The sequence below is a fragment of the Rhizobium sp. RSm-3 genome (genome assembly GCF_001854685.1).
Classification (GTDB): Bacteria; Pseudomonadota; Alphaproteobacteria; order Rhizobiales; family Rhizobiaceae; genus Rhizobium; species Rhizobium ecuadorense.
In genome coordinates this window covers 57,672-112,840 of sequence record NZ_MAWZ01000046.1, presented here as the reverse complement: position 1 = coordinate 112,840, position 55,169 = coordinate 57,672, and the positions used below count along the sequence as shown (strand labels likewise).

General features: G+C 62.1%; 58 protein-coding genes and 1 other RNA gene (2 of these 59 cut by a window edge). 24 read left to right on the top strand and 35 right to left on the bottom strand.

Annotated elements, in window-relative coordinates; translation table 11 throughout:
- Positions 1-163, top strand: the end of a protein-coding gene (locus tag BBJ66_RS25875) for a MotA/TolQ/ExbB proton channel family protein (protein WP_049734644.1). Its footprint begins 941 nt before the window's first position; only the last 163 of its 1,104 coding nucleotides appear in the window; its start codon lies off the left edge, out of view; the stop codon is at positions 161-163.
- Between the two features lie 3 nt (positions 164-166).
- Entirely contained in the window at positions 167-1,198 is a 1,032-nt protein-coding gene (locus BBJ66_RS25870) for a peptidoglycan -binding protein (protein ID WP_049734643.1), read from the top strand.
- Here BBJ66_RS25870 and BBJ66_RS25865 read toward each other — a convergent pair whose 3' ends face one another.
- The 5 genes from BBJ66_RS25865 to BBJ66_RS25845 all read right to left on the bottom strand — a co-directional run bounded on the left by BBJ66_RS25865 (position 1,199) and on the right by BBJ66_RS25845 (position 6,352).
- On the bottom strand, positions 1,199-2,449 hold the full coding sequence (locus tag BBJ66_RS25865; protein ID WP_071090821.1) for an RNA polymerase sigma factor: 1,251 nt from the start codon (positions 2,447-2,449) through the stop codon (positions 1,199-1,201).
- A gap of 7 nt (positions 2,450-2,456) precedes the next feature.
- Positions 2,457-2,795, bottom strand: coding sequence for a YciI family protein (locus BBJ66_RS25860; RefSeq protein ID WP_071090818.1), 339 nt, complete (start codon positions 2,793-2,795; stop codon positions 2,457-2,459).
- A 274-nt stretch (positions 2,796-3,069) separates the two neighbouring features.
- Complete coding sequence (locus BBJ66_RS25855) at positions 3,070-3,258, bottom strand: YegP family protein (RefSeq protein WP_012558873.1); 189 nt, start codon at positions 3,256-3,258, stop codon at positions 3,070-3,072.
- Positions 3,259-3,414: 156 nt separating this feature from the next.
- Positions 3,415-4,407: a Bug family tripartite tricarboxylate transporter substrate binding protein gene (locus tag BBJ66_RS25850; RefSeq protein WP_071090815.1), complete on the bottom strand. Its 993-nt coding sequence runs from the start codon at positions 4,405-4,407 to the stop codon at positions 3,415-3,417.
- Between the two features lie 142 nt (positions 4,408-4,549).
- Positions 4,550-6,352: an ABC transporter transmembrane domain-containing protein gene (locus tag BBJ66_RS25845; RefSeq protein ID WP_049734639.1), complete on the bottom strand. Its 1,803-nt coding sequence runs from the start codon at positions 6,350-6,352 to the stop codon at positions 4,550-4,552.
- Between the two features lie 193 nt (positions 6,353-6,545).
- On the opposite strand from BBJ66_RS25845, the gene rpmE reads away from it, so the two are divergent.
- A complete protein-coding gene (gene rpmE / locus BBJ66_RS25840) occupies positions 6,546-6,767 on the top strand; it encodes a 50S ribosomal protein L31 (protein ID WP_008533100.1) in 222 nt (73 codons plus the stop codon).
- Between the two features lie 138 nt (positions 6,768-6,905).
- On the opposite strand, the gene rcdA is transcribed toward rpmE, so the two are convergent.
- The 3 genes from rcdA to BBJ66_RS25825 all read right to left on the bottom strand — a co-directional run bounded on the left by rcdA (position 6,906) and on the right by BBJ66_RS25825 (position 9,497).
- Positions 6,906-7,421: a protease adaptor protein RcdA gene (gene rcdA / locus BBJ66_RS25835; protein WP_003542804.1), complete on the bottom strand. Its 516-nt coding sequence runs from the start codon at positions 7,419-7,421 to the stop codon at positions 6,906-6,908.
- 390 nt (positions 7,422-7,811) lie between these two features.
- Complete coding sequence (locus tag BBJ66_RS25830; protein ID WP_049734638.1) at positions 7,812-8,003, bottom strand: DUF1192 domain-containing protein; 192 nt, start codon at positions 8,001-8,003, stop codon at positions 7,812-7,814.
- A gap of 177 nt (positions 8,004-8,180) precedes the next feature.
- Positions 8,181-9,497 (bottom strand): MFS transporter, encoded by a 1,317-nt coding sequence (locus tag BBJ66_RS25825; protein ID WP_049734637.1) that lies wholly within the window; start codon positions 9,495-9,497, stop codon positions 8,181-8,183.
- A gap of 172 nt (positions 9,498-9,669) precedes the next feature.
- Between BBJ66_RS25825 and BBJ66_RS35085 the strand changes: the two genes are divergently transcribed.
- The gene (locus BBJ66_RS35085; RefSeq protein WP_190238034.1) at positions 9,670-9,834 is read left to right on the top strand and encodes a hypothetical protein; all 165 of its coding nucleotides are present in this window, start codon (positions 9,670-9,672) and stop codon (positions 9,832-9,834) included.
- Between the two features lie 22 nt (positions 9,835-9,856).
- Here the strand turns inward: BBJ66_RS35085 and BBJ66_RS25820 are convergent, their stop codons facing one another.
- The 8 genes from BBJ66_RS25820 to tkt all read right to left on the bottom strand — a co-directional run bounded on the left by BBJ66_RS25820 (position 9,857) and on the right by tkt (position 19,570).
- A complete protein-coding gene (locus tag BBJ66_RS25820) occupies positions 9,857-10,780 on the bottom strand; it encodes a PhzF family phenazine biosynthesis protein (protein ID WP_071090813.1) in 924 nt (307 codons plus the stop codon).
- 144 nt (positions 10,781-10,924) lie between these two features.
- Positions 10,925-11,950, bottom strand: a complete 1,026-nt coding sequence (locus BBJ66_RS25815; protein ID WP_071090810.1) for a class I fructose-bisphosphate aldolase — start codon at positions 11,948-11,950, stop codon at positions 10,925-10,927.
- A gap of 310 nt (positions 11,951-12,260) precedes the next feature.
- Positions 12,261-13,463, bottom strand: coding sequence for a phosphoglycerate kinase (locus tag BBJ66_RS25810; RefSeq protein WP_049734634.1), 1,203 nt, complete (start codon positions 13,461-13,463; stop codon positions 12,261-12,263).
- Positions 13,464-13,532: 69 nt separating this feature from the next.
- A complete protein-coding gene (locus BBJ66_RS25805) occupies positions 13,533-15,407 on the bottom strand; it encodes a potassium/proton antiporter (protein WP_071090808.1) in 1,875 nt (624 codons plus the stop codon).
- A gap of 299 nt (positions 15,408-15,706) precedes the next feature.
- Positions 15,707-15,886, bottom strand: a complete 180-nt coding sequence (locus BBJ66_RS25800; protein ID WP_049734632.1) for a hypothetical protein — start codon at positions 15,884-15,886, stop codon at positions 15,707-15,709.
- 163 nt (positions 15,887-16,049) lie between these two features.
- Entirely contained in the window at positions 16,050-16,364 is a 315-nt protein-coding gene (locus BBJ66_RS25795) for a hypothetical protein (protein ID WP_049734631.1), read from the bottom strand.
- Positions 16,365-16,504: 140 nt separating this feature from the next.
- Positions 16,505-17,515 carry a type I glyceraldehyde-3-phosphate dehydrogenase gene (gene gap / locus BBJ66_RS25790; RefSeq protein ID WP_071091205.1) on the bottom strand — a complete coding sequence of 337 codons (1,011 nt, stop codon included), beginning with the start codon at positions 17,513-17,515 and terminating at the stop codon, positions 16,505-16,507.
- Positions 17,516-17,596: 81 nt separating this feature from the next.
- Complete coding sequence (tkt, locus tag BBJ66_RS25785) at positions 17,597-19,570, bottom strand: transketolase (RefSeq protein ID WP_071090805.1); 1,974 nt, start codon at positions 19,568-19,570, stop codon at positions 17,597-17,599.
- 334 nt (positions 19,571-19,904) lie between these two features.
- On the opposite strand from tkt, the gene BBJ66_RS25780 reads away from it, so the two are divergent.
- The 3 genes from BBJ66_RS25780 to ssrS all read left to right on the top strand — a co-directional run bounded on the left by BBJ66_RS25780 (position 19,905) and on the right by ssrS (position 20,913).
- A complete protein-coding gene (locus BBJ66_RS25780; RefSeq protein ID WP_049734629.1) occupies positions 19,905-20,180 on the top strand; it encodes a DUF4164 domain-containing protein in 276 nt (91 codons plus the stop codon).
- A 126-nt stretch (positions 20,181-20,306) separates the two neighbouring features.
- A complete protein-coding gene (locus BBJ66_RS25775; RefSeq protein WP_049734628.1) occupies positions 20,307-20,684 on the top strand; it encodes a cell division protein ZapA in 378 nt (125 codons plus the stop codon).
- Positions 20,685-20,754: 70 nt separating this feature from the next.
- Positions 20,755-20,913: non-coding RNA, 6S RNA (gene ssrS, locus BBJ66_RS25770), on the top strand.
- A gap of 53 nt (positions 20,914-20,966) precedes the next feature.
- Here ssrS and BBJ66_RS25765 read toward each other — a convergent pair.
- Both BBJ66_RS25765 and BBJ66_RS25760 read right to left on the bottom strand, forming a co-directional pair.
- Positions 20,967-21,950, bottom strand: a complete 984-nt coding sequence (locus BBJ66_RS25765) for an NAD-dependent epimerase/dehydratase family protein (protein WP_071090803.1) — start codon at positions 21,948-21,950, stop codon at positions 20,967-20,969.
- Positions 21,951-22,051: 101 nt separating this feature from the next.
- Positions 22,052-22,384, bottom strand: coding sequence for an ArsR/SmtB family transcription factor (locus BBJ66_RS25760; RefSeq protein ID WP_071090801.1), 333 nt, complete (start codon positions 22,382-22,384; stop codon positions 22,052-22,054).
- Between the two features lie 70 nt (positions 22,385-22,454).
- On the opposite strand from BBJ66_RS25760, the gene BBJ66_RS25755 reads away from it, so the two are divergent.
- The 5 genes from BBJ66_RS25755 (at position 22,455) to BBJ66_RS25735 (ending at position 30,601) form a co-directional block, all read left to right on the top strand.
- Complete coding sequence (locus BBJ66_RS25755) at positions 22,455-22,937, top strand: SRPBCC domain-containing protein (RefSeq protein ID WP_049734625.1); 483 nt, start codon at positions 22,455-22,457, stop codon at positions 22,935-22,937.
- Between the two features lie 136 nt (positions 22,938-23,073).
- Positions 23,074-24,105 (top strand): phosphogluconate dehydrogenase (NAD(+)-dependent, decarboxylating), encoded by a 1,032-nt coding sequence (gene gnd, locus BBJ66_RS25750; protein WP_071090798.1) that lies wholly within the window; start codon positions 23,074-23,076, stop codon positions 24,103-24,105.
- 169 nt (positions 24,106-24,274) lie between these two features.
- The gene (locus BBJ66_RS25745) at positions 24,275-26,389 is read left to right on the top strand and encodes a mechanosensitive ion channel family protein (RefSeq protein WP_071090795.1); all 2,115 of its coding nucleotides are present in this window, start codon (positions 24,275-24,277) and stop codon (positions 26,387-26,389) included.
- A gap of 229 nt (positions 26,390-26,618) precedes the next feature.
- Complete coding sequence (mprF, locus tag BBJ66_RS25740) at positions 26,619-29,222, top strand: bifunctional lysylphosphatidylglycerol flippase/synthetase MprF (protein ID WP_049734622.1); 2,604 nt, start codon at positions 26,619-26,621, stop codon at positions 29,220-29,222.
- On the top strand, positions 29,219-30,601 hold the full coding sequence (locus tag BBJ66_RS25735) for a virulence factor family protein (protein ID WP_071090793.1): 1,383 nt from the start codon (positions 29,219-29,221) through the stop codon (positions 30,599-30,601). The genes mprF and BBJ66_RS25735 overlap by 4 nt, the downstream gene beginning before the upstream one ends.
- On the opposite strand, the gene BBJ66_RS25730 is transcribed toward BBJ66_RS25735, so the two are convergent.
- The 8 genes from BBJ66_RS25730 to ruvC all read right to left on the bottom strand — a co-directional run bounded on the left by BBJ66_RS25730 (position 30,598) and on the right by ruvC (position 35,605).
- The gene (locus BBJ66_RS25730; protein WP_071090790.1) at positions 30,598-31,161 is read right to left on the bottom strand and encodes a DinB family protein; all 564 of its coding nucleotides are present in this window, start codon (positions 31,159-31,161) and stop codon (positions 30,598-30,600) included. The genes BBJ66_RS25735 and BBJ66_RS25730 overlap by 4 nt on opposite strands.
- 39 nt (positions 31,162-31,200) lie before the next feature.
- Positions 31,201-31,713: an NUDIX hydrolase gene (locus tag BBJ66_RS25725; protein ID WP_071090787.1), complete on the bottom strand. Its 513-nt coding sequence runs from the start codon at positions 31,711-31,713 to the stop codon at positions 31,201-31,203.
- Between the two features lie 6 nt (positions 31,714-31,719).
- Entirely contained in the window at positions 31,720-32,622 is a 903-nt protein-coding gene (locus BBJ66_RS25720) for a metallophosphoesterase (protein WP_071090784.1), read from the bottom strand.
- Positions 32,623-33,663, bottom strand: coding sequence for a Holliday junction branch migration DNA helicase RuvB (gene ruvB, locus BBJ66_RS25715; protein ID WP_049734617.1), 1,041 nt, complete (start codon positions 33,661-33,663; stop codon positions 32,623-32,625).
- An 82-nt stretch (positions 33,664-33,745) separates the two neighbouring features.
- Entirely contained in the window at positions 33,746-34,360 is a 615-nt protein-coding gene (gene ruvA / locus BBJ66_RS25710) for a Holliday junction branch migration protein RuvA (protein ID WP_049734616.1), read from the bottom strand.
- A gap of 13 nt (positions 34,361-34,373) precedes the next feature.
- A complete protein-coding gene (locus BBJ66_RS25705) occupies positions 34,374-34,787 on the bottom strand; it encodes a type II toxin-antitoxin system VapC family toxin (RefSeq protein ID WP_049734615.1) in 414 nt (137 codons plus the stop codon).
- On the bottom strand, positions 34,787-35,038 hold the full coding sequence (locus BBJ66_RS25700) for an AbrB/MazE/SpoVT family DNA-binding domain-containing protein (protein WP_071090781.1): 252 nt from the start codon (positions 35,036-35,038) through the stop codon (positions 34,787-34,789). The genes BBJ66_RS25705 and BBJ66_RS25700 overlap by 1 nt, the downstream gene beginning before the upstream one ends.
- 57 nt (positions 35,039-35,095) lie before the next feature.
- A complete protein-coding gene (ruvC, locus tag BBJ66_RS25695; protein WP_071090779.1) occupies positions 35,096-35,605 on the bottom strand; it encodes a crossover junction endodeoxyribonuclease RuvC in 510 nt (169 codons plus the stop codon).
- A gap of 243 nt (positions 35,606-35,848) precedes the next feature.
- Here ruvC and BBJ66_RS25690 point away from each other — a divergent pair, with 243 nt between their 5' ends.
- Together BBJ66_RS25690 and BBJ66_RS25685 are read left to right on the top strand one after the other, a co-directional pair.
- A complete protein-coding gene (locus BBJ66_RS25690) occupies positions 35,849-38,164 on the top strand; it encodes a methyl-accepting chemotaxis protein (RefSeq protein ID WP_071090776.1) in 2,316 nt (771 codons plus the stop codon).
- Positions 38,165-38,292: 128 nt separating this feature from the next.
- Positions 38,293-39,294 (top strand): LLM class flavin-dependent oxidoreductase, encoded by a 1,002-nt coding sequence (locus BBJ66_RS25685; RefSeq protein ID WP_071090773.1) that lies wholly within the window; start codon positions 38,293-38,295, stop codon positions 39,292-39,294.
- A 76-nt stretch (positions 39,295-39,370) separates the two neighbouring features.
- Here BBJ66_RS25685 and BBJ66_RS25680 read toward each other — a convergent pair whose 3' ends face one another.
- Both BBJ66_RS25680 and BBJ66_RS25675 read right to left on the bottom strand, forming a co-directional pair.
- Positions 39,371-40,117 carry a YebC/PmpR family DNA-binding transcriptional regulator gene (locus BBJ66_RS25680; protein WP_049734610.1) on the bottom strand — a complete coding sequence of 249 codons (747 nt, stop codon included), beginning with the start codon at positions 40,115-40,117 and terminating at the stop codon, positions 39,371-39,373.
- A 116-nt stretch (positions 40,118-40,233) separates the two neighbouring features.
- Positions 40,234-40,668, bottom strand: a complete 435-nt coding sequence (locus BBJ66_RS25675; protein WP_049734609.1) for a DUF6636 domain-containing protein — start codon at positions 40,666-40,668, stop codon at positions 40,234-40,236.
- A 136-nt stretch (positions 40,669-40,804) separates the two neighbouring features.
- On the opposite strand from BBJ66_RS25675, the gene BBJ66_RS25670 reads away from it, so the two are divergent.
- A complete protein-coding gene (locus BBJ66_RS25670) occupies positions 40,805-41,308 on the top strand; it encodes a pyridoxamine 5'-phosphate oxidase family protein (RefSeq protein ID WP_071090770.1) in 504 nt (167 codons plus the stop codon).
- Between the two features lie 33 nt (positions 41,309-41,341).
- Here the strand turns inward: BBJ66_RS25670 and BBJ66_RS25665 are convergent, their stop codons facing one another.
- The 7 genes from BBJ66_RS25665 to BBJ66_RS25635 all read right to left on the bottom strand — a co-directional run bounded on the left by BBJ66_RS25665 (position 41,342) and on the right by BBJ66_RS25635 (position 47,709).
- Entirely contained in the window at positions 41,342-42,187 is an 846-nt protein-coding gene (locus BBJ66_RS25665) for an MBL fold metallo-hydrolase (RefSeq protein ID WP_071090767.1), read from the bottom strand.
- 120 nt (positions 42,188-42,307) lie between these two features.
- Positions 42,308-43,132: a TIGR00282 family metallophosphoesterase gene (locus tag BBJ66_RS25660; protein WP_049734606.1), complete on the bottom strand. Its 825-nt coding sequence runs from the start codon at positions 43,130-43,132 to the stop codon at positions 42,308-42,310.
- 3 nt (positions 43,133-43,135) lie between these two features.
- Positions 43,136-43,723 carry a 5-formyltetrahydrofolate cyclo-ligase gene (locus BBJ66_RS25655; protein ID WP_071090764.1) on the bottom strand — a complete coding sequence of 196 codons (588 nt, stop codon included), beginning with the start codon at positions 43,721-43,723 and terminating at the stop codon, positions 43,136-43,138.
- Between the two features lie 116 nt (positions 43,724-43,839).
- Positions 43,840-44,544, bottom strand: coding sequence for a hypothetical protein (locus BBJ66_RS25650; protein WP_049734604.1), 705 nt, complete (start codon positions 44,542-44,544; stop codon positions 43,840-43,842).
- A 55-nt stretch (positions 44,545-44,599) separates the two neighbouring features.
- Entirely contained in the window at positions 44,600-45,517 is a 918-nt protein-coding gene (locus tag BBJ66_RS25645; RefSeq protein WP_049734603.1) for an NAD-dependent epimerase/dehydratase family protein, read from the bottom strand.
- Positions 45,514-46,338 (bottom strand): glycosyltransferase, encoded by an 825-nt coding sequence (locus tag BBJ66_RS25640; RefSeq protein WP_071090761.1) that lies wholly within the window; start codon positions 46,336-46,338, stop codon positions 45,514-45,516. The genes BBJ66_RS25645 and BBJ66_RS25640 overlap by 4 nt, the downstream gene beginning before the upstream one ends.
- 150 nt (positions 46,339-46,488) lie before the next feature.
- Positions 46,489-47,709 carry an NAD-dependent epimerase/dehydratase family protein gene (locus tag BBJ66_RS25635; protein WP_071090759.1) on the bottom strand — a complete coding sequence of 407 codons (1,221 nt, stop codon included), beginning with the start codon at positions 47,707-47,709 and terminating at the stop codon, positions 46,489-46,491.
- Between the two features lie 163 nt (positions 47,710-47,872).
- Between BBJ66_RS25635 and ybgC the strand changes: the two genes are divergently transcribed.
- From ybgC to tilS, 9 genes are all read left to right on the top strand, one after another.
- On the top strand, positions 47,873-48,328 hold the full coding sequence (gene ybgC, locus BBJ66_RS25630) for a tol-pal system-associated acyl-CoA thioesterase (RefSeq protein WP_071090756.1): 456 nt from the start codon (positions 47,873-47,875) through the stop codon (positions 48,326-48,328).
- Positions 48,329-48,703: 375 nt separating this feature from the next.
- Positions 48,704-49,423, top strand: coding sequence for a protein TolQ (tolQ, locus tag BBJ66_RS25625; RefSeq protein WP_003582115.1), 720 nt, complete (start codon positions 48,704-48,706; stop codon positions 49,421-49,423).
- 18 nt (positions 49,424-49,441) lie between these two features.
- Positions 49,442-49,897 carry a protein TolR gene (gene tolR / locus BBJ66_RS25620; RefSeq protein ID WP_003566333.1) on the top strand — a complete coding sequence of 152 codons (456 nt, stop codon included), beginning with the start codon at positions 49,442-49,444 and terminating at the stop codon, positions 49,895-49,897.
- An 8-nt stretch (positions 49,898-49,905) separates the two neighbouring features.
- Positions 49,906-51,045, top strand: coding sequence for a hypothetical protein (locus BBJ66_RS25615; RefSeq protein WP_049734599.1), 1,140 nt, complete (start codon positions 49,906-49,908; stop codon positions 51,043-51,045).
- Complete coding sequence (locus tag BBJ66_RS25610) at positions 51,046-51,459, top strand: TonB C-terminal domain-containing protein (protein WP_071090753.1); 414 nt, start codon at positions 51,046-51,048, stop codon at positions 51,457-51,459.
- A 20-nt stretch (positions 51,460-51,479) separates the two neighbouring features.
- Complete coding sequence (gene tolB / locus BBJ66_RS25605; protein WP_071090750.1) at positions 51,480-52,787, top strand: Tol-Pal system beta propeller repeat protein TolB; 1,308 nt, start codon at positions 51,480-51,482, stop codon at positions 52,785-52,787.
- Between the two features lie 152 nt (positions 52,788-52,939).
- Positions 52,940-53,473 (top strand): peptidoglycan-associated lipoprotein Pal, encoded by a 534-nt coding sequence (pal, locus tag BBJ66_RS25600; protein WP_071090747.1) that lies wholly within the window; start codon positions 52,940-52,942, stop codon positions 53,471-53,473.
- 159 nt (positions 53,474-53,632) lie between these two features.
- Positions 53,633-54,622 carry a tol-pal system protein YbgF gene (ybgF, locus tag BBJ66_RS25595; protein ID WP_071090744.1) on the top strand — a complete coding sequence of 330 codons (990 nt, stop codon included), beginning with the start codon at positions 53,633-53,635 and terminating at the stop codon, positions 54,620-54,622.
- A gap of 11 nt (positions 54,623-54,633) precedes the next feature.
- Positions 54,634-55,169 carry the 5' portion of a tRNA lysidine(34) synthetase TilS gene (gene tilS / locus BBJ66_RS25590; protein WP_071090741.1) on the top strand. 922 nt of this gene lie beyond the right edge of the window, so only the first 536 of its 1,458 coding nucleotides appear in the window; its start codon is at positions 54,634-54,636; its stop codon lies beyond the right edge, outside the window.

Sequence of the window (55,169 nt, the reverse complement as noted above, 5' to 3'; positions counted from 1 at the left end):
GATGCTGCGCGACTGGATCGAGGCGCAGCAGGACGAGGCCAAGGCGATGCGCCGCACGCTCGACCGGCTGGCCGAACGCATCGGCTCACAGGAGCGTGGCAGCGACCGGAGCGAGCGCGTGCGCGACCGCGCCAGCCAGACCGAAAAGAGCGAGGGCAAGTAAGCCATGGCTCTTGCCCGCAACCGGCGCCGCGAACGCAGCGTGGATTATTGGCCGGGCTTCGTCGATGCGCTGTCGACGCTGCTCATCTCGATCATGTTCGTGCTGACGGTGTTCGTCGTCGGGCAATTCATCCTCAGCCGCGAGATCACCGGACGCGACGAGGTGCTCAGTCGCCTCAACAGCCAGATCAACGAGTTGACGCAGCTTCTTGCCCTCGAAAAGGGCAGCAATCAGGATCTCCAGGATTCGGTCGCCAATCTGCAGGCCTCGCTTGCCAGCGCCGAGGGCGATCGGTCGCGGCTGCAGGCGCTGCTGAATGCGGGATCGGGCGGCCAGGACGCGGCGCAGAAGCGGATCGGCGCGATGACGCAGGAGCTTGACGAGCAGAAACAGGTCAGCGAGCGGGCGCTGAGCCAGGTCGAGCTGCTGAACCAGCAGATCGCAGCGCTTCGCAGCCAGATCGCCGCCGTCGAAGCAGCTCTTCAGGCTTCGGAGGAGAAAGACCGGGTCTCGCAGACCAAGATCGCAGATCTCGGGAGCCGCCTCAACGTTGCGCTCGCCGCGCGCGTGCAGGAGCTGAACCGCTATCGTTCCGACTTCTTCGGCCGCCTGCGCGAAATCCTTTCCGACCGCGAGAATATCCGCATCGTCGGCGACCGGTTCGTCTTCCAATCGGAAGTGCTGTTTCCCTCGGGCGGCGCCGATCTCAACCCGGAGGGACAGACCGAGATGGGCAAACTCGCCACAGCCCTTCTCGATCTCGCCAAGGAAATTCCGCCGGAGATCAACTGGGTGCTGCGTGTCGACGGCCATACCGACAATGTGCCGCTTGCCGGGACCGGCCGCTATCGCGACAATTGGGAACTCTCCTCGGCGCGCGCGATTTCGGTCGTCAAGTTCCTGATCGCCCAGGGCGTGCCGGCCGACCGGCTGGTTGCCGCCGGCTTCGGCGAGTTCCAGCCGATCGCGCCCGGCGAAACGCCGGATGCGCGCGCCACCAACCGCCGCATCGAGCTGAAGCTGACCGAGAAATAATCAGCCTGGCGCGGGCTGTCGCGCCTCTTTCAGCCGGTCGGCGAGAAAATCGCGCACGGCAGGGCTGTCGCTGAGGCCGATCGCCGTGATGTAGGCGTCGACTGCGGCGGCATCGTCGCCGGCTCGTGCCAGAAGAAAGGCGCGCACGGCCCAATAGGGCTGATAGGCCGCAACCTCGCGCGGATCGAGCCTGTCGAGCCGCTCCAGGCCGGCGGCAGCGCTCAAGGCCCTGCCGATAACCGCAGCCTGGGCGACGTGTGCGCCGAGCGTGGGTTTCATCGTCACCAGCGCCGCGTAGAGTGTCGTCAGTGCCTGCCAGTCGGTGGCTCCAGACAGCCGGCGCGCCGCATGCACGGACTGGATCGCCGCCTGGCATTGAAAGGGGCCGAAGCGATCGAAGCCTCCGGCCTTGCGCAACAGCGCATCCGCCTCGGCGATCATCATCGCGTTCCAGGCCGCCATATCCTGTTCGTCCAGCGGCATATAGCGGCCATTGCGATCGCGCCGGGCGTTGCGGCGGGCCTCGCAGTGAAGCATCAGCGACAGCAGGCCGATCGCTTCCGGTTCGTCCGGCAGCACGGCCAGCAGCGCGCGGCCGAGCCAGATCGCTTCACCTGCAAGCGAATGGCGTTCTTCCTCGCCGTCGAGACCGTCCCATCCGAGGCCGTAGGCGGCGTAGATCGCCGAAAGCACGGCGGCGAGCCGCCCTGACAGAGCGGGGCGAGGCGGAACAGCGAAGGGAATGCCGGCATCGCGGATCTTCACCTTGGCCCGCACCAGCCGCTGGCTCATCGCTTCAGGCGAAACGACGAAGGCCCGTGCAATGGTTCTCGCCTCGATGCCGAGAACGGTCTGCAGCATCAGCGGCGTATGCACGGAGCTGTCGATGGCGGGATGGGTGCAGGCAAACAGCAGCTTCAGCCGCTCATCGGGAAAGACGGCGTTGCCGGCCGCGTTCATGCGTTCCTCCGCTTCCTCGAAGGCCACCGTTATCGTCGTCTGCGCATGGGTCTCGACGGTGCGGCGGCGGGCGGCCTGCATGAGGTTGCGGCGTGCGGCCACCAGCAGCCAGGCTTCCGGATTGCCGGGAAGGCCGCACTCCGGCCAGACGCGAAGGGCCGAAGCCAGCGCTTCCGACAATGCGTCTTCCGCCGCCGGCACGTCGCGCGAGCGGGCGGCGAGGAAGGCGATGAGCTTGCCGTAGGACTGACGCGCCACCTTCTCGGCGGCGCGTCCGGCGTCGGGCGGCATTGCCACCTCACATCTGCAGGCGCGGGCGCACCTCGACCGAGCCCCTGTCGGAGATCGGCACGCGGGTCGCCCATTCCAGCGCGGTGTCGATGTCGGGAACATCGATCAGATAGAAGCCGCCGAGCTGTTCCTTGCCTTCCGGATAGGGGCCGTCCTGAACGTCGTGCTCCTCGCCTCTGCGGCGTACGACCGTGCCGGTCTCGGGCGCCGTCAGCCCGGCGCCGCCGGTCATGATCCCCGCCTGGGCAAGTGCCTTGCTGTAGGCGACCCAGCCGTCGCGATAAGCGGGATCGCTGCGGTTGGCGAAATCCTCGGCGGCTTCACGAATGATAAGAGCATATTGCATGGAAAACTCCTGATCTCGTTGTGGCGTTTATCCGGGCATCCGATATCGGGGGCGGATATCCCGAAAGCTGTGAGGCCCGGCAGAACGGCTCCGCCGTTCCGATACAATGAGGCGCGGCAACGGGTCGTTTCGACATGGCTTTCAAAAAATATGCGAGAAAGAAAAATGTCACCGAAAATGACAAGCAACCAGGCCGGGTGGGCTCAAGGGTAGCGGCGCTGCCAGGGCGCACGGAAGGGCAGGGGCGGCATTCAAGCCGCCGCTGCCTATCTGATCAGGATTCGGCCTTCGTCTGATCGACGACGTCGGCACCGGGCGTGTTCTTCTTGATGGATTCGATGGCACTCATGGCGGACGCCTTCGCCTTGTAGCCCTCGGACGAGAACATGGCTTCCCCGTTCGATGCCTTGAAGCGGAAGCGGAACTCGCCTGATTTATCCTTATAAACTTCGAATTTATACATGGATGTCTCCCGAAACGCTGAATTGCAACCATCAGCATCAGGGAGGCTAGATCAAAATGGCGAGCTTTTCCACTACCTTAATTAGAATTGGCTGATCGGCGTCCAATTGTCACTGTTCCCATCGGAAGGCAAGCGAAGGCGCCTGCGCCGCCGGCATTACTCCATCTGGATGTTCGCGCCCTTGACCACCGGTCCCCATTTGGCGAGCTCGGCCTTCACATGGGCGGCCAGTTCATCCGGCGTCGAGCCGACAATGGTGGCGCTGAATTCCTTCATCCGTTCGGCAACTGCGGGGTCTTTAAGCGCCTTGTTGGCCGAGGCGTTGAGACGCATGACGACCTCGTTCGGCGTCTTGGCCGGGGCGAAAAGCGCATTCCAAGTATAGGTCTCGTAGCCCGGTATGCCTGACTCGGCAACCGTCGGCACGTCGGGGAAGGAGGGCGCGCGCGCGGCCGTGGTCACCGCCAACGCCCGCAAAGTGCCGGCCTTGATGTGGCTCGATGACGAGGGCAGGTTATCGAACATGATCGGCACCTGATTGCCGATGACGTCGTTCAAGGCCGGGCCGGCGCCCTTATAGGGAATATGCTGCATGCTGACACCGGCCATGGACTTGAACAGTTCGCCGGACAGGTGCAGCGGCGTGCCGTTGCCCGACGAGGCATAGCTGTATTTGTCGGGCTCGGCCTTCAGCAGCGCGATCAGCTCCTGCACGGTCTTTGCCGGCAATTCCGGATTGACGACCAGCACGTTCGGCACGACGACGAGCAGGGAGACCGGCGCGAAGTCCTTCTCGGGATCATAGGGGGTCGATTTGAGGATCAGCGGATTGAGCGCATGGGTCGCGACGGTGCCCATCAGAATGGTGTAGCCGTCAGGTTCGGCGCGGGCGACGTTACCGGCGCCAAGATTGCCGCCGGCGCCGGCGACGTTCTGGACGATCACCTGCTGGCCGAGATCCTCCGACATTTTCTGGGCGACGATGCGGGCGACGACATCGGTCGAGCCGCCGGCCGCGAAGGGCACGACCATGGTGATTGCATGATCGGGAAAATCCGCAGCAGCGGCAGACGCGCCTGTTGCAAAGGCCGCAAGCACACCGAAACCGAGCGCAAGGCCCGCACGTCGCGTCATATCGAAAGGCGCCATTCCTATCTCCTCCAAGAATCTCAACTGTAATTTCCCCACCCCGGGGCAGGAAGAGGGTAGGGCAGGAGACGCGAATGACAACCGCGGGGAGGCGCGTGACGGGTGAGACTTTAGTCGCTATCGGCGCAGTAGCGACAACCGCTTATTTCGCGCCAGCGAGCACATCTTCGTTGGCGGCGTCGAATTGCAGCCGCGCCAGCCGCGCATAGATGCCGCCGTGGCGGATCAGGCTCTGATGCGTACCCTCCTCGACGACGCGACCCTGATCCATGACAAGGATGCGGTCGGCCTTCAACACGGTTGCCAGGCGATGGGCGATGACGAGCGTCGTGCGGCCGTCGACAAGGCCGTCGAGCGCCTTTTGCACCAGCGTCTCGCTTTCGGCGTCGAGCGCGGAGGTTGCCTCGTCGAGCAGCAGCACGGGTGCATTCTTCAGGATGGCACGCGCGATGGCGATGCGCTGGCGCTGGCCGCCGGAGAGGGTAATGCCGCGTTCGCCAACCTCGGTCTCATAACCCTGATCCAGCCGGGTGATGAATTCATCGGCCTGGGCGGCGAGGGCTGCGGCGCGGATTTCGTCACGCGAGGCTCCGGGACGGCCGAAAGCGATGTTGTCATGGATCGAGGCGGCAAAGATGGTGACATCCTGCGGCACGATGGCAATGCGCTGGCGCAATTCGTCAGGGGTCGTCAGCTGCGCGTCGACACCATCGATCTTCACGCTGCCCTGCTGCGGATCGTAGAAGCGTAACAGCAGCGAGAAGACGGTGCTCTTGCCGGCGCCGGAAGGGCCGACGATGGCGACGGTCTCGCCTGGCGTGATGGCGAAGCTCAACCCATGCAGCGCCGATTTGCCGGGGCGCGAGGGATAGGCAAAGTGCACATCGGCAAATTCGACGCGGCCAAGGCTGGGCGAAGGCAGAGCCTGCGGACTGGCGGGGGCGGCGATCGGCGAAACTTCGTCGAGAAGCTCGGTCAGCCGGTCGGCGGCGCCGGCTGCCTGCGAGAGCTCGCCCCAGACCTCCGACAGCGCGCCCAGCGAACCGGCGGAGATGACGGCATAGAGCAGGAACTGGCCGAGCGTGCCTGCCGAAAGCGTGCCGGCAAGCACGCTGTGGGCGCCGACCCAGAGCACGGCGACGACGCTGCCGAAGATCAGCGTGATGGCGATCCCGGTCAGCAGCGCGCGCGAGCGGATAGCGGCGCGGGCCGCCTCATAGGCGGATTCGACGGCGGTGCCGTAGCGCGTCGCTGCGGTATCCTCCCCGTTGAAGGCCTGGACGGTGCGGGTCGCGGCGATCGTCTCGTTGGCGAAGGCGGAGGCATCGGCGAGCGTATCCTGGGCGGCGCGGGAGCGTTTGCGCACCGAGCGGCCGAAAGCCACGAGCGGAAAGACGATCAGCGGGATCGCCCCGATGACGAGGCTCGAAAGCTTCGGCGAGGTGACGATCATCATGCCCATCGCGCCGATGCAGAGGATGAGGTTTCTGAGCGCCACCGAGGCCGTGGCGCCGACCGCGGATTTGATCTGCGTCGTATCGGCGGTCAGGCGCGAGACGATCTCGCCGGACTGGTTGACGTCGAAGAAGGAAGGCGACAGCCGCGTCACATGGGAAAAGACGTCGCGGCGAAGATCGGCGACAATGCGCTCGCCGATGGTGATGACGAAATAATAGCGCAGCGCGCTCGCCACCGCGAGCACGACGGCCATGATCATCAGCATGGCGAAGTAGCTGTTGATGAAGCGGCCGTCGGACTGGGTGAAACCGTGATCGATCATGCGACGCACGGCGAGCGGCAGCGCCAGCGAGGTGATAGCCGCAAGCGCCAGCGACGTCAGCGCACCGGCCACCAGGCCTCGATAACGCATGACGTAGGGCGTCAGCCTGCCGAGCGGCCGTAGCGACCGCCGTTTGTTTTCCTCAGCCCGTGCCTGCTCTGCCAAATCGTCTCCGATCACCCGCAGGACCCGCGCAATGCGACCTGTTGGCTCTTGTTATCTAAGCGCCCTTCATGTATAGGCACGCCATCCTAATGGGAAGCCGTAGCCATCACGACTGCGGCTTCATTTATTCAATCGGTTCGGTGGCCGCAACTGCATGCGGCAAATTGAACTCCGGTATCGCAGGAAGATTGTTATGAAGGCAGGCATCCATCCCGACTATCACGTGATCAAGGTGGTCATGACCGATGGCACCGAATACGAAACCCGCTCGACCTGGGGTTCGGAAGGCGCTGTCATGAACCTCGAAATCGATTCCAAGTCGCACCCGGCCTGGACCGGCGGCAACCAGCAGCTCATGGACCGCGGTGGCCGCGTTTCCAAGTTCAACAAGCGTTTCGGCGGCCTCGGCCTCTAATCGCTTCTGCTCGACGGAATTCGAAAAGAGCCCGGTTTTACCGGGCTTTTTTGTGTGGCTCGGGAACCGGTGTTCATAGGCAAACAAAAACCGGCCGCGTCAGACGCGGCCGGTTTGAATGAATACTCGCAGATCTGGTCAGTTGTTGCCGAAGGCGGTCTGCAGCAGGGAAAGCTGGGCCTGGACGCTGTTCTGATTATCGTGAACGATCACGGCTTCGGACGGGCGGTAGATCTCGCGGTCGAGCAAGGCAATGCGGTTCTGCAGACGCAGCGAGCGCTCGACGAGGTCGCGGAAGGATTCCGGCAGGTCGCCCCAGCCCGGCGCGGCGCGATCGACATTGAATCCGTCGAGGCGAACCTTGTTCTTCTCGGCTAGCACCTGGTCACGGGACATTTCGCCGTTGTTGACGGCGCGCTGCAGCAGCAGCCAGGAGGCCATCTGCATGAGACGGGTGGTGAGACGCATCGATTCCGCGGCGTAGAGAACCGAGGCCATCCGCGGCAGAACCTTGGAAGCGGCGCGGCCCTGGCCGTCGAGATAGGCGGCGGTCTCTTCGACCAGCGACATGCCTTCCGCATAAAGTGCCTTGAACTGCGAGGATGCAGCGGCGCGACCTGCAAAACTGATCGTGTTCAATCCAACTTCCGACATCGCAATAGTCCCTGTTGCACGCAGCTACATATATTCAGGTAACGCGGGCGCCGACAGAAAAGTTTCCGAGCCCGGTTTTTATGACTTTAAGATGGTATCATTAGCCCAAATGCGCAAGCCGTTTCTTAAGAAAGGGTTAATCTCCACAGTTTCGTGGAGAAGCGCCGGGCACAAGGAAAAAGAAGAGCCGCAAACGCGGCTCTCAAGGTAAAACAGGGAGAAAAATCAGACCAATTCACCGCTTGGAAAACTGTCTGAAATCCAGAGAAAATCTGGATGAGTACAGTAATACCTTATAAAGCTTAATATTTTATTAACATTGTGCCGAAGCAAGACTTGAGGCGGGCTCATTTATCCGCCTATAGCCTTGTTTTTCGGGGGTTTATCGGATCACGAGCGGAAGAAGCCTTCCGCGGCCTGCCGCCCGGAGGCCTTGCGGGCGGCCTCGGCTTCGAGGCGGGCGATCTCCGCCTTCAGCAAATCCACCCGCGCCTTCAGTTCGTCGACCGAAAGCATGGAGAGATCGGCGCCGATCTCGTGGGCGGTCTTCTTCTGCGGCCGGTCGTCATCGATGAAGCTCATGGGTTCCTCCTCCGTTGCTGCCTCGAAAATAAAGACCCAAAGCGCGAGGAGCGAAGCTGAAAGATCGCGACGCGCTTTAGAGCGATTCAGCTTTTCATAGAAGCGCAGAACCGCTCTAGCTTTTTGCTTTATCGCAATTCCGGACGGAAAACCGCTTCGCACTTTTCCTGGAATTGCTTAGCCGAACTTTACAGCAGGATCGCTGCTTTCGGGAGACTTCCCCGTTTCAGAAGGTTTGCCGGTTTCGGCCGCTTTGCTGCTGCCGCGATCGGCGAGCGACATGCTTTGCGGTGTCAGCATCGGCGAGGTGCCGGTCGGGATCGTCGTATAGGCGTCGCGATCGCTGGCGGGGACGGCGGCGCGGATGCGGCTCCGGATGATGGCGTAAACGGTGATGAGCACGTGGGCGATGGCGGTGACCAGGAAAAGTGCATGCGGGGTGATCATCGACATGACGGGGCCGCCGATGGTCGGGCCGATCACCGTGCCGATGCCGTAAAGCAGCAACAGGCCGCCGGAGACCTTGACGAAATCCTCCGATGCAGCGAAGTCGTTCGCGTGGGCGACGGCGATCGGATAGAGCGTGTTGGCCACCGCGCCGTAGAGGACGACGAGCCCGATCAGCAGGGCGGGCGACGTCGGGTGGATCAAGAAGATCAGCAAGCCGGCAAGGGCGGCGATCCCGGACATGGCGGCGAGCACATAGCGCCGGTCGATGCGATCGGAAAGCCGGCCGGCCGGCAGCTGCATCACGGCGCCGGCGAAGATGGTGGCGCTCATCATGACGGCGATGCTGGTATCGGAGAGGCCGGCGCCGGCGCCGAAGACGGCGCCGAGCGTGCCATAGGCGCCGTTGGCGATGCCCACGAGCAGGATGCCGAGGCATGAGACCGGCGAATTGCGATAGAGCGCCGGCAAGTCGAGGCGGACCGCCTTCAGCGGCTGCGGCGAAGCGGCGGTGGAAAGTGTCGTCGGCAGCATGGCGATGCAATAGAAAATGCCGCAAATCATGAACAGTACCGGTGTGCGCACATCCTCGAGCGGGATCATCATCTGGCCGCCGACGACGCCGAGCAGCGTGATGCCGATATAGAGCGAGAAGATCGCGCCGCGGCTCTCGTTGCTGGCCCGCTCGTTCAGCCAGCTTTCGATGATCATCGAGGTGCCGGCGGTGGAGAAGCCGGTGACGGCGCGCAGGACCACCCACCAGATCGGATCGATGATGATGCCGCTGACCAGGGCGATGATGGCGATGATCGAGATGAAGCCCGAGAAGGCTCTGACATGGCCGACGCGGCGCACCAGTTTCGGCGCCACCAGGCAGCCGATGACGAAGCCCCCGGCCCATGAGGTGCCGAGCAGGCCGAGCGTCGTGGTGGCGTAACCTTCGAGATTGCCGCGCACGGGAAGCAGGATGCCCTGCAGGCCGTTGCCCATGAATAGGAAGAGCGTGCCAAAAAGCAGCGCGGCGACGGACAGAAGGTTTCTCTTCATTTCCCCAGACTCGGTCTCAGTGATTTTGGAATGACATAAGGCATGACCTGCGTCAGCCCAGCCTCAAGATGATTGATTGTGCCCCGGAATGTCTTTACGGCGTGCGAAGCACCTGTGTTGGCGCGGAAAAATGTCCGTCCTGTGACATTCCGAAAAATGGAAAAAATAAAGCATGACAAAGCTGATAGCCTTGCTGCTCATCCTTGCCATGGCGATACAGCTGATCAAGCCGCTCGGGCTCCCCGGCCTTAGGCGGCGGACGGATTTCTGGAAGGTCGCGCTGATCGCTTTCGGGATCTGGGCACTGGACCTGCTCTTGCGCGATTTCCTGATGTAGGCCTGTCGTCGGCCTGCGATCGTCAGTCCTGCAGGATGATTTCCCCGCGCATGACGGAAACGCAGCCACCCGAGATGACGACATCTATAACGATGCCATTGGACTTCGTGACATCAAGGGCAATGATACTGCGCCGACCCATTTCGACGCCCTGTTCAACGGTGATGCGGACGTTCATATCCGCATCAGGCGTAAGCGAGACAAGATAGGCGCCGAGGGCGGCTGAGGCGCTGCCGGTTGCCGGGTCCTCGGGCACGTTGTCGAGCGGTGCGAACATGCGGGCGCGAATATGCCAGGGGTTTTCAGATGTTCTGGCATAGACGAAGAGGGAGAAATCATGGCCGCTCGTCGTCTGGCGGCCGGCAGCCGCCTGGAAACCGGCAAGGTTGGGGCGAGCGGCGGCCAGCGCTTCAAGCCCGCTCACTTCGGCCACGGCGAAATTCAGGCCGACTGAGGCAAAGACCGGCGCGTGGGTGGTTTTGACGATGGCGCCGGGCTCGAGCGAGACGCAGCGGGCGATGGTTCCTTCGGCAATGACATCGCCGATCGCCAGCGGCTGCGGTGCGCGGATGGCGGTGGCCGCGACCCTTCCGCCGCTGCGTTTCAGGTCGACTTCGACGATGCCGGCCTTTTCCTCGAAGCGCAATTTTTCGCCGAGCGGCTTGCCGAAGATCTCCGCCTGCTGGCCGAGCACAAAGGCGGTGCCGACATTCGGATGGCCGGCGAAGGGAATTTCCATCGTCGGGGTGAAGATGCGCACGCGGGCGGAATTTTCCGGATTTTCCGGCGGAAGGACGAAGGTGACTTCGGAATAGTTGAACTCGGTGGCGATCTTCTGCATCGCCGCATCGCTCAGGCCCCGCGCATCGGAGATGACGGCAAGCGGATTGCCCTCAAAACGGGTGGAGGTGAAGACATCGACGGTGACGTAGGAGAGGGTGTCCATGGCGGCTCCTGTTGCGGCTGAGGCTATGGATAAGCACGATTTTCCGGCGAGGCGAGCCGGTTTCTTGTCGCCGTGACAATGCAAGAAGGGGCGGCAACGATGTGTTGCCGCCCCTTTTTCATCCGAGTTAAGGCTGCTGAAAAATCAGGCCGCCTTTTCCAGGTCCTTCTTCCAGCTGCCCTTGGCGGCGAGGCTGTTCATCTCGGCGCGGTGGGTGAATTCGCGCTGGCCGGCGGCGACGTTCTCAGGCTTGCCGTTCCAGGCCTTGAGCGCGCTGTCCTGCAGGGCGCGGCCGTAGGAGAAGGTGACGAGCCAGGGTAGGTCGGCGCTGGAATTGATGGCGGACAGGTGCGCGGTTGCTTCTTCCGTGGTCTGGCCGCCGGAGAGGAAGGCGATGCCGGGAACGGCTGACGGAACAGTCGCCTTCAGCACCTTGACCGTGCGCTCGGCGACTTCGGCGACCGAGGCCTTGCGGGCGTTCTTGCCGTCGATGACCATGTTCGGCTTCAGGATCATGCCTTCGAGGCTGACGCGGGCATCGGCCAGTTCTTCAAACACGATGCGCAGCGTGGCTTCGGTGACTTCGGCGCAGCGGTCGATGTTGTGGTCGCCCGGCTTGCCGTCCATCAGGCATTCCGGTTCGACGATCGGCACGATCTTGGCCTCCTGGCAGAGGGCGGCATAACGGGCGAGCGCCTGAGCGTTGGCGCGGACCGAGCCGCGGGTCGGCAGCGACGAGGAGATGGCGATGACGCCGCGCCATTTGGCAAAGCGGGCGCCGGCTTCATGATATTTGGCAAGGCGTTCGCCGAGGCCGTCGAGGCCTTCGGTGATGGTTTCGCCAGGAAATTTGGCCATCGGCTTGGCGCCGGTGTCGACCTTGATGCCGGGAATGGAACCGGCAGCGCGGATGATGTCGACGAAAGGTGTGCCGTCTGCGGCCTTCTGGTAGAGCGTCTCTTCGAACAGGATGACGCCGGAGATATATTTCTTCATCGCCTCGTCGGAGCGGAAGAGCATCTCGCGGTAATCGCGGCGGCTCGTTTCGGTCGATTCGAGATTGATCGTGTCGAAACGCTTCTTGATGGTGGAGGTCGATTCATCGGCAGCAAGCAGTCCCCGGCCGCCCGCAACCATCTGCACTGCAATGTCTTCCAGTCGTTCGCTCATTCGATCTCTCCACAGCGTTAAACATCGGCGGTTTAAGAATATAGGACGGCGATAACAGAAGTTTATAGAGAGGAAAATGGAAGCCTAAGTCACTGAAACGATTGAAATCAATTCAATCGTTTGAAAAAATGGGATTTCTTTCAGCCCGTGAGCAAAAGACCGCGGAAGGCCCTTCGCCGCCGCGGTCTATCCACATGTAAAACCTGTCAAATCAGGCTGAGGGCGTTGCGCGCCCTGTTCGGCGCGCAAAGGACGCGACAGCATTTCGAACAGAGGCATCGGCCCAAATATCGGGCCGATGCGCAGGCAGTTACCGGCCGGCGTTGAGGACGGCGACGCCGGGAAGCTCCTTGCCTTCCATCCATTCCAGGAAAGCGCCGCCGGCTGTGGAGACATAGGTGAAATCGTCGGCAACGCCGGCATGGTTCAGCGCCGAGACGGTGTCGCCGCCGCCGGCAACCGAGGTGAGTTTGCCGGCGGCGGTGCGGCCAGCGGCGTATTTCGCGGCAGCGACGGTCGCGGCATCGAAGGGCTCGATCTCGAAGGCGCCAAGTGGGCCGTTCCAGACGAGAGTGGAAGCGCGCTCGATCCAGGCGTTGATGGCCTGGACGGATTTCGGGCCGACGTCGAGCACCATGGCATCGGCCGGAATGGCCTCGATATCGACCGTCTCGTTGGCGGCACCCGCCTTGAACTCGCGGGCAATCACGCCGTCTTCCGGCAGAATGATGGCGCAGCCTGATGTCGCGGCCTCGATCATGATCTGCTTGGCGGTTTCGGCAAGGTCATGCTCGCAGAGCGACTTGCCGACATTGGTGCCGCGGGCGGCGATGAAGGTATTGGCCATGCCGCCGCCGATGACCAGTGCATCGACCTTCTTCACGAGGTTCATCAGGAGGTCAATCTTGGTCGAGACCTTGGCGCCGCCGACGATTGCGACGACCGGGCGGGCGGGATCACCGAGGCCCTTTTCCAGCGCCTCCAACTCGGCCTGCATGGTGCGGCCGGCATGGGCCGGCAGGTGGTGGGCGAGGCCTTCGGTCGAGGCATGGGCGCGGTGGGCGGCGGAGAAGGCGTCGTTGACATAGATGTCGCCGTTGGCGGCGAGCGCCTTGGTGAAGTCGGGATCGTTCTTTTCCTCGCCCTTGTGGAAGCGGGTGTTTTCCAGAAGCAGGATATCGCCGTCATTCATCGCGGCGACGGCGGAGGCGGCAGCCTCGCCGATGCAGTCGGAGGCGGTCGACACGGCATGATCGAGCACTTCCTCGACCGAAGGGGCGATCAGCGACAGCGACAGATCCGGCGAAGGGCCGTCCTTCGGCCGGCCGAAATGAGCCAGCAGGATCACCTTGGCGCCCTTCTCGGACAGTTCGAGGATCGTCGGCGCCACACGCTCGATACGCGTCGTATCGGTGACCTTGCCGTCCTTGACCGGGACGTTGAGATCGACGCGGACGAGAACGCGCTTGCCGCGGATGTCAGTGAGATCGTCGAGAGTCTTGAAGGAAGGCATGGGGAGATCCAGTCTTGGTTGGCGGAAATTGCGCCGACCATAGCAAGGATCATTCGAGACGCAAGGCGTTCAGCGACCGTTTTCGTGTGTGCCTTCGTCGCGTCCGGCCGCTGTTTTCGGAGCGGCTTCGGAGGCTGCGGCTTCTCGCTTCCGGCGCCCCTTCAGCCGGTCGCGGATCCGCGCGATAATGTCCTTGAGATTGATAAAGATCGGCAGGGTGATCGCCGGTTCGACGGCTTCGAGCGACATGCCGACGGAGGTGACGTGGTCGTGCTCATCGAGATCGCGGACGATCAGGATGATCGAACCGAGACGGACGCGGTCGGCATAATCGGCCTTGCCGCCGAGGCGCTGCCGCATCAGTTCGGCGATGGTCAGGCCCTTTTCGGATTCGTTGAGCAGGCCGGGGCCATAGGCGGCGTCGAGGTCGGCTGCGGGGCGGGCAGGGGAAAGCGCGAAGGCGCCGAAGAATTCGGCATCGTCCTCATCCACCGGCGCACGGCTGGCGAAGAGCCGGTCGAGCAGGCGGGAGTAGCTCGGCACGATGAAGAGATAGACGAGATCGTGCTCCCGCAGCCGCCCGGCATATTGATAGCGCATCGACTTGCCGTCGCGGATGACGAGCGAAGGGGTTGCCCAGCGCGGAATGCGCTCGCCGCGCAGCACCGGGCTGTCCTTGATGACGCGGTAGGACAGCAGCTCGTGATTGGCGGCACCCGGCAGATCGACCTCGACCTTGTCGACCGCGCCGATGCGCGGCGGAATAATCAGGCCGAGCTTCTTGGCGACGGGTTTGATCGTCCAACCCTGGACGAGCAGCGAGACCAGCACGATGATGAAGGCCGTGTTGAAATAGATCTGGCCGTTTTCCAGGCCGCCGAGGATCGGCATGATGGCGAGCAGAATGGAGACGGCGCCGCGCAGGCCGACCCAGGCGACGAAGCCGATCTCCTGCTGCGTGTAATCGAAGGGGAGCAGCGACAGCCAGATCGCTAAGGGTCGGGCGATGAAGATCAGGAAGAGGGCAAGCAGAATGGCCGGCACGATGATCACCGGGAATTGCGACGGCGTGGCGAGCAGGCCGAGCACCAGGAACATGATGATCTGCGCCAGCCAGGTCATGCCGTCCTGGAAGCGTTTGATGGTGCCGATCGCCTGCATCTTGCGGTTTCCGGCGTAGATGCCGGCGACATAGACGGCGAGGAAGCCGCTGCCGCCGACCGCGCCGGTGAAGGAGAAGACGAGCAGGGCGAGCGCCAGCACGAAGATCGGCGTCAAGCCGCGGTCGGTGTCGAGCTTGCTGACGATCAGCACGATCATCATGCCGCCGAGCAGGCCGAGAATGACGCCGAGGCCCATCTGCTGCACGAACATGGCGAGCATGCCGATATTGATGCCGGCGTAACGTTCGCCGCTCGCCAGCACCTCGACGAGGGCGATGGTCAGGAAGATCGCCATCGGGTCGTTGGTGCCGGATTCGACCTCCAGCGTCGAGCGCACCTTGTCGCGGATATTGATGCCGCCGATGCGCAGCAGGAAGAAGACGGCGGCGGCATCGGTCGAGGCGACGATCGAGCCGAGCAGCAGGCCTTCCAGCCAGGTGAAGTTCAAGAGCCACATGGCGGCGAAGGCAAAGAGCGAGGCGGTAATCAGCACGCCGACCGAGGCGAGTGCCAGAGAGGGCACGGCCGCCAGCCGGAAGGCGTGCATCGGCGTGCCGAAGCCGGAATCAAACAGGATGACGGCCAGCGCGATGGAGCCGAGAATATAGGCGAGGTAATTATTACTGAACTCGATGCCGAGGCCGTCGACGCCGGCGGCAAGGCCGATCATCAGGAAAAGCAGCAGTAGCGGGGCGCCGAACCGGAAGGCGAGCAGGCTTGAAAAAGCGGCAAGAAGCACGAGCGCCGTCGACACCAGCACCACGATATAGAACGCTTCCATGCCCACCCCTTTCCATCGACTGCTTGACGAGGATAGCCACGTCAGGCCGACTCGTCGTAATCCAACCCCTCCTCACGCGTGGCGGCCCATCAGTAAACGGCAAAACGTCAGAGAAGGGTAGGCCTTGCGGGCTTAACCTCGTCGCGATGCTGCATCATGCTGCTGAACGGCTGCCGGACGGCCAACCGACACGGAATGCTACGGGAGAAAATCTCTATAAAGAATGTATAGGAAAATCAGGCGAGAGCAGGGCAAAAGAGACGCGCACAGATTTTTCCTGCCGGTCCGCCGCCGCTCTGCTATCCCAACACTGCCTGAACTATGATGATGGCGAGAAATGCAAGGCCGATGAACGCGGCAACCCAGATAACCAGACGATTAGCCTTTGCCAGAACGGCAGGTCGGACGTCCCGCTTGGGATGAAACCGCTGCCGCCGCTTGAGGGTGGTGTGGGACAAGCGTTTCTGCGCCCCTGCCATTTATCGCCTCCGCTTGGATCATTTCAGCCATTGTGCAGCGCTATGCATCTCTCAATCTATCACGTTTGGCCAGCGGATTGCCAACCGTGATTCTATCCTTGCGGTCACACCGCCCCGTCGCTTCGAAACGGCTTTCAAAGCCGGAAACGATGCTGATCGACTGTCAGTCTTCGGTGTCTTCGCTCTCGTCGGTCAGATCCTCGACCGGAACCAGGAAAACGACGAACTCGTCGTCGATGGTTCGTTGCGGATCATCGTCGAATTCATAGGCGTGCTCGACTTCGCTGGCTTCCTCTGCGGTCGCCTTGCGCAGGCTGAGCGCGGCCTTGCGGTCCCACAGCGGCTTGCCCTCGGACTCCAGGATCGTCAGGTCATCGCGAAAATCTTCCGCCTCGAAGAAATGCGTCGCTTCCTCGTGGTTTTTCGAGCGAAAGCTGGCAATGGCGCGGCCGGCGATCTCAACGGTAAAGTAATCCATCGATCTCTCTCTATCTCCCCGGCCGGCGATGCCGTTCAGGGCTTGGTGCGCCACCAGATTTTACAATCGATCCGGCGCAGTGACTATAACAAAACGGCCCGGTTTCCCGGGCCGCTTGCGAATATTCAATCGTCAGGCTCTCAGATGAGCTTGGCGAAAGCGACTGCCGTGTCGGACATGCGGCTGGAGAAGCCCCATTCGTTGTCGTACCAGGACAGGACACGCACGAAGTTGCCTTCCATGACCTTGGTCTGATCGGTCGCGAAGATCGAGGAGTGGCTGTCGTGGTTGAAGTCGCGGGAGACCAGCGGCTCGTCGGTGTAGCCGAGGATGCCCTTCAGCTTGCCGTTTGCGGCAGCCTGGATGGCTTCGTTGATTTCGCCGACGGTGGTCGCCTTCTTGGCGACGAATTTGAAGTCGACGACGGACACGTTCGGGGTCGGAACGCGGATCGAGGTGCCGTCGAGCTTGCCCTTCAGATGCGGCAGAACGAGGCCGACGGCCTTGGCAGCGCCCGTCGATGTTGGGATCATCGAAAGGGCGGCGGCGCGGGCGCGATACAGGTCCTTGTGCATCGTGTCGAGCGTCGGCTGGTCGCCGGTGTAGGAGTGGATGGTCGTCATGAAGCCGTGGTCGATGCCGACGGCGTCGTCGAGGACCTTCACGACCGGCACCAGGCAGTTGGTGGTGCAGGAGGCGTTGGAGATGACCAAGTGCTCCTTGGTGAGCTGGTCATGGTTGACGCCGAAGACGACGGTCAGGTCGGCGCCATCCGCAGGCGCCGAAACGATGACGCGCTTGGCGCCGGCCGTCAGGTGAGCGGCGGCCTTGTCGCGGGCGGTGAAGATGCCGGTGCATTCCATCGCGATGTCGACGCCGAGTTCGCGGTGCGGCAGCGTCGCCGGATCCTTGATCGCGGTGACCTTGATCGGCTTGCCGTTGCCGACGATGATCGTGTCACCCTCGACCTTCACCGTTGCCGGGAATCGGCCGTGGATCGAGTCGTAGCGCAGCAGGTGGGCGTTGGTTTCGACGGGGCCGAGGTCGTTGATGGCGACGACTTCGATGTCGGTGCGGCCGGATTCGACGATGGCACGCAGGACGTTGCGGCCGATGCGGCCGAAACCGTTAATGGCAACCTTGACTGTCATGTTCATTCACTCCCGATAGAGTAGGGCCCGAAAGATGGGGCCTGGAATTGAGGAGATGGAGAGCGCCTCAAGGCGCCCTCATTAAAGCTTTGCTTCCGCGGCCGCAACGACGGCGTCGGCGGTGATGCCGAAATGCTTGTAAACGTCCTTCACCGGGCCGGAAGCGCCGAAGCCCTTCATGCCGACGAAAGTGCCTTCCGGTCCGATAAAGGCATCCCAGCCTTCGCGGACGGCGGCTTCGACGGCGATCTTGACCGGCGAGTTGCCGAGGATTTCCTTGCGATAGGCGTCCGGCTGCTCGAAGAACAGTTCCGTGCAGGGAACCGACACGACGCGCACCGTGACACCCTTGGCTTCAAGGGCCGCGCGGGCGGCAACGGCGATTTCGACTTCCGAGCCGGAGGCGAAGATCGTCACCTTGGCGTCGGCATTGCCGGCCAGCGTATAAGCACCCTGCTCGCAGAGATTCTTTTCGCTGTATTCGGTGCGGACCGGGCTGAGGTTCTGACGCGTCAGGGCAAGGCCTGAAGGACGGTTGTGCGTCTTGACGGCGATCTGCCAGCATTCCGCCGTTTCCGTGGCGTCGGCCGGACGGAAGACCATCAGGTTCGGGATGGCGCGCAGGCCGGCGAGCTGTTCGACGGGCTGGTGCGTCGGGCCGTCTTCGCCGACGCCGATCGAGTCATGCGTCAGGACGTGAATGACGCGGATGCCCATCAGCGCAGCGAGGCGGATCGGCGGGCGGCAGTAATCCGAGAAGATCAGGAAGCCGCCGCTGTAGGGAATAAGGCCGCCATGCAGCGCGATGCCGTTCATGGCCGAGGCCATGCCGTGCTCGCGAATGCCCCAATGCATGTACCGGCCGGCGAAATCCGTCGGCGTGATCGAGTGCATCTGGCTGGTCTTGGTGTTGTTCGACGGCGTCAGGTCGGCGGAGCCGCCGAGCGTTTCCGGCAGGAAGCCGTTGATGACCTCGAGCGCGTCCTCAGAAGCCTTGCGGGTGGCAACGGTCGGCTTGGTCTCGGCGAGCTTCTTCTTATAGGTGCTGATTGCGGCATCGAAGCCTTCCGGCAGTTCGCCTGCCATGCGGCGGGTGAATTCGGCCCTGGCCGGAGCCTTGGCCACACCCTGTTCCCAGGCGTTGACGAGATCGGCGGAGCGGGCGCCGGCTGCACGCCAGCTGTCCAGGACGTCCGAGGGGATGACGAAGGCTTCGGATTCCCAGTGCAGCGCCTTGCGGGTGGCGGCGATTTCCTCGGCGCCGAGCGGGTTGCCGTGGACCTTATGGGTGCCCTGCTTGTTCGGGGCGCCGAAGCCGATGATCGTCTTGCATGCGATGAAGGTCGGCCGGTCGGACTTGTGGGCAGCTTCGATCGCGGCGGCGATGGCAGCCTGATCGTGACCGTCGATCTCGATCGTATTCCAGTGAACGGCCTTGAACCGGGCGATCTGATCGGTGGAATCCGACAGAGACACGGCGCCGTCGATGGTAATCGAGTTGTTGTCCCAGAACAGAACGAGCTTGTTGAGCTTCAGGTGGCCGGCAAGCGCGATGGCTTCGTGACTGATGCCCTCCATCAGGCAGCCGTCGCCGCAGATCGCATAGGTATAGTGATCCTGAAGATCGGAACCGAACTCCTCACGCAGCTTGCGTTCGGCAATCGCCATGCCGACTGAATTGGCAATGCCCTGGCCGAGCGGGCCGGTCGTCGTTTCGATGCCGGTGGCATGACCATATTCCGGATGGCCGGCTGTCTTCGAGCCGAGCTGGCGGAACTGCTTCAGATCCTCGATCGTCATGTCGGGATAGCCGGTCAGATACAGCAGCGAATAGAGCAGCATCGAGCCGTGACCGGCTGAAAGCACGAAGCGATCGCGGTTCGGCCAATGCGGCTTCTTCGGATCGAACTTCAGATATTTGGTGAACAGGACCGTTGCCACATCGGCCATGCCCATCGGCATGCCCGGGTGGCCGGAGTTCGCCTTTTCGACGGCGTCCATGGCGAGGAAACGGATCGCATTCGCCATCCGGTCGTGTTGTTCGGGAGAGGTCATGGCTTTTCCGCAAGTTCCGGGTGTCGGGGGATGGCCTCGAGCCTCCAAGACCATCGAGTGAAAGCGGCAGACACATAGCAGTTGGCGCTGGCAAGTCAATAAATGGGGCGCCAAATCCCGGGCAGGCCGCCGCGATTTTTGACATTTGATCGCGCGATTGTACAAAAGACGAATCTTGTGCGGCGAGGATGTCTGAAACGCTCATCCACAGGATAGGCCGGTGGGCAAGTGACAGGATTTATTGACGGGCCGTCGGCGAGCTGCATATCCTTTTGAAATCGCAGGATCGGCGCGGCGTGCCGATTCGCGGATCCTGCGCGGGAATCGGGAAGGCATGATGCCCACAGGCAAAACCATGGAAGCAGCGCTCAACGAATTGAGACAGGCGATTTCAGGCCTCGAAAACGCCGTCGACATGCGTGTCGAGCGGGAGCGCGATCAGGGCGAGATCGAGGGCGAGGTGCGGCGTGTGCACGCCGACCGCTCCCGGCTGGCGCAGGAGCTCGATCAGGCCGAATTCCGTGCCAACCGGCTGGAGGAAGTCAACCGCGAGGTATCGCGGCGGCTGGTAACGGCCATGGAAACGATCCGCGCGGTTCTGGACCGCTAGAACAGGATGATTTTAGGCCAAGTTGGCCCAATATCTGAATCCTGTTCTAATTTGAAAGTTGAGCATGATGTCATGAGAAAACCGCTCACACTTTTCGGCACTATGTTCTCTTAGAAAGATTTTGGCATGGCGCAGGTAACGGTAACGATCGACGGCAAGGCCTACCGCATGGCCTGCGAGGAAGGGCAGGAGGATCACCTGACCGACCTCGCCACGCGTTTCGACCGCTATGTCGGCCATCTCAAGGGGCAGTTCGGGGAAATCGGCGATCTCAGGATCACTGTTATGGCCGGGATCATGATCATGGACGAGATCGCCGAGCTGACGCGCCGCGTCGCCGGGCTGGAATCCGAACTCGAGTCCTTGCGCGGCAACCGCGACACGGTGCTTGCAGCCACCGCCCGCACCGAGGAAAATCTCGCGGCGGCGCTCAGTGAGGTTTCAAGCCGCATCCGCGGCATTACCGACAAGCTGAACGGCCGGCCCGCCCCCGACCTCAATTGATCTTCAATTAAATAAGAACGACCTGCCGCCGCCACTGGCGCGTCAGCGTAAACGACCTTATATATCGCGATGCGGTCTGCGCCTCTCGACAGGAACCACAATCCCTGGGGCCATACTCGATCCAAAGGGAGCTGTCCCTGGCCAGGCCCGTGGGCCTGGGCACACGGCGCCCACCTACGTTTGTAGGCACCCAGGATCGTAAACATCCATCGGTGGTCGTGGATCGCACCTTCCCTTCCAGCTTTAGCGAAGATGCCGGCCCGACCGGGCGAACGCGGCCACCTAATCGGCCGGATAGGGGCCTTCGTCAAAGACCTTGTCGTGGTAGCCTTTCGAACCGACTTCCCGCGCCAGCGGGCTGCGCCATTCCCTGTTGTCGCCGAGGCAATCGAGCACGAAACGGAAATCATATCGCGGCTGCCAGCCGAGTTCCTGCCTTGCGCGGTCGTTGACATAGACGCGGTCGAGTGTCGGAAACATCTTCCAGCCGCGTGATGCATAGAGGGCGCCCGCGTCCGGGAACAGTCGTTCGACGATTTGAGACGCGTCGCGCCTGATCGCGGCAAGATCGTCTAATGAAAACGGCGTCGTGGCCGAGATGATATAGCGGCCGAAGCCGATTGCCGGCGCCTTCTCGAGCGCCAGCATATGGGCGCCGACCACATCGGCGATGTCGACGCGGCGGTGAAGAAGCTCGTTGGCCTGTGCATTCTCCGCCGAATAGCTGCCGCGAATGTCAGGATCGTCGTCGCTCTCGGGAAAGAAACGCGATGTCCTAAGAATGATGACCGGCAGGCCGGAGTTGCGGGCGAAGAGTTCGCACAGGCCCTCGGCGGCGAGTTTCGTCACGCCGTAGATGTTTTTGGCGACCGGGAGCACATCCTCGGTCACCCAGGCCGCCGGTTCGCCGGCCGCCGGCGTCAATGCCGCGCCGAAGGTGCTGGTGGTGCTGGTGAAGACGAAGCTGGCAACGCCCGCGGCGACCGCCTCTTCGAGCATGTTCAGCGTGCCGCCGGCATTGGTGTCGAGGAAATCGCGATTGCCGTGAGTTGCCACATGCGGCTTGTGCAGTGTGGCGGCATGCACGACATGCCGGATGCCCGACATCGCCCGCCTGAGGAAAGCGCGATCGGCAATCGAGCCGGCCATGTCGGTGAAGGCCGAGGGTTTGATATCGATGCCGCGCGCCGGCAGGCTTTGCGCTCGCAGGCTGCGCATCAGCGCCTCGCCGAGATGGCCGGCGCTTCCCGTCACCAGTATCGTCATCGCACGCCTCCTGGGTGTTTCTGACGAGGCTATGAGGGCCGGGATTGCCAGGCAACGCATGAATTATGCATGGGGGTGCAGGAAAACTGTAGGCCCGATCATTATTCCGGCTGGCCTTCGAGATCGCTTTTCAACCGGTCGAGAATCGATAGAGCGTGCCCGGCATAGGCGCTGATCCAGCGGTCGTGGATGTGCTTGATCGGCAGGCTGTTCAGGTGGTTCCAGCGTTCGCGGCCCTCTTTCCTGGCGATGACCAGGTCGGCTTCCTCCAGCACCTTCAGATGCTGCATCACCGTGCAGCGGTCCATCTGCGGAAACATCTCGCAAAGCGTTCCCGTGGTGCGGGGGGCGTCCTTGAGCAGGTCGAGGATTTCGCGGCGGCGGTGATGCGCCAGCGCCTTGAAAACGGGGTCGTCGGTCGATTCGCTTGACATGTTATGTTTTTATAACATAATGGCGCCGAGTACAATGGAAACAGGCACAATGGAGAAGAGGAGAAGCACCATGTCTCTCGGAATCCGCGTTTCCGGCCGGATCGGCCGTCCCGTCGCCGAGGTGTTCGACGCCGTCGTCAACCCGAAGAAGCTCAGCAGCTATTTCACCACGATCGGCGGGGCGAGTGCGCCGCTCGTCAAGGGTACGACGGTGACCTGGTGGAAGGACGCCCAAGTGGAGGTGGTCGAACTCGTGCCGGAAAGCCGCATCGTGCTCAGCTGGGATGGCGGCACCGGCGACGACAAGACGAGCTATAAGACGTCGGTCGAGATGAACTTCAAGCCGCTGGAGGATGGCGGCACCTTGGTGACCATCGCCGAGAGCGGCTGGCGCGAGGACGATGCCGGCCGGCGCGGCACCTATCTCAACTGCGAAGGCTGGACGCAGATGCTCTGCTGCATGAAGGCTTTCGTCGAATACGGCATCAATCTGCGCGAGGGCATGTTCCTCAGCGAAATGAAAGGAGAGCCGGCCAGTGCGCCGGATGCCTGAGCGGTAAATCGGTCTAAGGCGAGCGGCGGCGTAATCGTCGCATTCGCCATCGGGGCCGAGACTTCGCTTGCCTGTCACACTGCGGGTGCTAATTTCCGGATTCGATACTTCATCTCGATTTCCAGGAGATTTCATTATGCAGCTTGGCATGATTGGTTTGGGCCGCATGGGCAATTACATGGTCCAGCGGTTGATGCGGGGCGGTCACGAATGCGTCGTCTACGACGCCAGGCCGGAAAGCGTTGCCGAACTCGCAGGCCTCGGTGCGACCGGCAGTGCTTCGCTCGAAGAGTTCGTCTCGAAGCTCACGCATCCGCGGGCGATCTGGCTGATGCTGCCGGCGGCGATCGTCGACAAGGTGCTGGCGAGCCTTTTGCCGCTGCTTGAGAATGGCGATATCGTCATCGACGGCGGCAACTCCTATTACCACGACGACATCCGCCGCGGCGCCGAACTCATCACCAAGGGCATCCATTATGTCGATGTCGGCACCAGCGGCGGCGTCTTCGGCCTGGAGCGCGGTTATTGCCTGATGATCGGCGGCGAAAGGGGCATCGTCCAGCATCTTTCGCCGATTTTCGCGACGCTGGCGCCCGGCGCCGGCACGACGGAGGCCTCGCCGAACCGAACGGCCGAAGCGGCTGCGGTTAGCACCGCCGAACAGGGCTATCTGCATTGCGGCCCGCATGGCGCCGGCCATTTCGTCAAGATGGTGCATAACGGCATCGAGTACGGCCTGATGGCCGCCTATGCCGAAGGCATCAACATCCTGAAACACGCCAATATCGGCGCTGCCTCGCATGAGGCCGACGCGGAAACCGCGCCGCTCGCCCACCCCGAACATTTCCAATACGACTTCAATCTGCAGGACGTCGCCGAAGTCTGGCGCCGCGGCAGCGTCATCACCTCCTGGCTGCTCGATCTCACCGCCGATGCGCTGCATGCCGATCCGGCGTTGGCGAAATATGCCGGCCGCGTCTCCGACAGCGGCGAGGGCCGCTGGACGATCATGGCGGCAATCGACGAAAGCGTGCCGACGCCGGTGCTGAGTGCGGCGCTCTACGGCCGCTTCTCCTCGCGCGATAACGACGAATTCGCCAACAAGGTGCTGTCGGCAATGCGTGCAGGTTTTGGCGGCCACGTGGAAAAGCCGGCTCCGAAATCCTGAAGGCCAGGGGCTTTCGGCGCCGTCCGGACAAGGAGGCGCCTTCCCTTCCTCGCCATCGGTATGATGTTCCTACCGCTTGCTGGCGGCAGCCGTCGCGAGTATCCATTGCCGAACGGGAAATGTCGGGGCTGCTTCGTCCAAGTGGCCGACACTCCATTGGAGAGCAGTGATGGAGCGTGACGGGGCAGGGGTTTTGAAGGTCGCCATTTCAGGAATACTGACACTCGTCGTGCTTCTTGGGTTAATTTCGCCGAGTTTTGCCCAGACGTCGCCGGCGCAGGCGCCGGCCGCGGCAGGTCCGCCGGCAGAAGTGCGTGAGATGATGGAGCTCATGCAGAAACCCGAAGTCAAGCAGTGGATGTCGGCTCAGATGGCGGCGGCACCTGCTGGCGCTTCTGCGGCTGCGGATCAGATGTCGGTGCTGTCGGGCCTGCTGCAGCACGCCCGCCGGCACGTCTCGATGGTCTCCGATGCGGCGATGACGCTGCCCTTCCAGATCGGCAATGCGTCCTCGCTGTTCTTCGGTGAAATCGCCGCGAACGGGTGGCCGCGCATGGTGGCGCAGTTCCTGGCCATCTTCCTGCTCGGCGCGATTGTCGAGAGCATTGCCCGTTATGCTTTCCGCCGCCGCCGTCGCCGGCTGGCCGAGATGGCCGGCATGCATCTGGCGCCGCGCGTCATCCCGGCGCTGATCTTCGCGGCGGCAACGGTGCTTGCGCTTCTCAGCCTCGCCTGGCCACCGCTCAGCCAGAGCATCGCGATCGTCTGCGTCGTCGCGCTCATCGTCCAGCGTTTCACGATCTGCCTCGGCGGTGTGCTGGTCGATCTCATCGGGCTGGCGCGGACGCAAGAAGAACTGCAGGGCATTACCACTCCCATCATGCCGGGGCGCGCCGTTGCGCACTTCTGGTACCGCCGCTGTGCGACCTTCGTCATCTATTTCATGCTCGGCTGGGCGGCGATCCAGTCGATGGAGCCGCTTGGCTATTCCCCGAGTGCGCGGCTCCTCGTCGGCTACATCCTGGGTATCGGCCTGCTGCTGATTGCGATCGAAGCGGTCTGGTCGCGGCCGCACAAGGACGAGAGGCGCGGTCACGGGACCTCCTGGGCGCTCACCGTTTATTTCCTGTTGCTCTGGAGCCTTTGGGTCGCAGGCTTCAACTGGCTGCTCTGGCTCGGCATCTATGTGCTGCTGCTGCCGCGCGTGCTTGCCGTCTCGACGATTGCGGTGAAATCGCTGCAGCAGACCGAAGCGAGCTTCCTGGCCACGCGCCGCATTGCCGCCGTGCTGCTCGACCGCGGCGTGCGGGCGCTCATCATTGCCGTTGCCGCCATCTGGCTCGGGCGCATGCTCGGGGTCGGCGCCGATACGATGGCGGCCGGCGACACCATGGTCGACAAGATCGCGCGCGGCGTCATCGGCGGGATCGTCATCCTGCTTGCTGCCGATCTGCTCTGGCATGTCATCAAGGCCTATATCGACGGCAAGCTGCTCGATTCATCGGTGGATGGCGGGGCAACGGATGAGGAGAAGGCCAAACGCGCACGGATACAGACGCTGTTGCCGATCTTCCGCAATATCCTTGCCGTCGTCATCGCGGTCATTGCCGTTTTGATGGTGCTCTCCGGCCTCGGCATCGAGATCGGGCCACTGATCGCCGGCGCCGGTGTCGTTGGCGTGGCGGTCGGTTTTGGTGCGCAGACGATCGTCAAGGACGTGATCAGCGGCATGTTCTATTTGTGGGACGATGCCTTCCGCATCGGCGAATATATCGAAAGCGGCAGCCACAAAGGCGTGGTCGAGGCTTTCAGCCTGCGCTCGGTGAAGCTCAGGCATCATCGCGGGCCGTTGACGACGGTGCCGTTCGGCGAACTCGGCGCGGTGAAGAACCTCAACCGCGACTGGACGATCGACAAGATCAGCCTCAACGTCAAATACGACACCGATCTCGTCAAGGCAAAGAAGGTGATCAAGCAGATCGGCCAGACCCTGCTCGAAAATCCGGAATTCGGCCCTCATATCATCGAGACGCTGAAGATGAAGGGTGTCGAGCAGTTCGGGGAATTTGCGATCGAAATCCGACTTTCGATGATGACGAAGCCCGGCGAGCAATTCGTCATCCGCCGCAATGCGCTGGCGATGATCCGCAATGCCTTCAAGGAAAACGGCATCGAATTCGCCGTGCCGACGGTGCAGGTGGCAGGTGATCGCGACGCGGAAGTGGATGCTGCCGTTGCGCGCTACGCCGCCCATGCGCGGGCGAATGGCGAGCCGGCGGCATGAACCCCGCTTAGCAAATCCCCTCCATCACGTGACAAGTCCCTTTATAAGCTTACGAAAATGCAATGCGGCGTTATGTCCGCCTGCGCAAATTCGCCCCAATTGAGGGTGATGGAGGCCCAGGCGGCGGGGCTGGGTAGCGGCGGCATGGCTTCATGGAGCTTATATGCCTCTCGTGTTACGTCTTTCAAAAATGATTCCCGCCGAGCTGGCAATTGCAGCAGGATAAGAGATGTCGGGTCACGACAATTTGAAAGAGATGGAAGACGCGGACGGATTTTCTTTTCGCGGTTTATTCAGACGTTACAGGACACCGCTGACGGCAGCGGCGACGCTCGTGGTCTTCTGCCTCGTCGGCTATGCGATCATGCAGCTCACCAACGAGGTGCGCTATGACGACGTCGTCGATGCGCTGGCGGCGACCAGGCCGAGCGCCATCCTGCTTGCGCTGTTCTTCACCGCACTCAGTTTCCTCTCGCTGGTCTTCTACGATCTCAATGCCATCGACTATATTGGCAAGAAGCTGCCCTTCCCGCATGTGGCGCTGACGGCGTTCAGCGCCTATGCCGTCGGCAATACCGCCGGCTTCGGGGCGCTTTCGGGCGGCGCGATCCGCTACCGCGCCTATACGCGTCTCGGGCTATCGCCTGAAGATATCGGCCGCATCATCGCCTTCGTCACGCTCTCCTTCGGTCTCGGGCTGGCGGGTGTCGGGGCGATCGCCCTCATCATCATCGCCGATGAGATCGGCCCGCTGATCGGCGTCAGCGCCTTCCTGCTGCGGTTGATCGCCGGTTCGATCGTCGCCCTTCTGGGCGCAGTGATGATCATCGGCCGTGACGGGCGCGTGCTCGATCTCGGCCCAGTCGCAATCCGCCTGCCGGATTCGCGCACCTGGTCGCGGCAGTTCCTCGTCACCGCCTTCGATATCGCCGCCTCGGCGTCCGTGCTTTATGTGCTGCTGCCGCAGACGGCCATCGGCTGGCCGGTCTTCCTCGCCGTCTATGCGATCGCCGTCGGTCTTGGCGTGCTCAGCCATGTTCCGGCCGGGCTGGGCGTGTTCGAGACCGTGATCATCGCCTCGCTCGGCAGCGCGGTGAATATCGATGCCGTGCTCGGATCGTTGGTGCTCTACCGGCTGATCTATCATGTGCTGCCGCTGTTGATCGCCGTGCTCGCGGTCTCGGCGACGGAGCTGCGTCGTTTTGTCGATCATCCGGCCGCCTCCAGTGTCCGGCGCATCGGCGGAAGGCTGATGCCGCAGTTGCTGTCGGCCTTAGCGCTGCTGCTCGGCGTCATGCTGATCTTTTCGAGCGTCACGCCGACGCCGGACCAGAACCTCGAATTCCTCTCGAACTATCTGCCGCTGCCGATGGTGGAAGGGGCGCATTTCCTGTCCAGTCTATTGGGGCTCGCGCTCGTCGTCGCGGCGCGCGGCCTCGGCCAGCGGCTCGACGGCGCCTGGTGGGTGGCGGTATTCTCGGCTCTTGCCGCGCTGACCTTGTCGCTCCTGAAAGCGATCGCGCTCGTCGAAGCCGCCTTTCTTGCCTTCCTCATCTTCGGGCTCTTCGTCAGCCGGCGGCTCTTTACCCGCCATGCCTCGCTGCTCAATCAGGCGCTGACGGCGTCCTGGCTGATGGCGATTGCGGTCATCGTCGTCGGTGCCGTCGTTATCCTGCTCTTCGTCTATCGCGATGTCGAATACAGCAACCAGCTCTGGTGGCAGTTCGAATTCACTGCCGAAGCGCCGCGGGGCTTACGCGCCGTGCTCGGCATCACCATCATCTCGTCTGCGATCGCCGTCTTCAGCCTGCTTCGGCCGGCGGCCTTTCGGCCGGAACCGGCGACGGAAGAGGCGCTGGTGCGGGCCGTCGAGATCGTTGGCAGGCAGGGCAATGCCGACGCCAATCTGGTGCGCATGGGCGACAAGAGCATCATGTTCTCGGAAAAGGGTGACGCCTTCATCATGTACGGCCGGCAGGGCCGGTCCTGGATCGCGCTGTTCGACCCGGTCGGCGAACATCGCGCCGTGCAGGAGCTCGTCTGGCGTTTCGTCGAAGCGGCACGCGCTGCCGGCTGCCGGGCCGTGTTCTATCAGATCTCGCCGTCGCTGCTTTCCCATTGCGCCGATGCCGGCCTTCGCGCCTTCAAGCTCGGCGAACTGGCAGTGACCGATCTTCGAACCTTCGAGATGAAGGGCGGCAAATGGGCGAACCTTCGCCAGACCGCAAGCCGCGCCCAGCGCGACGGGCTGGAATTTGCCGTCGTCGAACCCGAGGCCGTGCCCTCGGTCATCGATGACCTCTCTGCCGTTTCCACGGCCTGGCTCGAGCATCACAACGCCAAGGAAAAGGGCTTTTCGCTCGGCGCCTTCGATCCCGGCTACGTCTCCTCCCAGCCCGTCGGCATCTTGAAAAAGGACGGCAGGATCGTCGCTTTCGCCAATATTCTCGTCACCGAATCCCGGCAGGAAGGTACTATCGATCTCATGCGCTTCTCGCCGGATGCGCCGAAGGGCTCGATGGATTTTCTCTTCGTGCAGATCATGGAATATCTGCGCGGCCAGGGTTTCACCCACTTCAATCTCGGCATGGCGCCTCTCTCCGGCATGTCGAAACGCGAGGCGGCGCCCGTCTGGGACCGTATCGGCAGCACCGTCTTCGAACATGGCGAGCGCTTCTACAACTTCAAAGGCCTTCGGGCATTCAAATCAAAGTTTCATCCGCACTGGCAACCGCGCTATCTTGCGGTCTCCGGAGGGGGCAATCCGATGATCGCGTTGATGGACGCGACATTTTTGATCGGGGGCGGATTGAAAGGGGTAGTGAGAAAATGATCAGGACAATCCTTCTTGCCACGGCATGCGCCTGCATGCTCGCGGCCGCACCGGCTCATGCCGCCGAGGAGACCACGCAGAGCTTCGAAACCGGCCTTATCCCATCGCCGCACATCTTCCTGCCGGAAGGAGAGGTGAAGGGCACGGTGATGCTGATCTCGGATGCTGCCGGCTGGGGTGACTATGAGAAGGGGGAGGCCGACAGGCTGGTCGCTGAAGGCGCCGTTGTCATCGGCGTTGACTTTCCCTCCTATATCCAGGCCCTCAGCCGATACGACGTCAGCCTCAACGACGGCTGCGTCTACATGGTTTCGGATATCGAATCGCTGAGCCAGCAGGTGCAGCGCGCGACCGGCAACAACGCCTATCACCTGCCGATCGTCGCCGGCATCGGCGAGGGCGGGGCCCTGGCACTGGCGATTGCGGCGCAAACGCCGGATGCGACGATCGGCCAGACCCTTGCCGTCGATCCGAAGGCCGGCATTCCGCTGACCAAGGAACTTTGCACGCCGGCTTCCAAGCAGGTGGTCAGCCAACGCACTATTTACGGCCTCAGCGACGGCGTCCTGCCGGATCCGATCGTCACCGTCTTCACGCCCAATGCCGACAAAGATGGCAGGGCGCATGCCGAAGCGCTGCAGAAGAAACATACCACGATCGAAATCCGCGATTCCACCGACGATGCGCAGACGGTGTTTGCCGATACGCTCGACGATCTCGTCACCGCCTCCGGCGCCTTCGGCAATCCGCTCGGCCTGCCGCTGGCGATCCTCGAGGCGACGCCCGCCCTCGATACGATGGCGGTGATCTATTCCGGCGACGGCGGCTGGCGCGACATCGACAAGGAGGTCGGCGGCACGCTGCAGAAGGAAGGCATTCCGGTCGTCGGCGTCGATTCACTTCATTATTTCTGGTCGGAGCGCAAGCCGGAGGAGACCGCCGCCGATCTTTCGAAGATCATCGATTTCTACCGCAAGCAGTGGAAGGTGAAACACGTGCTGCTCGTCGGTTATTCCTTCGGCGCCGACGTCGTGCCCGCCACCTACCAGCTCCTCAAACCGGCCGAAAAGTCGGCGGTGGCGCAATTATCGCTGCTGTCGCTCTCGCACCAGGTCGATTACGTCATCTCCGTTCTCGGCTGGCTCGGCCAGAAGACGGAGGGGGCTGGAGGCGATCCCGTCGCAGATCTGAAGGATATCGATCCGAAGCTCGTGCAATGCATCTACGGCAAGGACGACGATGATGATGTCGCCTGTCCGGCGGTGAAGGATAGCGGCGCTGAGGTCATCGAGCTGCCGGGCGACCATCACTTCGACGAGAATTACGATCTTCTCACCAAGACGATCATCGACGGGCTGAAAAAACGGCTGCAAAATTAACGCATCAGGCTTTCTTCGCTCCAATCAAGCCCGGCGAGTTCGCGTCCGCGAAACCGCGCGTCGTCGGCGACGATGAATTCGTCGAGCTGCGGCGGAGCGACGCTGGTGCCGGAGAGCATCGCATGCGCCTGGCCGCGATGATGGGTCTGGTGCTGGAAGAGGTGGGCGAGCACGTCGTCCATCCGCTCCTCCTGGATGCGGTCTCCGCGATGGAGGCGCACCGCCGATACCAGCCTTTCCGGCGTCAGGGCCTCGCAAAGCGCGACCAGGCGCTGATCCACCTTCGCCTGCGCTTGCGCCAGCGATGTAATGTCGTCGAAGGGTTCGTCGATCTCGAAGGCCTGGTAGCCGAGCGTGCCGCCTTCCAGTCCGTCGACATAGAACCAGTCGACCGTGATGATGTGGTTCAAGGTTTCCTTGATCGAGGGGAAAAAGCTCGTGCGCCGCGCTTCGAATTCGCCGGGCTTCAATGCTGCGCACGCCTGAAGCAGGCGGTGGTTGGCGAGAGCGTTGTTATAGGCGAGCTTGCGGAATGATCGGGTGGGATCGAAGGTCGGCATCGGCGCATCTCCTGTTCACACACTGCTGGAATGTTTGCGTCAGTCCTCGTCATCGAGATTGCCGTCGCGCCAGACGAGATGACGGGGCGCTGCGGGCAGGTTCTCGATTTCATCAGCGATGAAATAGGGCGGAATGTCGAGCGCGGTCAGGGCCTGGCGCGTCGCAAGCACCCATTTGAATTCGAGATGGTTGTCGCCGTCTTCGACGCGATGGATGATTTCGTGCGGCCGGAAGGGGAATTCCGGCGGGATGTGCATCAGATAATAGAAGCCCAGCTCATGCCAGTCGCGCTCTTCGTAGCGGAAAAAGTTCTCGACGATCCAGAGCAGGCGGGAGACGGTGACTTCGACGCCGAGTTCTTCCACCATTTCCCGTTTCAGCGTTTCCTCCGACGTCTCGCCGATTTCCGCCCTGCCGCCCGGAAAGGTCCAGAAGGGTTCATGCACGGCGCGATGAACAAGAACGTGGCCATCGCGGAAACCGAGGCCGGCGATGCGATAATTGAAACGCTCAGCGCCCGCAGTCAGGCGGATGAGTGTGCGCTTGCTCATGGCATTTTATCCGAGATCGATCACGACGATTTCCGGCGGCACGCCGAAGCGCACCGGCGCAATGGAGCAGCCGAGACCGCCGGAGACGATGATATTACGCCCCTCCTCGACAATATGGCCATAGGCGTAGCGATTGCCGTAACGCGAGGGGACGATTGGCGAATGGCCGAGGAAACGGATCTGTCCGCCATGGGTGTGGCCCGACAGCGTCAGCGAGACCCGCTCGGGAACGCGCGGAAAAATATCGGGTTCATGGGCGAGCAGAATGACGGGCGCATCGTCGGTCACCTCAGCCAGCGTTCCATCGAGATCGTCGAGACCGAGCATATGTGTGCGGCCCCATTTCCGGCCGGGTAGCAGTGCCAGCTGATCTTCGAGGCCTGCCAGCCAGAAGCCGCGACCGTCCTTTTCGAGCCGGACGGCGCGGTTGCCATAGACCGGGATGCCGACGTCGGCGAGCGCCCGGTGCCCGAACGTTTCCATGCCGCCGTTCTTCTGGGCGGTCTTGTCTTTCCACCAATCGTGGTTGCCCATGATCGCATGGACGCCGAGAGGGGCCTGCAGGGTGGCGAGTGCCTTCGACCATTGGCTCGAATGCACGTATTGGGTCACCATGTTCATGCCGGCGGCGTAGTCGCCGAGCAGGACGGTGATATCGCCTTCGAGTTCGTTGGCCCTGTGACAGATCGCGGTAATGCGACTTGCCGACATCCAGGGTTCGCAGGCATGAAGATCGGCGAGCGCGACGATGCGGAGCTTCAGTCTAGGCGTCCATCCCGGCGGCGTCAGCCGGTAGCGGGCGATGCCGAGCCGTGCCAGCGGCTCATAGGCGAAGGCGTAGCCACCCACCGACATGACACCTGCGATACCGCCGCCAAGAACCTTGAAAAATCCGCGGCGGGTGATCACTCAGTTGTCCTCCTGGAACAGCCGGAACTGCGCAGCCTCCAATTCCTTGGGCGGTTGCATTCCGAGATGTTTCCACGCGATTGCGGTCAGAACACGGCCGCGCGGCGTGCGCTGAATGAAACCCTGCTGGATCATATAAGGCTCAATGATGTCCTCGATCGCGTCGCGCGGCTCGGAAAGGCCGGCGGCGATGGTTTCGATGCCGACCGGGCCGCCGCCGAAATTGACGGCGATCATGTTGAGGTAACGTTTGTCGAGCTGGTCGAAGCCGACATTGTCGACCAGCAAGCGGGTCAGCGCCTCGTCGGCGATCTCGCGGGTGACGGCCTCGGCCCTTGCCACCTCGGCGAAGTCGCGCACGCGCCGCAGCAACCGGCCGGCGATGCGCGGCGTGCCGCGGGCGCGTCTTGCGATCTCGCGGGCGCCCTCTTCGGTTATCGGCAGGTTCATCAGCCGCGCGCCGCGGCGCACGATCAGCTCCAGCTCCTCGACCGTATAGAAGCTCAGGCGCACCGGGATGCCGAAGCGGTCGCGCAGCGGCGTCGTCAGCAGGCCGAGACGGGTGGTCGCCGCCACGAGGGTGAATTTCGACAGATCGATTTTCACCGAGCGGGCGGCAGGGCCTTCGCCGATGATCAGGTCGAGCTGGAAATCTTCCATGGCCGGATAGAGGATTTCCTCAACGGCGGGATTGAGGCGATGAATCTCGTCGATGAAGAGAACGTCGCGCTCTTCGAGATTGGTGAGCAGGGCGGCGAGATCGCCGGCCTTGGCAATCACCGGACCGGACGTCGAGCGGAAATTGACGCCGAGCTCCTTCGCCATGATTTGCGCCAGCGTCGTCTTGCCGAGGCCGGGTGGGCCGACGAAGAGCACATGGTCTAGCGCCTCGCCGCGATTCTTCGCCGCCTCGATGAAGACTTTCAGATTGGCGCGCGCTTCCGCCTGGCCGGTGAATTCGTCCAGCGATTGCGGGCGCAACGTGATGTCTAGATCTTCGCCCCGCTTTTCCGGCGATATCAGGCGGGCGGGTTCGCTCATGCTCTCATTCCGTTTTGAAACCTGTCACAGCAATACACCAAAAATCGGCTGCCTCGACATCCAATCATCGGTTTTCCGGCCTTCACCGCGCCAATTCCTTCAATCCCAGTCTGATCAGCTTGGCGCTGTCGGCGCCATCGCCGGCCACCTTCATCGCCGCGGCAACGGCATTCGCCGCCTGGTCTCTGCTGTAGCCGAGGTTGGTCAGCGCGGAAACCGCGTCGGCAACGGGTGCGGCCGCGACCCCTTCGCCGAGTTCCTGCTTGAGGGCGATGTTGATCGCTTCCCCGGCATAGGCCGGCGCCCGGTTCTTGAGCTCGGTGACGAGGCGCATTGCCACTTTCGGGCCGACGCCCGGCGCGCGGGAGACGGCGGCGCGGTCCTGCAGGGCGATCGCATTGGCGAGTTCGCCCGGCGTCAACGTCGAGAGCACGGCAAGCGCCACCTTGGCGCCCACCCCCTGGACGCTCTGCAGCAGGTTGAACCATTCCCGCTCCAATGCGGTCATGAAGCCGAAGAGCTTCAACTGGTCCTCGCGCACATAGGTCTCGATGAACAGCACGCAGGCCTCGCCGGCTGAGCCGAGCTTGGACAGGGTGCGGGCCGAGCAATGGGCGACGTAGCAGACGCCGTGCACATCGACGAGCACATAGTCTTCGCCGATCTCGTCTATAGTGCCTTTCAGCTTGCCGATCATGGGGCGCGGTCTCTCAAGGGTGCGTTTCGGGCGTGATAAGTTCCACGGAGGGGAAATAAGACCTGTATCCACTGGGATCGCGGGTCAAAATTTTATAGCCCCTGATCGCCGCATGGGCGCCGATGAGGAAGTCGGACAATATCCGTTCGCGTCCTCCGCCGGCGCGACGGTAAAGCCGGAAGGCTTGAGCCGCGGCAAAAGCTGCCGGCCAGGGTAGGTTCTCGCGGCGGAATTCATCCTGCGGAAGCAGTTGCTCAACTTCATCCATATCGTCGTAGCGAACGGAAAATTCGGAATAGATGATCGGATTTATGAGGACCGGCCCATCTCTGAAGACGTCCAGCATTTTCCGACGCGACCAACAGTGCCAGTCCGAACCGGCCACAGCCAGATCGACGAGTATGTTTGTATCGACAAGCGTCGCCATCAGCGATCACGGGTCATCGACATGAGGTCTTCGGCATCGGTCGCCTGATCACCGGTTCCTTCGAGACGGCGGATCGTTTGCAGGAAGCGGTCCAGCCGACCTCGATCCTCGATCTCCTGCTTGCCATTCTTCGGCGAGAGGACGAGCTTGCCGCCCTCGATCGAGAAGATGACCTCGCTGTTGGTCTCGATGCCGGCAAGCTCCCTGAGATCGCGAGGAATGGTGACCTGGCCTTTGGAGGTGACGCGCATCTTGCTGCTCCTTCAAAGTAAGAATTATCCTTACCTCCGGAACAAGTCAAGAACAGATTAGCCGGCCAATGCCTGCCGCATCCGGTTGCTGCCGCGATTATGCGCATGGCAGATGGCGATCGCCAGCGCGTCGGCGGCGTCGTCGCCCTTGAATTCGACCTTCGGCATCAGGATCTTCAGCATCATGTGAATCTGACGTTTTTCGCCGTGGCCGACGCCGATGACGGCCTTCTTCACGGCATTCGGGGCGTATTCTGAGACGTGCAGCCCGGCGCGCGCCGGCACCAGCATGGCGATCCCGCGGGCCTGGCCGAGCTTGAGGGTCGCCACCGCATCCGTGTTGACGAAGGTCTGTTCGACAGCGGCTTCATCCGGCTTGTAAGCGTGGACGACCTCCGCCAGGCCGTCATGCAACTGGCAGAGGCGAGAGGCGAGGTCCATGTCTCCATCGGAGGTCACTGTGCCGGAGGCGACAAATCGCAGGGAATTGCCCAGCGTGTCGATAATTCCCCAGCCGGTGCGGCGAAGGCCGGGATCGATGCCGATGATGCGAATCGTATTTTGCATGGTTCAACCTAGAGCGACTGCGAAATAACTGCCATCGATATGTGAACAAAACAAAAACATTCTCGGATTTAAGACGCTCCATTTACCGCGAATTAAAACAGATGCTTGAATTCTAGTGTCAAATACGAAGGGGGTCTCGTGTCGCAAGGAGATAAGCCCCCCGATGTTCTGTTCAAAGATCAGTCGATCAGGCATGCGCTGCGTGCCCACGCCGGCAGGTGTGTCAGAGGGGGTTCGTCGTACATGGCTCAGAGATTTCAGTCCCTGTCCTTCAAGGTCATTGCCACATTCATTCTGCTGACCGTGCTGTCGATTGCCGTGATCGACGTGCTTGCCTATTTCGCCAGCAGCCGGATCTCCGACGAGGAGGCGCTGAAGGCCAAGCAGAGCGTGCTGATCTTTCGCGGCGACATGCTGCAGGACCAACTGACGCAGCTTGAAAACCAGGCAAATTCCATCGCACGCATCGAAGCGCTGCAGATGTCGATCACCAGCCTGAAGAGCGGCTGGAAGACGATCGAGAAGACCTCGGGCGATGCCCGCGCCGAATTGAAGAAGGTTTTCATCGCGGGCAATCCCAACCCGGCCGACCAGCGCGAGAAGCTGATGAAGCCGGAAGGGCCGAGCGGCTTTTATTATTCGAACCATGAGAAGACGCAGGGCGAGGTCGCCCGCGATCTCGAGGATACCGCCTTCAGCGACCTGTTGATCGCCGATCTCGACGGCACCGTGCTTTATTCCTACAAGAAGCAGGACGACTTCGCCGAAAACTTGAAGTCGGACGCCTGGAAGGCAACCGGCGCCGGCATCGCCTTCGCCAAGGCGATCGAGAATACCGCCAAGGCGACCGATGATGCCGCACCGACGGGCTTTTCCGGCCTTCGCGTCGATGCCGCCAGCGGCGATTCGGCGATCTTTTATGCCGTGCCGATCGTCAAGCTCGGGGCGGCCAAGGGCATTTTCCTCTTCAAGGTGCGCGACGACATCGTCACCAGCATCCTCGGCAAGGGCATCGTCCAGGACAGCACGGCGCGGGCGGCGATCGTCTCCGGTGATGGCTCGGCAGTCGGGCTCGACGCGAGCGGCAAGCTTGCGACGCTCGATGCGACCCCATTCACCTTCATCAAGGACGCGCTTGCCAGTTCGGCGATGTCGGTGGCCGATTTCGACAGGACGGACGGGCCGGCCCGCGCCTATGTCCGCGGCATCGACTACCGCGGTGACCGCTTTCTCGTCGTCGAAAGCGTGCTCTTGAGCGAGCTCAATGCTGGCTCGATCGAGATCGCCACGCTGCTGACGATGATCGGCATCGGCGTGCTCGTCGTCATGGCGGTGGCGACCGGCCTCGTCACCAATTTCCTGTTTTCGCCGCTTGCGCGGCTTGCCGGCGTCACCCGCGACGTTGCCGACGGCAAGCTCGATAGCGAGATCGGCAGCCTGAACCGCAAAGACGAGATCGGCACGATGGCGAATGCGCTCGCCCGTTTCCGGCAGTCGCTGATCGAAAGCCGCGAACTCGAGGTCGCCAGCGAAGAGACACGCCTGCAGGCCGATCGCGACCGCCAGCAGAATCTGGCTGAGCGCGAGGCCGAGGCGAAGACGCTGCAGCAGGTGGTCGAGGCGATCGATGAAGGCCTGCATCATCTGGCGAGCGGCGATCTCGCCTATCAGATCGATCGGCGCTTCCCGAACGAGCTCGAAAGCCTGCGCATCAATTTCAACGAAGCGCTGGCGACTCTCAGCGAAACCATGACGGCCATCGGCGGCAACTCGATGGCGGTGCGTGCCGGCTCCGAGGAGATGCGCACCGGCGCCGACGAGCTTGCCGGCCGCACCGAGCGCCAGGCCGGCTCGATCACCGAGACGGCGAATGCGATCAGCGCCATCACCCAGTCCGTCCGCCAACAGATCGAGCGGGCCGAACAGGCCGAGCGTATCGCCCGCGACGCCAAGAAGGAGACGACCGGCTCCGGCGAGATCATGCGCGAGACGATCGCAGCGATGGAGGCCATCCAGACCTCCTCGCGCCAGATCAACACGATCATCTCGGTCATCGACGACATCGCCTTCCAGACCAACCTCCTGGCGCTCAATGCCGGCGTCGAGGCGGCGCGTGCCGGTGAATCGGGCAAGGGCTTCGCCGTTGTCGCCATGGAAGTGCGCGAACTTGCCCAGCGCTCGTCGAGTGCGGCAAAGGAGATCTCCAGCCTGCTGCAGAAATCGACGCATGAGGTCGAAAGCGGCGTGTCGCTTGTGGAAAAAGCGGGCGTTGCGCTGACCGGCATCGGTGCCCGTGTCGAGGCGATCAACGCACAGATCAACGACATCATGGGTGCGACGCGCGAGGAAGCCAATACATTGCGGGAGATCAACAGCGCCGTCGCCGAGCTCGACGCAATGACGCAGCAGAATGCCTCGATGGTCGAGGAGACGACGGCGGCGATCCACAGGCTGGCGACGGAAGCCCTGGAAATGGACCGCCAGCTCGGCAATTTCACGTTGCCGCCTGACCACCACACGCCGAGCGCCGAGGTGCATGTGCTGCGCCGTCACCGGTAGACATCGGTTCCAGTATTGCAATCAAAAGGGTCGCGCTCGCGCGGCCCTTTTGATTGCGCACATGGTTTGGAATGGCGCGGGGGCGAACCTACATAGGCTGCATCTTTCACTTGCCCGGCAGGTTTCCCATGGTTCCCTTCTCCATACTCGACCTTTCCCCCATTGCCGACGGCAGCACCGTTAGCCAGTCTCTCGAGAGCTCTGCGCGGATGGCGCGCAAGGCCGAGGAATTCGGTTACAAGCGCTTCTGGCTCGCCGAGCATCACGGCATGCCGGGGATCGCCAGTGCGGCCACATCAGTCGTCATCGGTCATGTCGGGGCGGCGACGAAAAGCATCCGCATCGGCTCCGGCGGCATCATGCTGCCCAATCATTCGCCGCTTGTCATCGCCGAGCAATTCGGCACGCTCGAGGCGCTCTTCCCCGGGCGCGTCGATCTCGGTCTCGGGCGCGCGCCGGGAACGGACATGCGCACGGCACAGGCACTGCGGCGCAACCTCGAGGCCGGCGCCAACAGCTTTCCGAACGACGTGGTCGAACTGCAGCAGTTGCTCGGCACGCCGGTCGAGAACCAGGCGATCCTCGCCGTTCCCGGCAACGGTTCGCATATTCCGATCTGGCTGCTCGGTTCCAGCCTCTACAGCGCCCAGCTTGCCGCCATGCTCGGGCTTCCCTATGCCTTCGCCTCGCATTTCGCGCCCGACATGCTGCTCGATGCGATCGCGATCTACCGTGACCGCTTCCAGCCCTCGGCGACGCTCGACAAGCCCTATGTGATGGTCGGCGTCATGGGCGCGGTGGCCGATACGGACGAGGAGGCACGCTACCATTTCACCTCCGCCGAGCAGCAATTCGTCAACCTGCGCCGCAATGTCCGCGGCCCGTTCCCGCGCCCGGTGGCCGATATGAAAAACTTCTGGTCGCCGATGGAGAAGATGAACGTCGAGCATACGCTGCGTTACGCCGTGGTCGGGTCGCCGAAGACGGCGGAGGCGAAACTGACGGAGTTTCTCAAGGAAACGCAGGCCGACGAGGTGATTATCTCGATGCCGATCCATGGCATCGAGACGCGGCTGAGATCGGTGGAACTCTTTGCGGGCTTGGGAAGCTTCATGCGCGCCGCGGCATAGATCCGCAAAGGCGCAGCTCGGCACAAAAAACCCGGCGTCACGGCCGGGTTTTCCATGGGCGATCGATTGAGGAGAATCAGGCCGAGAGCTTGGCCAGTACTTCTTCCGAGACCTCGAAGTTGGAATAGACGTTCTGCACGTCGTCATCGTCTTCCAGGCTGTCGATGAGCTTCATCAGCGACTGGGCCTTTTCCTCGTCCACCGGCACGTTGTTCTGGGCGCGCCAGACGGCCTTGACGGTTTCGGCTTCGCCGAGGCTTGCTTCCAGCGCTTTCGCCACTTCGCCGAGGGCTTCGAAACCGCAGGTGATGTAGTGGCCTTCCTCGTCGGTCTCGACATCGTCGGCGCCGGCTTCGATCGCGGCTTCCATCATCTTGTCGGCATCGCCGACGGAAAGCTTGTAGGTGATTTCGCCGACATGGTCGAAGGAGAAGGAGACCGAACCGGTTTCGCCAAGCGCTCCGCCGGCCTTGGTGAAGATCGAGCGGACGTTGGAGGCGGTGCGGTTGCGGTTGTCGGTCAGGGCTTCGACGATGATCGCCGTGCCGCCGGGGCCGTAACCCTCATAGCGGACTTCATCGTAGTTTTCGCCGTCGGCGCCGGCTGCCTTCTTGATGGCGCGGTCGATATTGTCCTTCGGCATGGACTGGGCCTTGGCGTTCTGGATTGCCAGGCGAAGACGGGCGTTCATCATCGGGTCGGGCAGGCCGGCCTTGGCGGCTACGGTGATTTCGCGCGCAAGCTTGGAGAACATTTTCGACCGCACGGCATCCTGACGGCCCTTGCGGTGCATGATGTTTTTAAACTGTGAATGGCCAGCCATGGCACCCCTGTTCACGTCTCATTGTTCGGAATGGGCCGCCTTATAAGAGCGAAACGGCACCCGTTCAAGGAAAAAGCGGTGGATTTGCCGCACGATGCGCAGGCCCGCCGCCCGTCTCAGTCAACCGTCAATCGCTTGCGGCTGGCCAAGAAACCATGTCCGTCCCGGCGTCGGCAACGCAGCCCCTCCGTGCCGGAGGTGCAGGAATAGGGCCCACCCGTCCAGCTATCGCCATAGTCGAGAATATGGTCATCGCTGCAGCAGGCGGTATCGCCTTCCATCTCGAAGATAAAGGCCTTGCCGCTTGCCGACAGGATGAGGCGGACGTAGAGCGGCTCTTTGCGTTCGCAGGCAAGCTCCGGACCGCCGTCTTCGGGAACATACATTTCGACGCCGCCCTTTGGCGTATAGACACAGCCGATATTCCTTGTGGGGGTGACGAAGACGACTTGGCCGTTCTCGTCGGGCTTGAAGGTCTTTTCTGCCGCAATGACTGTTGGCGCAAAAGCTGCGCAAAAAATCAAAACCAGGATCGAATGTTTTGTTCGCATGGTGATCTTTTCTCGTTCAGGCGCACTATCGCATATTCCCGCACGCTGAAAAGGCGGCGTCGTCCCGCTGCCTCTGCGGGGAACAAAGGCGAGGGGATGACGTTTCAAGAACTCCATCCAACGGAAAGGAACGGTCATGGCAAGTCTCAGCGATGCGCAGGAACAGCCAGCACGTCAGCTCTGGGATCAGGTCAACGCTGTCCATGCCGGCATGCTCGGAATTTCGGGGCTGGATATGCACATGCAGCCGATGGCGCCGCATGCCGATCCCACCACCAACACAATCTGGTTCTACACCAAGGCCGATGCCGACATCGTGCGCGCCATCAAGGCCGGCAGCCGCGCGCATTTCTGCGTCATCGGCAAGGATCACGACTATCACGCCTGCCTTTCCGGCATGATCGACGTGCGTCCCGACCCCGCCAAGATCGAGGAGTATTGGAGTTCGATCGTCGCGGCCTGGTATGACGGCGGCAAGAAGGATCCGAAGCTCACCATGCTTTCCCTCCATGTCGACGATGCCGAGATCTGGGTTTCCACAGGCAACACGCTGAAATTCGGCTGGGAGATCGCCAAGGCCAATCTCGATGACGACAAGTTGCCCGACGTCGGCATCAAGCGCAATCTGCACTTCGCCTGACGCGTCACGGCCCGGAGCAGACTGCCGGGCCTTCTACTGCACACCCTTCAGCACATAGATCAGGGGCTTCTTCGGCAGCGTGCGCATGGAGACGGTGATACTGTCATCAGGCGCATTGGCGACGTCGAAATCCTTGCCGAACATCGAGACGAAGGCTTCGACCGGCGGGCCGCGCCGGTGCATCGGCAAAATCAACGACGAGCGCAGCCGCTTGATGACGCGGCTCATGCTGTCGGCGCCCATCGTCAGGCCGCCATCGACCGGAACCATGACGACGTCGAGGCGGCCGATCTCGCTATAGTGGGCATCCGTCAATTCGTAGTGCAGGTGGCCGAGATGGCCGATGCAGAGGCCGGCAATTTCGAAAATGAAGATCGAATTGCCGTTCTCCTGCGAGCCGCCGAGGCCGTAGCTGAAGCGGATATCCGTAGGCACATTGCGGATATAGGCATCGCCGACGACGAGATCGACATCGGCCTTTTCGCCTGGAACGTCGCTCCATCCATGCAGCACATGCTTGATCTCGGGATCGGGCGTCAGCGTGTAGTGGGTCGGGTGCGCCTTGTTCATGGTCACGACATCGGGCATCGTCGCCGGCCTGTACCAGCCGTTATAGTCTGTCGCGATGACGATGCCGCCGGGAGTGTCGATCTCGAAGGTGGAATGGCCGAGGAAGGTGAATTTGACCTCTTCGCCCTCGGAAACGGCCGGCGTCAGCGGCGCGGCGCGGGAAAAGTTGGCGAAGGTTACCTTCGGGATAGTCTCAGCGATCGCCTGGCACTGGCTGACGGGCGTTCGCTGTTCCTGCGCTCCGGCAGGACTTGCCGCGGCGAAGGACGCAAGGCATGCGATAGCGAGGACGAGGTATTGCGGCTTCATGCCAGCCCTCCGGCGCTCTACCACTTTGAATTGGCGGCGGGAGGATGCGGCATGAGGTCGCAGCGGTCCAGACCAGGGATGCTCACGATTGCGTGTTGGGCGCGCCTTGCACCGGGTAGACTAGCGCCAGAACTCCGGCACCGTCTCGGCCAGCCGCGGTCCGAGCCGGAGCGGCGCGATCTTTTCGGCCAGGCCTGTGCTGTCCGAAATTTCCACACCGACGCCGCAGATCGTCGCCGGGCCGCTCGCCGCTTCCATGCGGCCCTTCGGCATCTTGGAGATGAAGCGGTTGAGCGGCTCTTCCTTATCCATGCCGAGGGAGGAGTCGTAATCGCCGCACATGCCGGCATCGGACATATAGGCGGTGCCGCCGTTCAGGATCTGCGCGTCGGCCGTCGGCACATGCGTGTGGGTGCCGACGACGAAACTGGCGCGGCCGTCGACGAAATGGCCGAAGCACTGCTTCTCGCTGGTCGCTTCCGCGTGAAAATCGAAGATGATCGCATCGGCCTGCTCCTTCAGCGGGCAGGCGTCGAGGATCATCTCCGCCGATTTGAAGGGATCGTCGAGTTCCGGATGCATGAAGACCCGGCCCATGACATTGGCGACGAGCACGCGTGCGCCGTTCCTGGCATAGAACAGTCCGGAGCCGCGGCCGGGCGTGCCTTGCGGATAGTTGGCCGGTCGCAGGAATTGATCGTGCCGCCCGGCAAAAGCCACGGCTTCCTTCTGGTCCCAGACGTGATTGCCCGTCGTCACCACGTCGGCGCCGGCATTAATCGTTTCCAGAAAGATGTCCTCGGTGATGCCGAAGCCGCCGGCGGCATTCTCGCCGTTGACAACGACGAAATCGAGCTTGAGGTCGGAGATCAGGCCGGGAAGGCGGTCCCACACCGCCGTGCGTCCCGTCTTGCCGACCATGTCACCCAGAAAAAGCAGCCGCATTCCCTATCCAATCCAAGAGGCAAAAAAGCGAAGGCCGCTTTCTGTCAGGATGGCATCCAGGCTTATGTCATGCGGCTCGTCCGGCACATGTGCCACTTCCTGGCAGTCGAATGCAATGCCGATCAGCTTCGGATGCAGGCCTTTTTGCCTCAGCCGGCTGATGGCGCGGTCGTAATGGCCGGCGCCGTAGCCGATGCGGTGGCCGCGGGCATCGAAGGCTGAAAGCGGCACCAGCATGATTTCCGGATCAAGAATGGCGGCATCGTCGCCAGGGCCGACCGTGCCGAAACCGGTATCGACAAGCGGTGCACCCTCTGCCAGTTCGCGAAAGACGATGGTCTGCCGGTCGAGGATCGCCGGCACGCAGAGCCGCGCACCGCGCAGGGCAAAGCGTGCCATCAGCGGCCTGAGATCGGCTTCCGAACGGATCGGCAGGAAGCCGGAGACAATCGTTCCCAGCGCAAAACCAACCGCCTCGCCGGCATGATCGGCCATTGCAAGGCTTTTGGAAGCACGCTTCTCAGGGCAAAGGGAGTCGCGCGCCGACAGTCGTTCGTTGCGCAGCTGCGTTTTCAGTTCTTTCACGGTCATTCGATCCGCCGGATAGGAAAGGTTCAAGCGAGCATAGACGGCTGGGTGCTCGATGCAAATGCCGGATGCGACAGCGCTGCGCCCGTTTCACGTCTTGCCGGGGATGCGGCCGAAGGTCAGACGACGATACTTGTCGGGATTGTCGCTGTGCCGATGGAGAAACCTGCCATATCGGCAGCGGCATTCGCCCCGGCCTGCCGGTTCTGCTGCTGCAGGTCGTGCATCGCCTTTTCGAGCAATTGCTTAAGTTCGCGCACGACCGCCTTGAACTCTTCCATCGTATCTCGATCATCGGCCGAGATCCCCGAGAATTTTGGCGCGTCCTCGGCCGTGCTCTGGTAGGCCTCGCGGGCCTGGGCGGCGTCGACTGGTTCCTGCGATCCGGTCGCTTCGGCCGCGGTTATTCCGGAGGCATCCGTCAATGCAGCCTCAGTCGCGCTCGTCGCGGCGGCCGCTGCATCCGTGGTTGCGTCCACCGAGGCGACTGCTGCCGGGCTGCTGGTCGCAACCGATGATGCGAATTCGGAGGCGGCGGTACCGACCTTGCGCGCCAGTTCGGCGGCCAGACGGGCGACCACCTCGGGCGGCATGTTGGAGCTGCGCAGCATCTCCAACTGCTGCTTTGCCTCTTCCAGCTTGCGTTGCGCCTTCGTCTTGGTTTCGTCCTCGGAATTCGCCGAGGTCTGGCGCATCTGCTGCAGCGTCTGGGTGCTGCGCTGCAGTTTCAGCACACCCTGATCGGTCTCGTCTAAGGCGGCGGATATGGCTGCCGTCGAAGTGCCGCGCAAGATGATGGAGGCAGACGTGGTTGCGACCTGCATAGACAATCCCCCGATAATTCGGGTCCCCGATTGCAATTCGGCCTATCCTGCCACGTCAGACTTGTGTGGACCTGTGTTCCCGAGGCCTCGGGTGCACCGCGGCGAGCCGGCGCATCGTCTCTTCGAACAGCGCGGCTCCGCCCGGCATCCAGCCGAGCGCGCGGATTTTCGCCGTACTCATGGGATTGAGCGCCATCCTGTCGGCGGGGGGCGGCAGCACGTGCCGACAGCCGGTCTCGCGCCGGATAGGCGAAAGGATATCGCGCGTGTCGACCGATATGTCCGAGACGTTGAAGACCTCACCGGAGATGCGGGTGCTTTCCGTCTCCAGCATCAGCCGTACCGCACGCCCGAGGTCGCGGCCGTGAACCTCCGTTCCCACTCGCGAAGCAACCGGGCGGCCGGCGAGATAATCGGCGATGAGGCCGTCCCATTTGTTGGGCGAGAGCTCGCCATAGATGCCGGTCGCCCTCAGGCTCACGCCGGCAAAACCCGGCGTGGAGAGGTGGGCCAGCGCGCGTTCGGCATCGAGTTTGACCTGGCCGTAGAGCGCTTCGGGCTTGGCCAGCATCGTTTCCGCGAGCTCGGTTCCAGCAGGATGTTCGCCATAGGCGGCACGGCTGGAGAGGAAGACGCAGCGGCGCGTGCCGGCGCGTTTGGCGGCGTCGAAAAGCCGGACGGTGCCGTCGAGATTCAGACTGTGGAAACTCTTCGGATCGTCGCCTTCGCCGCCGCGGTATTTGCCCGTGATATGGCTGAAGGCGGCGTGAACGAAAAAATAGGCGTCGTCGAAAATGTCGATCTGATCCTTGTCGGGATCGAGCGAAAGCGCGGCGAACTCAACCGGGCGGGAGAAGAGGCGGGGCGGCGGCGCACGGCGTCCGCCGACGATCACCTGATAGCCGGCGGTCAGAAGTTCCTCGACGACATAGCGGCCGACGAGACCCGTTCCGCCAGATACCAGTACCTTCATGCTGCCCCTTCCGGATTGTCCAGCGCCGCGATCTCGGGCACCTCGCCATTGTCGTGGAAACGGTGCCACAAGTCGATCAAAGGTTGTAGCCGCGCTGCCTTGGGATGATTCTTTTCCCACGGTTTTTCATACTGGTAGTGCAGGATCGAAATGCTCTTCCAGTCCCAAAGCTCCGGCATGGTGAACCATACATATTGCAGCATGTTGAAATAAACCGGCAGGCCGTGCCAATCCGGGAAGAAGGTCTCGAGAAAGGTCTGATCGGTGCGCCGCCAGAAGGTGTCCGGCCTGTCAAGGCTTTCGAGCATGTGCCGGAATGTCTCATGCGAGGGAGAGGCGATGAAGACGCCGGAGTTCATGCGGCGGAAGTCGGCAAGGCTTTCATAGACATTGGGCGCAGCTGAGAATTCCGGATAGAGGAAAAGCCTGTCGACGTTCTTCAGCACCAGCGCGTCGGCGTCGATAAAGACGCAGCGCTCGTATTCGACGAGCTGCCACAGCCTGAGCTTGCAGAAATTGTCGAGCGGCGAATGGAAATCCGGCTTGCGGCCCTTGGTGAAAGGGGCTGCCGAATGGAGATGGCTGCGGGCGTGGCGCTCGTTGAAGGCGGCAGACAGCGGCAGGTGCTCGACTTCAATCAGCCGGCAGCCGAGGGTCTTGAGCGGAGCGAGGGCGGCCGCATCGACGCCGCCGGTGTGGAGGACGACGATGTCGGCGGTGCTGCCGGTGCGACGCAGGGAGTGGGCGAGGGCGGTGGCGCCCATGGCGTAGTCGGCATTGGTGACGAGGGTGACGTAAGCAAACAAAGACGAACGGTTCATCGGATTCCGCCGCCTCGATATGCTCCCTCATTCCTGTGCTCGTCACAAGAAACCAGCGCGCCCAAGTCCTTGGGCGCCGGAGACTTTTTTAGCAGTCGATAAGAGTTATTCACGGCGCGGATGCGCCTTCCAACGCGAACTCGCCCTCACTCATGACACCGACTTCAGCCGCTTGCCTTCCGGATCGTGGTTGATTGTCGCGGCGATATCCTTGGTCCAGGCGGAGATGGCCGGGACGCGCGCGCGGTCGACGCGATAGGCGAATTTTTTCGCGACGTCGACGATCTCGCCGAGCAGGCCTGTTTCCAGTGTGATCGGTTCGAGGCCGAGATTGCGGAATTTCTCGTTTTCAACGATCAGCTCGTTCTCGGCGGCTTCCTTGCGCGGGTTGGGCAGCCAGGCGATGTCGGCGCCGCTGATGCCCGCGATCATCTGGGCGAGGTCGCGCACCCGGTGGGTTTCCGTCATCTGATTAAAGATTTCGACGCGCGCGCCACGGGGCGGCGGATTCCTCAGAGCCAGCTCGATGCAGCGCACCGAATCCTGGATATGGATGAAGGCGCGGGTCTGGCCGCCGGTGCCGTGCACCGTCAGCGGATAGCCGATCGCCGCCTGGATGAGGAAGCGGTTCAGCACAGTGCCGTAATCGCCGTCGTAATCGAAACGGTTGATCAGCTGCGCATGGCGGCGCGTCTGCTCGGTATGCGTGCCCCAGACGATGCCCTGGTGCAGGTCGGTGATCCTCAACCCGTCGTTCTTCGCGTAGAACTGGAAGAGAAGCTGATCCAGGCACTTGGTCATGTGGTAGATCGAGCCGGGATTGGAGGGGTAGAGGATCTCCTGGCTGACCGTCTCGCCGGCCGCGGTTTCGATGCCGACCGGCAGGTAACCTTCGGGGATCGCCGCGCCCACAGTCGAATAGCCGTAGACGCCCATGGTGCCGAGATGGATGAGATGGGCGTCGAGGTTGAGCTCGGTCAACGCGTTCAAGAGGTTGTGCGTGGCGCTGACATTGTTGTTGACTGTGTAATTCTTGTGGCGGTCGCTTTTCATCGAATAGGGTGCGGCCCGCTGCTCGGCGAAATGGATGACGGCATCCGGGCGGTGTTCGGAAAGCCAGTTCTTCAGCAGTTCGTAGTCCTTGGCGAGATCGATCAGATTGAAGTGGATGCGGCGCCCGGTTTCGGCATGCCAGATGCGAGTGCGCTCCTGGATCGAATCCATCGGGGTCAGCGACTGAACGCCAAGTTCCGTGTCGATCCAGCGGCGTGAGAGATTGTCGAGAATATGAATGTCGTGCCCGGCGTCGGAGAGATGCAGCGAGGTTGGCCAGCCAATGAAACCGTCTCCGCCCATAACCGCAATCTTCATCACATCGTCTCCTGATCTGTCGCTCGATATCGGGGATAGTTAGGAATTATGACAATCATTCAATGCCTATCGGGTGGGCATTCAATGCCTGCCTGCCGGTCATTCAATGCTTGCCTGTGGGCAAGCGTTGCGCCAAAGAGGGCACCGCAGTTTGGAGAAAATTATGACGGAGCGCCCTTTTTCCATTTCGGGAGAGCTGACGGAGGCCGGTCACCGGCTCGTGCAACGGGTCTATTATGAAGATACCGACTTCTCCGGTCTGGTCTACCACGCCCGCTATCTGCATTTCCTCGAGCGCGGCCGCACCGATTATCTGCGCTGCCTCGGCGTGGAGCAGCGCGAACTCGTCAGTGCCGACGAAGAGGGGCTCGTCTTCGTCGTCCACCGCATGGAGATCGATTTCAAGAGCCCGGCGCGCATGGACGACGTGCTGACGATCCTGACCCACACGGAAAAAGCCGGCGGCGCCAAGATGGTCCTCAATCAGCAGATCCGCTCGGGCGAAACGCTGCTCATATCAGCCAAAGTGATCATTGCCGTCATCAACGCCAGGGGGCGGCCGCGGCGGCTACCGGAAACGCTGGCGGCGAAATTCCTGGAAAGCAGCATGCCGCTATAGCCGCGAATCGCCCGGAATTCAGGCTTGTCAAAACTTGAGTTTTATGTGAAGGAATTCCTGCGCCGCAGGATGAGCGCTCTTTCGGCAGCCGGATCTTGCTCCGGTCAAGTAAACCATGGAACGAAATCTTCCAAACACAGGCTTACTGTCACAGTCCGGCACTAACGATCTATTAACCATAATAGTGTCTTACTGGGAAAGTCGGAGTTTGTGCGGCGCACGCCTTCCTTTGACCAAATTTGACGGCAAGAAGGCGGAAGATGAGCTTGGAAGCTTGACCAGGGCTTTGGGCGGCGGCCACCGGACACTTCTTGCGAGATCAATTTGTGCCGCCCGGTCCAGCACCGGGCGTTTGGATTCGGGGATTTTGGATCAATGGAACAAGTAGGATTGGCAGCAGCAACGACGGACGTCAGCCTCTGGTCGCTTTTCATGCAGGCCGGCATCGTCGTCAAGCTCGTTATGCTCGGGCTTATCGCAGCCTCGGTATGGACCTGGGCGATCGTCATCGACAAATACCTGGCCTATGGCCGCGCACGGCGCCAGTTCGACAAGTTCGAGCAGGTCTTCTGGTCCGGCCAGTCGCTGGAAGAACTCTACCGCTCGCTGTCGGAACGCAACAATACTGGTCTCGCGGCGATTTTCGTGGCCGCCATGCGCGAATGGAAGAAATCCTTCGAGCGCGGCGCCCGTTCGCCGATCGGCCTGCAGATGCGTATCGACCGGGCGATGGACGTGACGCTGTCACGCGAATCGGAATTTCTCGGCGCTCGCCTCGGATCGCTGGCGACGATCGGTTCGGCTGGTCCGTTCATCGGCCTCTTCGGCACGGTCGTCGGCATCATGACCTCGTTCCAGGCGATCGCCGGTTCGAAGTCGACCAACCTTGCCGTCGTCGCGCCCGGTATCGCCGAAGCGCTGCTTGCCACCGCCATCGGCCTCGTCGCCGCTATTCCGGCGGTTATCGCCTACAACAAGTTCTCTGCCGATGCCGGCAAGCTCTCGGGCCGCATGGAAGGTTTCGCGGATGAATTCTCCGCCATACTTTCGCGCCAGATCGACGAGAAGCTGCAGCCACGCGCTGCAGCTCAGTAACCAGCGGAGTATACTGACATGGGTATGGCTGTTGGAGGCAATGGCGGCGGGGGCGGCGGACGCCGCCGTCGCGGCGGTCGGAACAAGGCCGTGATTTCAGAAATCAACGTGACGCCGCTCGTCGACGTCATGCTTGTGCTTTTGATCATCTTCATGGTCGCCGCACCGATGATGACCGTCGGCGTGCCGATCGACCTGCCGGAAACGCAGGCCAAGGCGCTGAATTCCGAGACGCAGCCGATCACCATCTCCGTCAAGAACGACGGCGAAGTGTTCCTGCAGGAAACGCCGATCCCGGCCGCCGAGATCGCCGCCAAGCTCGAGGCGATCGCCACCACCGGCTACAACGAACGGATCTTCGTGCGCGGCGATGCGACAGCGCCCTACGGCGTCATCGCCGACGTCATGGCCCGTATTCAGGGCGCAGGCTTCAAGAATATCGGCCTCGTGACGCAGCAGAAGAAGGACCAATAGCGTTCAAGATGAAGACCAGCGTCGTCACATCTGCTGTTCTGCACTGTCTGGTGCTTACCTGGGCGATGGTATCGCTCAGCGCTCCGGAATCTTTCAAGGTAGAGGATTTCGAGGCGATGCCGGTCGATCTCGTGCCGGTGGAATCCATTACCCAGATGCAGCAGGGCGACAAGAAGGCTCCGAAGAAGGAGACTTCCGCGCCCGTGCCGACGACACGTCCGCCGATTGCGCAGCCGGCCGAGAACGCCGGCGACAACAATGTCGACCTGAAGACGCCGCCGGTCCCGAACGCCAAGCCCAGTAATAGCGAAGCCGCCGCGGCGAATTCGAGCGAAAAGCCGCTGCCGAAGACCGATCCGAAGCCGAATGATGTCAAGGACATCGTCAAGGAGGAAACGGAAGTCGAGCAGCCGAAGGAAGTCGCTTCCATTCCGCCGCCGAAGCCCGTCGAGGTGACGCCGCCGAAGCCCGAGGAAAAACCGCCGGAAGAGCAGGCTAAGCCCGAGGAACCGCCGAAGCCGGACGCCGAGGCGCTGCCGGACAATGTGCCGACTCCAGTCGCCAAACCGCAGGTGAAGCCGCCGGAACCGCAGAAGCCGGCCGAAAAGCCGCCGGAAAAGACCCCGGATCAGCCGAAGACCGCCGACGTGCCGACGGACAAGAAGAAGGCGGACAAGAAGCAGGAAACGGCGAAATCCGCTTCATCGATGAAGAGCGATTTCAATGCCGACGAGATTTCGATCTTGCTGAACAAGACCGATCCTTCCGCGGGCGGCGCCAAGCGCTCGACGCAGGAGGCATCGCTGGGTGCGAAGAAGAGCAATGGTGGTTCCAAGCTCAGCCAGAGCGAAGAAGATGCGGTGCGCGGCTTGATCGAGGGCAATTGGCTTGTCACCCCGGGGATGGAAGGCCTTTCCGGCATGGTCATCAAGGTGCATATGAAACTCGACAGGGATGGCAATATTATTGGTCAGCCGGAGGTCGAGTCATCGGGCGGCAGTGGCAGCGATGCCACACGCCGTGCGTTGGAAGGCGGGGCCTACAGAGCTGTTATGAAATCTGCCCCCTTCTCAATGCTTCCGAAGGACAAGTATGAGGCTTGGAATGAATTCGACCTGAATTTCGATCCGAGCTCTATGGGAATCTAGATGCTGACGGATCTGTCCCATGGCAACAAGTCTTTTGCAGCCGGCATCGTGCTCGGAGCGATTCTGGCTGGTGCGCCTGAGGTGCTGGCACAGTCGGCCGACGCAGCGGCCTCCGAGAGGTCAGCCATAGATTTACAGGCCGCAATCGCTTCCTCCTTCAATGTTCCTCCCGGGCAGGCGACGGGCGGCAGAGTGGTGATCACCATTCATCTGCGGCTTGACAAGAACGGGGCAATCGTTGGTTCACCCGAGGTAGCAGCTTCGGGCGGCAGCGAAGCTGCTCGAAAAAGCCTGTCGGCTGCGGCTCTCCGGGCGGTACGGCGCTCGTCACCATTCCCGATGCTCCCAAAAGAAAAATACGAATCTTGGAACGAAGTCGCCCTGCACTTCGACTCCGGCGATCCGACTCCATAGATGCTGAAAGGCTGTTTGGTATGACAAAGTATTCCTTTTTTCGCGCCATTTTGGTCGCAGCCGGTCTAATGACCGCTGCCGTCTTTGCGACGCCGGCCAATGCGCTGGTTACTCTCGACATCCGAAAAGGCAACGTCCAGCCGATGCCGATTGCTGTGACGGACTTCCAGGGCGACATGGGCGCGCAGGTTTCGCAAGTCATAGCCGCCGACTTGCAGCGGTCCGGTCTCTTCGCACCCATCAACAAAACCGCCTTCATCGAGAAGATTTCTAATCCCGACGCTTCGCCGCGCTTCGAGGACTGGAAGGTCATCAATGCGCAGGCACTGGTTACCGGCCGGGTTACCAAGGAAGCGGATGGCCGCCTTCGCGCCGAATTCCGGCTCTGGGACCCGTTCGCCGGGCAGCAGATGACCGGTCAGCAGTTCTATACGCAGCCGGAGAACTGGCGGCGTGTGGCCCACATCATCGCCGATGCGATCTACAAGCAGATCACCGGTGAGGAGGGTTATTTCGATACCCGTGTCGTCTTCGTCTCTGAATCCGGCACCAAGCAGCAGCGCAAGCGTCAGCTCGCGATCATGGACCAGGACGGCTTCAATGTGCGGATGCTGACGGATGGCAGCGATCTGGTGCTGACGCCGCGCTTCTCGCCGAGCCGGCAGGAAGTCACCTACATGTCCTTCGCCAACCAGCAGCCGCGGGTCTATTTGCTGCAGCTCGAAACCGGGCAGCGTGAGGTGGTCGGCAATTTTCCCGGCATGACCTTCTCGCCGCGCTTTTCGCCGGATGGCCAGAAGGTGATCATGAGCCTGCAGCAGGACGCCAACTCCAACATCTATACGATGGACCTGCGCTCACGCACGACGACGCGCCTGACCTCGACGGCTGCGATCGACACGTCGCCTTCCTATTCGCCCGATGGCACGCGCGTCAGCTTTGAAAGCGACCGCGGCGGCAAGCCGCAGATCTATGTGATGAACGCCGATGGTTCCGGCCAGACCCGTATTTCCTTCGGTGACGGCTCCTATTCGACACCGGTCTGGTCGCCGCGCGGCGATCTCATCGCCTTCACCAAGCAGGCCGGCGGCAAGTTTTCGATCGGCGTGATGAAACCGGATGGTTCGGGCGAGCGCATTCTGACGACCGGCTTCCACAATGAGGGCCCGACCTGGGCACCAAACGGCCGCGTGCTGATGTTCTTCCGCCAGGCGGCAGGCTCAGGCGGCCCGCAGCTCTATTCGATCGATCTTACCGGTTATAACGAGCAGCTTGTGAAGACGCCGAGCTACGGTTCCGACCCGGCCTGGTCGCCGCTTATGGAGTAGGCGATGCGCTGCTGCCTTCATGTCGTCCCAAAGTCATGGAATCGAGCGACCAAGGGACAAATCAGTAATTCGTTAACCATGATTTTTGAGGGGCGGTTAACCGAGTGCGGTTACTGTCCGGAAACCCTGATGAACCCGCAAGGAGACCGGCCATGAGCCGAATTCATACCCCGGCAATGAGCCGCATGCAGAATTTCGCCCGCAACCCCGTCATGATCGCGCTTGTCGCCGGCCTCGCGCTTGCGAGCTGCGCGAAGAAGAACGGCGGCATGCCGAACAGCGCCGGCGATATCGGCCTTGGCGGCGGTGCGGCAACGCCGGGCTCGGCCCAGGACTTCACGGTCAATGTCGGCGACCGCATCTTCTTCGATACCGACTCCTCGTCGATCCGCGCCGATGCTTCGCAGACGCTCGATCGTCAGGCGCAGTGGCTCGGCCGCTACCCGAACTACCAGATCACCGTCGAAGGCCATGCCGACGAACGCGGTACGCGCGAATACAACCTCGCGCTCGGTGCCCGCCGTGCAGCTGCCGCCAAGGATTATCTCGCTTCGCGCGGCGTCCCGGCGCAGCGCCTGAAGACGATTTCCTACGGCAAAGAACGTCCGGTCGCCGTCTGCGACGATATTTCCTGCTGGTCGCAGAACCGCCGCGCGGTCACGGTTCTCGGCGGCGCTGGCATGTAATCTGCCGATTCAGTTGGCTTTCGGAAGGCGGTCCTCTCGGGGGCCGCCTTTCTTTTTGACCACACTTTGGCCAGACTCCGTTGCTTTTTGAAAGCAATTGGAAAAATCTCCTGTTCGTGCCATCGAGGTGCGAAGAATCATTGGGACAGGACGATACATATGAAGAAACTTGTCGTAGCAGGCATGCTGTGCCTCGCGGCTGTGACCGGGAGCGAACGGGCGGCCTATTCTGCCTCGTTCTTTGGGCTGCATCTCGGCGGCCGGTCGGCGGAAAACCAGTCGGCGCCGCCTGTTGTCAAGGTGCAGAGCGGCGATGCCGAGGTTCGCGTGCAGCAGCTCGAAGAGCAGTTGCGGCAGCTGAACGGCCGGATCGAGGAGATGAGCTTCCAGCTGCTGCAGATGCAGGAGACGATCCGCAAGCAGCAGGAAGACAATGAATTCCGCTTCCAGCAGTTGGAAAAGACGGGTGCCAGCGGCGGTGGTGCCAAAGCCCCTGTCAAAAAGAGCGAGACCGATACCGCTCCGGCAGCGTCCGGCGGCGATGACGTTGCCAGGGTGATCCAAGCACCGCAGGGAGCCGAAACGGCTCCCTCCACCAACGTGCTTGGCAATAGCGGCCTCGGCCAGCCGCCGAAGGAGCTCGGTTCGATCGATTTCGATCAGAACGGCAATCCGGTCGGCGGAACCGTCGATGCAAATGCGGGAGTGGGCTCCGGCCCTATCCCCAATGCCAATCCCGGCGCGCCGCAGCAAACCGCCTCGCTCGGCGGTGAGGCGGACCAATACAAGTCGGCCTATGGTCACGTCTTATCAGGCGATTACAGCACGGCCGAACAGGAATTCACCCAGTACATCACCCGCTACCCGAGCAGCGCGCGGGCTGCGGACGCCAATTTCTGGCTCGGCGAAGCGCTCTATTCGCAGGGCAAGTACAATGAGGCGGCCAAAACCTTCCTCAATGCGCATCAGAAATACGGCACATCCGAAAAGGCACCTGAGATGCTGCTGAAACTCGGCATGTCGCTGGCCGCGCTCGACAATACCGAGACGGCCTGTGCGACGCTGCGCGAGGTTTCGAAGCGTTATCCGAAGGCTTCGCGTGCCGTCATAAGCAAGGTTGCGAGCGAACAGAAGCGCCTCGCCTGCTAAGGTCTTCCGGCATGTCTCCGGAAGCCCGATCGCCGCGAGAGGCGATCCTCCAGTTTCTCACGCTGCTTCAAAGCCCAGCACGCATTCTTGTCGCGATATCGGGCGGCAGCGATTCCACCGGCCTGCTTCTCCTTCTCAATGAAGCCGTGAAGGCCGCGCCGCATCTCAAAATCTCCCTATGCGCTGCGACCGTCGACCACGCGTTGCGCGCCGGCTCCGCAGACGAGGCGCGTGAGGTCGCCGCCCTCTGCACGTCGCTCGGCATTGCCCACGCCATCATGAGCTGGCAGGGCGGCAAGCCGAAAACCGGCATCATGGCCGCGGCCCGCGAGGCGCGTTACGGCCTGCTCGCCGAAGCGGCGGAAACGTTTGGCGCCGATCTCATCGTCACCGGACACACATACGACGACCAGCGCGAAACACTTGCCATGCGCGGCGTGCGAACAGACCAGGTTTCATCAGGCATTGCCGATGCGGTGCTCTTCAACCGGCGTTTCTGGATCTTGCGGCCGCTTCTCTTTTCCAGCCGGGCCGATATCCGCGCTTT

Bases quoted from the DNA above. Each gene is read 5' to 3' on its own strand.
- BBJ66_RS25870 (WP_049734643.1), top strand. From the start codon at position 167: ATGGCTCTTGCCCGCAACCGGCGCCGCGAACGCAGCGTGGATTATTGG.
- BBJ66_RS25865 (WP_071090821.1), bottom strand. From the start codon at position 2,449: ATGCCGCCCGACGCCGGACGCGCCGCCGAGAAGGTGGCGCGTCAGTCC.
- BBJ66_RS25860 (WP_071090818.1), bottom strand. From the start codon at position 2,795: ATGCAATATGCTCTTATCATTCGTGAAGCCGCCGAGGATTTCGCCAAC.
- BBJ66_RS25855 (WP_012558873.1), bottom strand. From the start codon at position 3,258: ATGTATAAATTCGAAGTTTATAAGGATAAATCAGGCGAGTTCCGCTTC.
- BBJ66_RS25850 (WP_071090815.1), bottom strand. From the start codon at position 4,407: ATGGCGCCTTTCGATATGACGCGACGTGCGGGCCTTGCGCTCGGTTTC.
- rpmE (WP_008533100.1), top strand. From the start codon at position 6,546: ATGAAGGCAGGCATCCATCCCGACTATCACGTGATCAAGGTGGTCATG.
- rcdA (WP_003542804.1), bottom strand. From the start codon at position 7,421: ATGTCGGAAGTTGGATTGAACACGATCAGTTTTGCAGGTCGCGCCGCT.
- BBJ66_RS25830 (WP_049734638.1), bottom strand. From the start codon at position 8,003: ATGAGCTTCATCGATGACGACCGGCCGCAGAAGAAGACCGCCCACGAG.
- BBJ66_RS25825 (WP_049734637.1), bottom strand. From the start codon at position 9,497: ATGAAGAGAAACCTTCTGTCCGTCGCCGCGCTGCTTTTTGGCACGCTC.
- BBJ66_RS35085 (WP_190238034.1), top strand. From the start codon at position 9,670: ATGACAAAGCTGATAGCCTTGCTGCTCATCCTTGCCATGGCGATACAG.
- BBJ66_RS25820 (WP_071090813.1), bottom strand. From the start codon at position 10,780: ATGGACACCCTCTCCTACGTCACCGTCGATGTCTTCACCTCCACCCGT.
- BBJ66_RS25815 (WP_071090810.1), bottom strand. From the start codon at position 11,950: ATGAGCGAACGACTGGAAGACATTGCAGTGCAGATGGTTGCGGGCGGC.
- BBJ66_RS25810 (WP_049734634.1), bottom strand. From the start codon at position 13,463: ATGCCTTCCTTCAAGACTCTCGACGATCTCACTGACATCCGCGGCAAG.
- BBJ66_RS25805 (WP_071090808.1), bottom strand. From the start codon at position 15,407: ATGGAAGCGTTCTATATCGTGGTGCTGGTGTCGACGGCGCTCGTGCTT.
- BBJ66_RS25800 (WP_049734632.1), bottom strand. From the start codon at position 15,886: ATGGCAGGGGCGCAGAAACGCTTGTCCCACACCACCCTCAAGCGGCGG.
- BBJ66_RS25795 (WP_049734631.1), bottom strand. From the start codon at position 16,364: ATGGATTACTTTACCGTTGAGATCGCCGGCCGCGCCATTGCCAGCTTT.
- gap (WP_071091205.1), bottom strand. From the start codon at position 17,515: ATGACAGTCAAGGTTGCCATTAACGGTTTCGGCCGCATCGGCCGCAAC.
- tkt (WP_071090805.1), bottom strand. From the start codon at position 19,570: ATGACCTCTCCCGAACAACACGACCGGATGGCGAATGCGATCCGTTTC.
- BBJ66_RS25780 (WP_049734629.1), top strand. From the start codon at position 19,905: ATGATGCCCACAGGCAAAACCATGGAAGCAGCGCTCAACGAATTGAGA.
- BBJ66_RS25775 (WP_049734628.1), top strand. From the start codon at position 20,307: ATGGCGCAGGTAACGGTAACGATCGACGGCAAGGCCTACCGCATGGCC.
- BBJ66_RS25765 (WP_071090803.1), bottom strand. From the start codon at position 21,950: ATGACGATACTGGTGACGGGAAGCGCCGGCCATCTCGGCGAGGCGCTG.
- BBJ66_RS25760 (WP_071090801.1), bottom strand. From the start codon at position 22,384: ATGTCAAGCGAATCGACCGACGACCCCGTTTTCAAGGCGCTGGCGCAT.
- BBJ66_RS25755 (WP_049734625.1), top strand. From the start codon at position 22,455: ATGTCTCTCGGAATCCGCGTTTCCGGCCGGATCGGCCGTCCCGTCGCC.
- gnd (WP_071090798.1), top strand. From the start codon at position 23,074: ATGCAGCTTGGCATGATTGGTTTGGGCCGCATGGGCAATTACATGGTC.
- BBJ66_RS25745 (WP_071090795.1), top strand. From the start codon at position 24,275: ATGGAGCGTGACGGGGCAGGGGTTTTGAAGGTCGCCATTTCAGGAATA.
- mprF (WP_049734622.1), top strand. From the start codon at position 26,619: ATGTCGGGTCACGACAATTTGAAAGAGATGGAAGACGCGGACGGATTT.
- BBJ66_RS25735 (WP_071090793.1), top strand. From the start codon at position 29,219: ATGATCAGGACAATCCTTCTTGCCACGGCATGCGCCTGCATGCTCGCG.
- BBJ66_RS25730 (WP_071090790.1), bottom strand. From the start codon at position 31,161: ATGCCGACCTTCGATCCCACCCGATCATTCCGCAAGCTCGCCTATAAC.
- BBJ66_RS25725 (WP_071090787.1), bottom strand. From the start codon at position 31,713: ATGAGCAAGCGCACACTCATCCGCCTGACTGCGGGCGCTGAGCGTTTC.
- ruvB (WP_049734617.1), bottom strand. From the start codon at position 33,663: ATGAGCGAACCCGCCCGCCTGATATCGCCGGAAAAGCGGGGCGAAGAT.
- ruvA (WP_049734616.1), bottom strand. From the start codon at position 34,360: ATGATCGGCAAGCTGAAAGGCACTATAGACGAGATCGGCGAAGACTAT.
- BBJ66_RS25705 (WP_049734615.1), bottom strand. From the start codon at position 34,787: ATGGCGACGCTTGTCGATACAAACATACTCGTCGATCTGGCTGTGGCC.
- BBJ66_RS25700 (WP_071090781.1), bottom strand. From the start codon at position 35,038: ATGCGCGTCACCTCCAAAGGCCAGGTCACCATTCCTCGCGATCTCAGG.
- ruvC (WP_071090779.1), bottom strand. From the start codon at position 35,605: ATGCAAAATACGATTCGCATCATCGGCATCGATCCCGGCCTTCGCCGC.
- BBJ66_RS25690 (WP_071090776.1), top strand. From the start codon at position 35,849: ATGGCTCAGAGATTTCAGTCCCTGTCCTTCAAGGTCATTGCCACATTC.
- BBJ66_RS25685 (WP_071090773.1), top strand. From the start codon at position 38,293: ATGGTTCCCTTCTCCATACTCGACCTTTCCCCCATTGCCGACGGCAGC.
- BBJ66_RS25680 (WP_049734610.1), bottom strand. From the start codon at position 40,117: ATGGCTGGCCATTCACAGTTTAAAAACATCATGCACCGCAAGGGCCGT.
- BBJ66_RS25675 (WP_049734609.1), bottom strand. From the start codon at position 40,668: ATGCGAACAAAACATTCGATCCTGGTTTTGATTTTTTGCGCAGCTTTT.
- BBJ66_RS25670 (WP_071090770.1), top strand. From the start codon at position 40,805: ATGGCAAGTCTCAGCGATGCGCAGGAACAGCCAGCACGTCAGCTCTGG.
- BBJ66_RS25665 (WP_071090767.1), bottom strand. From the start codon at position 42,187: ATGAAGCCGCAATACCTCGTCCTCGCTATCGCATGCCTTGCGTCCTTC.
- BBJ66_RS25660 (WP_049734606.1), bottom strand. From the start codon at position 43,132: ATGCGGCTGCTTTTTCTGGGTGACATGGTCGGCAAGACGGGACGCACG.
- BBJ66_RS25655 (WP_071090764.1), bottom strand. From the start codon at position 43,723: ATGACCGTGAAAGAACTGAAAACGCAGCTGCGCAACGAACGACTGTCG.
- BBJ66_RS25650 (WP_049734604.1), bottom strand. From the start codon at position 44,544: ATGCAGGTCGCAACCACGTCTGCCTCCATCATCTTGCGCGGCACTTCG.
- BBJ66_RS25645 (WP_049734603.1), bottom strand. From the start codon at position 45,517: ATGAAGGTACTGGTATCTGGCGGAACGGGTCTCGTCGGCCGCTATGTC.
- BBJ66_RS25640 (WP_071090761.1), bottom strand. From the start codon at position 46,338: ATGAACCGTTCGTCTTTGTTTGCTTACGTCACCCTCGTCACCAATGCC.
- BBJ66_RS25635 (WP_071090759.1), bottom strand. From the start codon at position 47,709: ATGAAGATTGCGGTTATGGGCGGAGACGGTTTCATTGGCTGGCCAACC.
- ybgC (WP_071090756.1), top strand. From the start codon at position 47,873: ATGACGGAGCGCCCTTTTTCCATTTCGGGAGAGCTGACGGAGGCCGGT.
- tolQ (WP_003582115.1), top strand. From the start codon at position 48,704: ATGGAACAAGTAGGATTGGCAGCAGCAACGACGGACGTCAGCCTCTGG.
- tolR (WP_003566333.1), top strand. From the start codon at position 49,442: ATGGGTATGGCTGTTGGAGGCAATGGCGGCGGGGGCGGCGGACGCCGC.
- BBJ66_RS25615 (WP_049734599.1), top strand. From the start codon at position 49,906: ATGAAGACCAGCGTCGTCACATCTGCTGTTCTGCACTGTCTGGTGCTT.
- BBJ66_RS25610 (WP_071090753.1), top strand. From the start codon at position 51,046: ATGCTGACGGATCTGTCCCATGGCAACAAGTCTTTTGCAGCCGGCATC.
- tolB (WP_071090750.1), top strand. From the start codon at position 51,480: ATGACAAAGTATTCCTTTTTTCGCGCCATTTTGGTCGCAGCCGGTCTA.
- pal (WP_071090747.1), top strand. From the start codon at position 52,940: ATGAGCCGAATTCATACCCCGGCAATGAGCCGCATGCAGAATTTCGCC.
- ybgF (WP_071090744.1), top strand. From the start codon at position 53,633: ATGAAGAAACTTGTCGTAGCAGGCATGCTGTGCCTCGCGGCTGTGACC.